Origin of the sequence: Streptomyces sp. NPDC087422 (assembly GCF_044744145.1) — a bacterium.
GTDB lineage: Bacteria > Actinomycetota > Actinomycetes > Streptomycetales > Streptomycetaceae > Actinacidiphila.
Genome location: NZ_JBIUXT010000009.1, coordinates 228631 through 286301 on the forward strand (window position 1 = coordinate 228631; position 57671 = coordinate 286301).

Sequence of the window (57671 nt, forward strand, 5' to 3'; positions counted from 1 at the left end):
CCCGCTGGCGTACACCATCGCCTTCCGGGCCGGACGCTGGCGCAATCTGGTGCTGATCCTGGTGATCGCGCCCTTCTTCACCAGCTTCCTGATCCGCACCCTGGCGTGGGAGACGATCCTCGCCGACCAGAGCCCGCTGGTGTCGTTCCTGAACCACATCCACCTGCTGGACGTCACGTCCGCGCTCGGCATCACCGAGGGCAACCGGGTGATGGCCACCCCGCTGGCGGTGGTCTGCGGCCTGACGTACAACTTCCTGCCGTTCATGATCCTGCCGCTCTACACGTCCCTGGAGCGGGTCGACGGCAAGCTGCACGAGGCGGCGGGCGACCTGTACGCGACCCCGTTCACCACCTTCCGCAAGGTGACCTTCCCGCTGTCCATGCCGGGTGTGGTGGCCGGCACCCTGCTCACCTTCATCCCGGCCTCCGGCGACTACATCAACGCCGAGTTGCTGGGCTCCACCAACCAGAAGATGATCGGCAGCGTCATCCAGTCGCAGTTCCTGCGGGTGCTGGACTACCCGACGGCCGCCGCCCTGTCGTTCATCCTCATGGCGGTCATCCTGGCGATCGTCATGGTCTACGTCCGCCGCGCGGGAACGGAGGAACTGGTCTGATGCGTCCGATCCGCTGGCTGCGCAAGAACCTCGTGGTGATCGCCGGGGTGCTCACCCTGACGTACCTGATCGTGCCCAACCTCGTGGTGCTGCTCTTCTCCTTCAACAAGCCCAACGGCCGCTACAACTACACCTGGACGCGGTTCTCCACCGACGCCTGGCAGCACCCCTGCGACGTCGCGGGCATGTGCGACTCCCTCACGCTCAGCCTGAAGCTGGCCGTCTACTCGACCATCGGCGCCACCGTGCTCGGCACGATGACCGCCTTCGCGCTGGCCCGCTACCGCTTCAGGGGCCGCGCCACCACCAACATGCTGATCTTCCTGCCGATGGCAATGCCCGAGGTCGTGATGGGCGCCTCGCTGGGCACCCTCTTCCTCAACATGCGCATCCAGTTCGGCTTCTGGACCATCCTCATCGCGCACATCATGTTCTGCCTGAGCTTCGTCGTCGTCGCCGTCAAGGCCCGCGTGATGAGCATGGACCCCCGTCTGGAGCAGGCCGCGCAGGATCTCTACGCCACCCCGACGCAGACGTTCCTGCGGATCACGCTGCCGCTGGCCGCGCCCGGTATCGCGGCGGGCGCCCTGCTGTCCTTCGCGCTCTCCTTCGACGACTACATCATCACCAGCTTCAACGCGGGCAACACCGTCACCTTCCCGATGTTCGTGTGGGGCTCCGCGCAGCGCGGCACACCCGTGCAGGTCAATGTGATCGGTACGGCGATGTTCGTCATCGCGGTGCTGCTCGTACTGGCCGGGCAGCTTCTCGGCAGCAGCCGCAGGAGGGCGCGCACCTGACCCGTACCGCCCCCGTATTCCGGACGCAGACCCGCGCATCACGAAGGTGTGAGAACCATGGACGCAGCCCGCTCGCTCGCCGAGGCCGAGCCCCGACCGTACTGGCTGGACGACCCCGGCAGGCCGCAGGCGCACCCCGCGCTCACCGGCCACGACAGTTGCGACCTGCTGGTGGTCGGGGGCGGTTACAGCGGGCTGTGGACCGCGCTGCTGGCCAAGGAGCGCGATCCGCAGCGGGACGTGGTGCTGGTCGAGGGGGACAGGATCGGGTGGGCCGCCTCCGGGCGCAACGGCGGCTTCTGCGCCGCGAGCCTCACCCACGGCGCCGCCAACGGACTCGCCCGCTGGCCCGACGAATTCGACGCGCTCCAGCGGCTGGGCGACCGCAATCTCGACGCCATCGATGAGGCCGTCGCCCGCTACGGCCTGGACTGCGACTTCGAGCGGACCGGCGAGATCGACGTGGCCACCGAGCCGCACCAGTACGACGAACTGCGCGAGGCCGCCCAGGAAGGCGCCGAGCACGGCCTGGACGCGGAACTGCTGGACCGCGACCAGGTCCGCGCCGAAGTCGACTCGCCCACCTTCCTCGGCGGCCTGTACAACCGGCGCGGCGTCGCCATGCTGCACCCCGCCAAGCTCGCCTGGGGCCTGGCCCGCGCCGCCGCCGACGCGGGCGTACGGATCTACGAGCGCACCCCGGCCCGCGACCTGGCCGGCTATGGCACGGCGCTGGGGGTGCGCACCCCGTACGGCAGGGTGACCGCCCGCCAGGTGGCGCTCGGCACCAACGTCTTCCCGTCACTGGTCCGCCGGGCCCGCCCGTACACCGTGCCGGTCTACGACTACGCGCTGATGACGGAGCCGCTGACCGAACAGCGGCTCGCGGCCATCGGCTGGCAGGGCCGCCAGGGACTGAGCGACAGCGCCAACCACTTCCACTACTTCCGGCTCAGCGCGGACAACCGCATCCTGTGGGGCGGCTACGACGCGGTCTATCCGCGCGGCGGCCGGATGCGCGCGGAGTACGACCAGCGGCCCGAGACCTTCCTGAAGCTGGCGGAGCACTTCCGCACCTGCTTCCCGCAGTTGGAGGACGTCCGCTTCACCCACGCCTGGGGCGGCGCGATCGACACCTGCTCGCGCTTCTCCGCCTTCTTCGGCACCGCGTACGGCGGCCGGGTCGCCTACGCGGCCGGGTACACCGGGCTGGGCGTGGGCGCCACCCGCTTCGGCGCCGACGTGATGCTGGACCTGCTGGCGGGGGAGGAGACCGAGCGGACCCGCCTGGAGATGGTCCGCAAAAAGCCGCTGCCGTTCCCGCCGGAGCCGCTGGCCACCGTCGGGATCGGCATCACCCAGTGGTCGCTGGCCCGCGCCGACCGGTCGGGAGGGCGGCGCAATCTGTGGCTGAAGGCGATGGACCGCGCCGGGCTCGGCTTCGACAGCTAGGGCCTGATCCGCCGGACAGGCCCTGGGGCCGCCCGGCGCGGACCCGCGGTGATCCCCCGGCGCACAACCGGCATACGGCGTGAGCCACTTCACTACCAATGAGTAGCGAAACCCGCGTAATGATCGGCCCCCAACCCGCTCTCTTCCATGACAGCGACCGTCCACAGCGGTCGTCGGGCGGAAGAGACGGAGGAGCCGGTCATGGTCAGCACCGGTGCGAAAAGCGCGGTCGAGTGGCTGGTGTCGGTGGCGGTGGATCCGGTGAGCTGCCGGTGGGAGTGGGAGCGCAACCCCCTCGGGGTCACGCTGCTGCCCGCCGGGAAACTGTGGGACGTCCTGATCCTCACCGGGGATCTCGGCTACCCCACCCTGGACGTCCTGACCCGGCTCGTGGAGCGGCCGGGCCCGGTGCTCGCCGACTTCGGCGACTCCCGGATGGGGTTCTTCGTACCGCCGGGCACGGCGGCGCGCTGGCTGGCCACCGGCGTACGGACGGCGGGCCGCGGCACCTGGATCGTCGTGCCGTACCCGGGCCGGGCGACCGGCGGGGTGCGGTGGCTGGTGCCGCCGGACGGCAGCGGGCACCTCACCGACCCGGTGCTGCTCGAACTGGCCATGCACGAGGCCGCCGCCCAGATCGCGGGCGGCGGCTGAAGGACGCACCGCGGAGCGAGCCCACCGCGCGGTGCTTGTGACCACCTCCCCGGCCTGGGGAGACTGACATGAGACAACGACGGAAGGGTCAGCCCGTGACGACCAAGCACATCACCCACTGGATCGCAGGCAAGGGCTGGACCGGCGGCGCGGAACGGCACGCAGACGTGTACGACCCGGCGACCGGCGCGATCACCGGGCAGGTGGACCTCGCGTCCGCCGACGTCGTGGACGCGGCGGTCGACGCCGCCCTCGACGCGTTCCAGCAGTGGCGGCACACCTCGATCGCCAAGCGCACCGGCGTCCTCTTCGCCTTCCGCGAACTGCTCAACGCCCGCCGCGACGAACTGGCCTCGATCATCGTCGCCGAGCACGGCAAGGTGCACTCCGACGCCCTCGGCGAGGTCGCCCGCGGCATCGAGGTCGTGGAGTACGCGTGCGGCATCCCGCAACTGATCAAGGGCGGCTTCACCGAGCAGGCGTCCACCGGCATCGACGTCTACTCGATCCGCCAGCCGCTCGGCCCGGTCGCGATTATCTCGCCGTTCAACTTCCCCGCCATGGTGCCGATGTGGTTCTTCCCGCTGGCCATCGCCGCGGGCAACACCGTCGTCGTCAAGCCGTCGGAGAAGGACCCCTCCGCCGCCAACTTCATGGCCGGGCTCTGGCAGGAGGCGGGCCTGCCCGACGGCGTCTTCAACGTCGTGCACGGCGACAAGCCCGCCGTCGACCGCCTGCTGGAACACCCCGACATCAAGGCCGTCTCCTTCGTCGGCTCCACTCCCATCGCCCGCTACGTGTACGAGACCGGCACCCGGCACGGCAAGCGCGTGCAGGCCCTCGGCGGCGCCAAGAACCACATGCTGGTGCTGCCCGACGCGGACCTGGACCTGGCCGCCGACGCCGCCGTCAACGCGGGCTTCGGCGCCGCGGGCGAACGCTGCATGGCGGTCTCCGTGCTGGTCGCCGTCGACCCGGTCGGCGACGGCCTGGTCGAGCGGATCAAGCAGCGCGTCGCGGGTCTGACCGTGGGACCCGGCTGCGCCGCCAGCTCCGAGATGGGCCCGCTGGTCACCGGCGTGCACCGCGACAAGGTGACCGCGTATCTGGACTCCGGCGTCGCGGACGGCGCGGAACTGGCCGTCGACGGCCGCAAGCACCCGATCTCGGGCGCGGAGACCGCCGACGGCTTCTGGCTCGGCCCCACCCTCTTCGACCGCGTCACGCCCGGCATGTCCGTCTACGACGACGAGATCTTCGGCCCGGTGCTCTCCGTCGTCCGCGTCTCCTCGTACGAGGAGGGCCTGGCGCTGATCAACGCCAACCCGTACGGCAACGGGACCGCGCTGTTCACCAACGACGGCGGCGCCGCGCGGCGCTTCCAGCACGAGGTCGAGGTCGGCATGGTCGGCATCAACGTGCCGATCCCGGTGCCGGTCGCGTACTACTCCTTCGGCGGCTGGAAGTCCTCGCTCTTCGGCGACACCCACGCCTACGGCGAGGATGGGGTCCGCTTCTTCACCCGCGGCAAGGCCGTCACGCAGCGCTGGCTCGACCCTTCGCACGGGGGCATCAATCTGGGCTTCCCGACGAATAGCTGACCGTCGGTCCGTCGGCGTCCGGACCGTTGGCGTCCGGACCGTCGGCGTCCGGTCCGCCGACGCCCGGACGGTCGGCGCTCGAACCGTCGGCGTCCGGTTCGCCGGCTTCCGGCGCGTGGCTGAACAGCCCGGCCGCCGCCACCCACGCCACCAGCGTGACCGTCAGGAACCAGCTCGCCAGCACGTCCAGCGGCCAGTGGTAGTCGCACCACACCAGTGCGACGCCCACGGCCGCCTGGAGGGCGAGGGTGAAAACGGTCAGCGCGGTCCTGGCCGCGGGGCGGCGCACGTACGGCAGCAGGAGCAGCAGGGCCAGGCCGTACGCGACGGCGGAGGTCGCGGCGTGACCGGAGGGGAAGTAGCCGTAGCCGTCGAGCCGGGGCAGGAGGCGGCCGGGCGCGGGCCGGTGCACCGCGGACTTGACCGTGTCGACCACGACCGGCAGCAGCGCCATGGCCACGCAGGCGGCCAGCGGCGGCAGCCACCAGCGGACGACGGCCGCCCGCCGCCCGAGCACCGCGGCGGCCACGACCGCGACGAGCAGGACCGGCACGGCGACCTCGATGTTACCGAAGTCGCTCACGACCTGCGCGGTGCCGTGCACGCCCGGATGCGCGGCGGACGCCCGCCGGAACCAGCCGAGTACGGTCCAGTCGCGGCCGACCAGCCGCCCGCCGGTCTCGACCTGCCAGGTGAGCAGGGAGAACAGGGCGGCGCCGACGGCGCTCAGCAGCAGGAGAAAAGTCAGCCGCCCCGGAACAGGGGGGAGAGTTCCGGGGCGGCCAGGGCGACCGCCGTGCCGCTCGTCCCGGGGGGTGTGGGACGAACGGCCGACCGATCGGCGAGGAGTGCCGGGGCCTACGGTCCCGGCGGTGTCGTGCGCGAGGGCACTGCTGAGCCGGTGTTGGGGATACACCGGCGCGGTGTCGCCCGTGATGATCTCCTTCGGAGACCGCCCCGAGCGGGGTGTTCTGCTCAGACCGTACGTCACCGGGAGGGCCACAAGGCCAGGGATCACCCCTCCGCCATCAGGCCCGCACACGTTCTTCACGTCCCCCCATTCCTTACCGCCGGTCACACCCCGGCGAAGGCCCCCTCGATGATGTCGAGGCCCTCGTTGAGCAGATCCTCCCCGATAACCAGCGGCGGGAGGAAACGCAACACGTTGCCGTAGGTGCCACAAGTGAGGACAACCAGGCCCGCACTGTGACACGCGCGGGCGATCGCGCCGGTCAGCGCCGCGTCCGGGGTCGTGGTGCCCGGCTCGACCAGTTCCACCGCGATCATCGCGCCGCGCCCGCGGACCTCGCCGATCGCCGGGAACTTCTCCTGGAGCGCGGTCAGCCGCGCCTTCATCACCTCGCCGATCCGCCGCGCCTTCGCCGCGAGGTCCAGCTCCTTCATCGTCTCGATCGCGCCCAGGGCCGCCGCGCACGCCACCGGGTTGCCGCCGTAGGTGCCGCCGAGGCCGCCCGCGTGCGCCGCGTCCATGATCTCCGCGCGCCCGGTCACCGCCGCCAGCGGCAGACCGCCCGCGATGCCCTTCGCCGTCGTGATCAGGTCAGGCACCACGCCCTCGTCCTCGCACGCGAACCACTGACCGGTACGGCAGAAGCCGGTCTGGATCTCGTCCGCGACGAACACGATCCCGTTGTCCTTCGCGAACTGCGCGATCCGCGGCAGGAAGCCCTTGGCGGGCTCGATGAAGCCGCCCTCGCCCGCGATCGGCTCGATCACGATCGCCGCCACGTGCTCCGCGCCGATCTGCTTGGTGATCATGTCGATCGCCTGCGCCGCCGCCTCCTCCGCCGCGTGCTCCGGCCCGGTCAGCCACCGGAAGCCGTACGCCAGCGGCACCCGGTACACCTCGGGCGCGAACGGCCCGAAGCCCTCCTTGTACGGCATGTTCTTCGCGGTCAGCGCCATCGTCAGATTCGTCCGGCCGTGATAGCCGTGGTCGAACACCACGACCGCCGGGCGCTTGGTGTACGAACGCGCGATCTTCACCGCGTTCTCCACCGCCTCCGCGCCCGAGTTGAACAGCGCCGTCTTCTTCGCGTGGCTGCCGGGCGTCAGCTCGTTCAGCGCCTCGGCGACCTCCACGTACCCCTCGTACGGCGTCACCATGAAGCAGGTGTGCGTGAAGTCGGCGAGCTGCGCCGTGGCCCGCCGCACCACGGCCTCCGCGCTGTTGCCCACCGACGTGACCGCGATCCCGGAGCCGAAGTCGATCAGCCGGTTCCCGTCCACGTCCTCCACCACGCCGCCCCCGGCGCGCGTCACGTACACCGGCAGCGTCACCCCCACCCCGTTCGCGACCGCGGCGCTCTTGCGCGCCGACAGCTCCTGCGACTTCGGGCCGGGAATGCTGGTGACCAGCTTGCGTTCCTGCGGAAGTGCGGTCATGGCGGGTGCTCTCCTCAAGCCGGGCGGCGGTGTCTGTGCGGTGTCTCTTCGGATCTCTTCGGACTTTTCAGCTCTTCCCGCAGGCTAGGCCGCGTCCCGGCCCGCCCGCATACGCCGATAGGTAACACTGCCCACCGACGATTCGCCGTAACGGCCAGTGCGCGCGCCGCGGCGTGCCACCGCCCGCCACCGGCAAGATCCTTTTACGGCGGTAGCCGCTCGACTACATTGAGCGCATCGTCGGCGACGAGGGGCGAGGGGCACGCACCATGGATGCCATGGATCACGAGGGCGCGCACGGGTACGGCCACCGGCCCGAGGTGCCGCCCCGGCCCGCCGGGACACCGGCGCGCCCGGCCGCCGCGCCCCCCGTGCCCAAACAGGCACCGCCGATGTCCGAGACCGAGCGCTGGCTGCGCACCCCGCGGATCTCCGACGCGCCCGGCGTGTACGCCTACGGACACGTGCCCAACGAAGCCGACCGGGTCCCCGACGGCCGCGTCCTCGGCCGCGCCGCACTCGCCCTCCTCGCCGGAATCCTCATCTGGTCCCTGCGCAACAACGGCTTCCTGCCCTGGTGGCAGTTCCCGCTCAAGATCCTGACCCCGCACAGTTGGTCCTTCAGCGGCCACCAGTCCCGCCCCGAGGTCTTCACCCAGAACCTCTACAGCGTGCTGTCGGCCGCCGTGATCGTCTGGATCACTGGCAGGCTCGGCAACTGGGGCGAGGCGGCCCGCCGCTTCCTGAACACCCCCGCGCGCCGCGGCTGGTTCGCGCTCGCCGCGGGCGCCCTGGTGTGGCAACTGAGCTGGACGGGCTACGTGCCCCTCCTCGACACGGTGCTCGACCTCTTCCCGTACTCGTGGATAAGCGGTGGCGGCAACCCCAACCGGGCCGCCGCGGTCACCTACGCCATCTACGCCCTCGTCGCCGCGCTGATCGCCTGGCCCTGCGCCACATTCGGCGGCTGGTTCGGCATCCCCGGCTGGCAGCCCGACGACACCGCGGGAGCGCGCCCCGCCGCCCCCTCGTACACCCGCACCGGCACCGACCCCTCCGGGGAGACCCCCGCGGACTGGCCGGAACTGCGCGCGGCCGGGCGCTCCGACGCGGCCGACCGGCTGGCGCGGGACGTGGGCCTGGGCCGGATGAACGACGTGGACTGCGTCCGCGTCCGGCACGCGTGGGACGAGACCCGGCAGCGCCCCCGCGAGGTCCTGGCGTTCACCGACGAGGTCCGGCGCCTCGGCGGCGGCGCCTGCCTCCACCCGTCGGGCGAGCGCGACCTGCCCGCCCGCACCGCCCCGCACGACCTGCTCGGCGGCCAGGTCAGGATCGGCCGCGGCGTCGAGGACGACCGCAACGGCTTCCAGTACCGCGGCTCCGGCATGGCCCTCGACCCCGCACTGCTCGGTACGGGACTGCTCGTCGTCGGCCCGCCCGGCGCCGACAGGACCCGCCGCGTCATGCGCCCGGCGGCCGAGTCGCTCTGCCTCCAGGCGCTCACCGGCACCGCCGCCGTGGTCGTCGTGGCCGGCGCGGACACCGACCTCGGACCGCACGAGGCGTACGACGTCGTCATCGCGCCCGGCGACCCGGCCTCCCGCTACAGCCTCGACCTGTACGGCGGCACCACCGACCCCGACATGGCCGCCTGGCTGCTCGCCGAAGCCCTCGTCGACGGCCCCGAGGCCGAACAGCGCCGCGCCGTCGCCGCCCTCGGCCAGCTCCTCGGCCCCTACGCCGCCGCCCACGGCCGTTTCCCCCCGGTGCCGGTGCTCCGCGAACTGCTGGACGGCGCCCCCGAGGCGTACGAGGACCTGCGCCGCGCCGTGGACGCGGCGGCCGCGCCCGCGCTGCTGCGCGAACTCGACGCCAGGCAGCGGCAGTCCGCCCGCACCGGGGACATCGGCGGCGACCTCGCCAACCGGATCGCGCTGCTCGACCGGCCCGCCTTCGCCGGGTCCTTCGGCGCCCCCGACCGGGCCCGGCCGTTCTCGATGGAAGCGCTCGTGCACCCCATCCGGGTGCGGATCGAACTGCCCGAACGCGGCCACGCCGAAGCCTCCCGGATCCTCGTCCGGCTGCTGCTCGCCCAGTTCACCGCCGCCGTCCGCGCCCAGCGCACCTGGACCCGGTTCGTCTGCCTGATCGTCGACGACATCGGCCAGGCCGTCACCGCGGAGACCGTCCGCGCGCTGGCGGCCCTGCCGTCCACCACGGCGGGCATGGTCCTCGGCCTGCGCACCCTGGCCGACGTGCCCGAGCACCTGCGCGGCCCGCTCGTCGCCGCCGCGGGCTGCCGGATGTCCCTGGCCGGGGTCACGCCGTGGGACGGCAAGTTCTTCGCCGAGTCCTGGGGCACCACGCGGGTGGAGACCCGCGAGGTCACCCGCGCCGACCAGTCGGGCGGCATGGCGCAGCGCGTCAACCGCGTGGCGCGCCGGATGATCACCGGCCGGGTCGTCACCGCCGACGCCGTCACCGTCCGCGAGGTCGAGCGCGAACGCTGGTCGGCCTCCGACCTCGCCCACACCGTGCCCGCCGGGCAGGCCGTCGTCTCGCTCACGACCACCGCGGGGGAGAGCGCCCCGCCGGTCCTGGTGGACCTGCGGGGGTAGCGCCGAGGTCGTGCGGGCCCGGCGCCGGGGGCGGTGGCAGGGCGTGCGGGCCGGGCGCTGGTAACGCTGGCGGGGCGTGCGGGCCCGTACCGGTCGGGCGGCGGCGGGGCAGTGCGGGCCCGGTCGGGTCGGGCGGCGGAGGGGCGTGCGTGTCCGGTATTGGCGGCTGGCGTCAGGGCAGCGCTGGACGGTGCGGCACAATTGGGGGTGGCGACCGCTCCCGGTCGGCCAAAAATCGGCCTTCTCCCGTACCAGGCACCTATGCCCCTCACGCTCGCGTCCCTCGCCCACCACTCGGTCCTCAAGCTCACCGTCCTCGCCGGAGGCGACCGGCTGGGGGACACCGAAGTGCGCTGGGTCCACACCAGCGAGCTGGACGACCCGGGACCGTACCTGGAGGGCGGCGAACTGCTGCTCACCACCGGCCTGAAACTGCCCGTGGACGACGCGGAGCACATACGCGCGTACGTGACGCGGCTGGCGGCGGCCGGAGTCGTCGGCCTCGGCTTCGGCGTCGGGGTCGGCCACGACGCCGCGCCCCCCGCCCTGGTGGCCGCGGCGGAGACCGCCCGGCTGCCGCTGTTCGAGGTACCGCGCAAGACCCCGTTCATCGCCATCAGCAAAGCCGTCTCCGCGGCCGTCGCCGCCGACCAGTACAAGGCCGTCACGGCGGGCTTCGAGGCCCAGCGCGAACTGACCCGCGCCGCCCTCGCCCCCGACGGCACCGCCGCGCTCCTCAGCCGCCTCGCCCAGCACCTCGACGGCTGGGCCGCGCTCTACGACGCCTCAGGCGCCGTCCTGGCCGCGGCCCCCGACTGGGCGGGCCGCAGGGCCGCCCGGCTCGCGGGCGAGATCGACCGGCTGCGCGACACCCCCGCCCCGGCCAGCGCCGCCGTCGCGGGACCCGCGGGCAGCGAGGACCGCGTCGAACTCCAGTCCCTGGGCACCGGCCGCCGCCCCCGCGGCTTCCTCGCCGTCGGCACCGAGGAACGCCTCGACACCGCCGCGCGCTACGTCGTGCACGCCGCCGTCGCCCTGCTCACCCTCTCCCTCGAACAGTCCCGCACCCTCCAGGACGCCGAACAGCGCCTGGCCGCCGCCCTGTTGCGGATGCTGCTCGCCGGGGAGCCCGGCCACGCCCGCAGCGTCGCGGGCAAGCTCTACGGCACCCTCCTCGACCACCCGGTCCGCGTGCTCATCGCCGAACCGGCCGAGGCCCACGCCACCGCGGGCGCCGACGCCGTCACCCTCCTCGGCGAACGCGCCGAGGCTGTCGCCTCCCGCTCCGGCGACGCACTCCTCGCGGTCCGCGAGGGCCCCCGGCTGATCGTGCTGGCCGCCGAGGAGTCCATGGCCCTGTCCACCGCCGCCGACCTCGCCGAGGCCGAGGACGCGCTGGCCGCGGGACTGTCCGCGCCCGTACTCCCCGCCGAGGTCCCCGAGGCCCACCGCCAGGCCGAACGCGCCCTCGCCGTCGCCCTGCGCCGCGGCCGCAACCTCGTCGAGCACGGCGAGGTCGGCGCGGGCTCCGTCCTGCCCCTCCTCGCCGACGACGCCGTCCGCGCCTTCTCCGAAGGTCTGCTGCGGCCGCTGCGCGACCACGACGCCACCTCCCGCGGCGACCTCGTCGCCTCCCTGCACGCCTGGCTCTCCCACCACGGCCAATGGGACGCCGCCGCCGCCGACCTGGGCGTCCACCGCCACACGCTCCGCTACCGCATGCGGCGCGTCGAGGAAATCCTGGGCCGCTCGCTGGACGACCCGGACGTGCGGATGGAGCTGTGGCTGGCGCTGAAGACCGGGCCGTGAGGCGCTGACCCGCGGTCAGCCCCGCCGGTTGTCGGCCAGCAGCCGCGCGGCCATGCTCTGCGCCTGCCGCTCGGCGTCCCGCGCGTCCGAACGCCGCCTCGCCAGCAGGGACTTGGCCCGCAGCGCGGTCACCCGGTCCTGGTGCGGGCGGTCGGCGAAGAGGCTGTCCAGCAGCGACTCGGCGGCGGACAGGTGCCCCTCGGCCCGCGACCGGTCACCCGCCAGTTCACGGGCGCGGGCCAGCAGCAGTTCCAGGCGCGGCAGCAGCGGGCACCGGGAGCCGTAGACGTCCACGGTGGCGTCGCGCGCGCGCAGCAGTTGGACCGCCGCCGCCTGGACGTCCCCGGCCGCCAGCAGCACATGGCCCTCCGCCGTCCTGAACCGCGCGTAGAGATGCGGCCGTTCGACGTTCGCGCGCTCCACGAAGGGCCGCATCGCATCGATGTGCCGTTGGGCGCGGGTGATGGCCGGATACCACCGGTCGTCGCTGTACGGTTCCCGCTCGGCCCACTGCGAGCCGGACGCGTACTGCGCGAGGCTTGTCGCGAGCAATTCGGTGAGGGCCAGGTACAGATCGAAGTGCTCGCGTGTCGCGGCCGTGGCCAGAGACGCGAGGTCGGCCTCGGTGCCGCTGTCGGCGGCGCCGAGGCGCAACCGCAGGAGTGCCTCCTCGGCCAGCGGCACAGCGGCACCGATGGCGGACGATGACACTTCGTCCCTGGCGGCCGCGATCGAGGCGTCGAGGAACGAGTCCCGGCAGCTGTCGAGGAGTTCCGCCGTCATGTCGTCCCTGCGACCTCCCCAGGACGACGGCTCCGGCGACCGGCCGTACGACCGGGACGCCCGGCTGAGGTCGCCGGTCACGAACCCGTGCCTCAGGAGACCCTGGCCGACAAGGCGCCGACCACGCTGAGACACCGTCGGCTCCAGCCTCAGGTATTCCTCCTTCGCCGAATCCAACGAGCCACACCACAGCGCGAGTTCGGCTCTTGCCAGCGCAGCCTCCTCCTTCGCGGAAGGCGAACCGCGCCCGGCGCCGGGAGCCGCCTCGATCTCGGTGCAGCGCTCCAGCGCCTGCCGCACCAGGCCGCGCGCCATCCGTGCCCGCAGGGAGATGATCCGCCAACTCTGGCGCTCGTTGGGGATGAACAGCGACCTCGACAGGGGCCTGTCGTCGCCCAGCGCGATCAGGGCCAGCCGTTCGGCCTCCGCCGCAGAGCCGTGCAGCAGCTGATACCGGCTCCAGTTCACGAGCAGCGTGAGGATGGGGTCGGTGGTGGGGAGCACCTGGTCCTCGCGGGTATCCATGACCCGCCCGACCAACTCGCCGAACGGCGGCCCACTTTCGTACGCGGTCCAGGTCGCGGGATCGGGGGTCGGCTCCGGGTAGAAGCGGGACAGGGTCCCGACCAGCGCGCGCCGGAAGCGCGCGGCGTCCTGGCGGGTCACCCGGGCCCGCACGGCGGTACGGGCCGACTCGGTCAGTCGCAGCGCCGTCCCGTCGGCCTCGGCCAGATTGCCTTCCACCAACCGTGCGGTGTCGACGGGGAGTTCGGAGGACGGACCGCGTCCCTCCGGCCACGACGCCCACAGCGCGGACACCGTGGCTCCTGTGACGCCGTCGCCGGTGTCGAGGAAGTCCAGCAGCCACAGAGTGAGCAGCAGGTCGGGGCTGAGGGGAAGCACCGGGGAGAACGGACCGGCGTCGGCCGCCTCCCGCGCCGTGAACCCCGCCGTCACCGACGCCACGTCCCAGATCCGCGCGCGGCCGAAGGACGAGGCCGTGGCCAACAGGGGCCTGCCGTAAGTGCCGTTGAAGGCGGCGACGGCCACCACACGGCTGGTGTCCCCGGTGGCGACGGTGCCGACCGGCTGAGCGGACGCGGTGTCCCAGAGCGTGACCGTGCCCTCGGCGTCGGTCGCCGCGACCAGGTCGGGCCGGCCGTGGACGTGGACGGTGGTGAGCGCCTCCACCTGTCCGAGCCGTGCGGGCAGGTCGCTGTCGACCTCCTCGCCGCTGGCGGCGTCCCTGACGTGGACGGTGCGGTTCTCCGGCGGGTGGTCCCCGGTCACGTGGAGACAGAGCGGCCGTGCGCCGGGGCCGGTGAAGAAGGTGAGGGCGCGGACGCGGCCCACCAAGGGGGTGAGGGCCGAGCCGAATTCAATGCCGGTCCCGGGGTCCCAGCAGCGCAGGGCGACGTCAGGGCCCGCCGTGACCAGGACGAGCCGTCCGTCCGCGTCGGTGAAGGTCGTCAGGAGGTGCGCCCCGAACGACGGGCCGGCGACGAGGGTGCGCGTCCGTGTGCCCGCAAGGAGGTCCCAGAGGGAGACGGCGCCGCCGATCCCCGCGACGGCGGCCTGCGGACGGCCGTTGGCGTCGGGGAAGACGGTGAGCGTCTGCACGGCGTCGGGACCGCCCTCCAGCGGTACGCCCGGGCCCGCGCTCCCGGCCGCGTCCCACAGGTGCGCGCCCTGGCCGTAACCGGCCGCCACCAGCCACACGCTGCCGCCCCAGACGTAACCGGCAAGGCCCCGGTCGCCCTTGGCGGTGGCCCACTCGTACAGCGGCAGGACCGGTTCGTCGGGGCTGCCGAACAGGCGGCCGAACTCGGCCCGTACGTCGATCGCCTGGAGCGCGCCGGGGTTGGTCGGCATGCGCTGGGCCAGTTCGTAGAGCCTGCTCGGGGTGGAGCGGTCCAGCGCCAGCAGGTCGGGCTCGATGTTCGCGGTGAGGTGGTCCATGATCTCGGCGCGGGTCAGCTCGCCGAGGGTGACGACGGTGCCCAGGCTCGACGGGTCGCGAACGCCGTCGAGGGAGGCCACGGTGAACAGCACGGAGCCCCGGCCGTACGGGGGAAGGCATCCCTCCAGCGCCTCGCGCAGGCCCTCGCCGTAGGACCGGACCCGGTCGAAGATCAGCAGCCAGTCGCGGTGTGCGCCCAGGCGTGCCCACAGGTCCGTGGGGGGCGCGGAGCGGTGCTCCCGGTCCGGGGTGAGCGCGGACTCCAGCGCGGTCAGCCCTTCGCGCAGGCTCTGCCGGGTCCGTGCGTCGATCCGGTGGACGAAGCTGTGCCGGGGCCCGTACGTGCGGACGTACTCCTGCACCAGGCGGGTGCGGCCCGACCCGTTCGCGCCGACGACGACGGCCACCGAGGGCATGCTCCAGCCGCGGTCCGCCGTGCGGTCGGCGGGGGAGGGTCGCAACGTCCTTTTCAGGGTGTCCAGTTCGGGGGCGCGGCCGATCATCCGCTCGGGATCGGGCGGGGTGGTGACCGGCGGGACGGGGAGGAGGCGTTCGGGGTGCGGGACGGTGGAGGCGTGCGGCGTCGCTGCTGGCCCCTCCTGCGGCCCGGCGTCGAGCACGTCCAGGGCGCGTCCCTCGGCCGCTGCCGTCAACTGCCGTGCCAGCGCCCGGTGCTGACCGCCCGCGCCGCTGAGGACGGCGGCGGCGACCTCGGCGAAGGGGAGGCTGCGTTCGGGCAGGAGCCGGCCGGAGGCGCCGTTCTCGGGGGCCGCCGCCGGGGCCGAGGCGGCGTCGACGGCCAGGGAGGCCAGCGCCCGGAAGTCCAGGGTGCCGCCGAAGGTCGCGGCGACGCGGCCGGAGACGCGCGCGAGGACGTCGTCCAGGACGTGCAGGGATTCGGTACGGGTCAGCTCGGCGAGCAGCGCGTCGCGGACGCCGGGGGCGAAGTCGTAGACGACCTCGTCGGGGTCGGTGGGCGGTGCGGGCGCGGGCGCGTCATCGGGGGCGGGGCCGCGGCGCTCGATCAGGCCGGAGAGGAAGAGTTCGGCGAGGTCGGTCTGGCCGGAGCCGGGGACGGTGGCCTGCTGGACGAGCCGCATGACGGGCAGGCTCAGCGGGGCCGCCGCGAGGTGGCAGGCGAGGCGGAAGGCGTCGGGGGAGCAGCCGGAACGGAAGCGGGCGACGCGCTCCGCGGGGCCCGGCGGCTCCGAGGGGGCGGCGGCGCGCGCGGGCCGGGGCGCGCCGTGTACGGGCGCCGCCAGCATCGGGGACCAGCCGGGCACGCGGCCCGCGACCAGACCGGCCCAGGGTGCCAGCCAGGCGCCGTCCACCTCCATCACCGGCAGCCAGCGCACGCCGTGCGGGCGGGCGCCGCGCGGCAGGCCCGGCACGGCGGCGGCCGTCCGTACCTCGGCGACCGGCCGCGCCGCGTCGGGCACCCGCAATTCGACGGGCGCCGTACGCAGCGCGGTGCGGTGCCACAGCCTGCGCGGCAGGACCTGGAGCGCGGCCACCGGGCGTTCCCGGCCCGCGCGGGCCAGGAATTCGGGCAGCTCGTCGCCGTACCAGGCGGGGCCGACGCCGTCGGTCAGCACGAGCAGCAGCGCCCGGCCGGCGGGGTCCTCCAGGGCGCGGCTCCAGCGCGGACCCGCGGGACCCGCCGGGGCCGCCGGGCGGGCGGACTTGCGGCGGCGGAAGGGGGACAGGCGCGGCGCGGGGCCGTCGGTCGACAGCGACCAGCACCGTACGTCGCCGAAGGCGCCGTGCCGCTCCAGCACCGTGCACAGCTCGGTGGCAAGGCGGTGCCAGACCGCCATCGTGGCGCCGGTGTCGATCAACAGGTCGACGGAGAACCGGCGTTCGCTCGCCGGCCGCCAGACCGGCAGCAGATACTCCGCCTCGCCGGTCGCCTGGGCGGTGGCCTCCTCGTCGAGGACCGCGGGTCCCGGCGCGGGCACGGACTGGCGCAGCGGGCGCAGGGCCCGGGCGAGGTCCAGGGAACCGCTGAGCGCGGGCGGCTGGGTGACCCGCACGACATGCGCGGCGGGGCCGCCGGGCGCGGGCGCGGCCTTGGTGAGCGAGTGCAGGCCGACGCGCGGGGCGGGGGCGGCGGGCGCGGCCGGTGGGCGGCGCGGTCCGGGTCCGGGGTCCGGTGCGCGCTCCCGCTCCGCCGGTTCGGGGCCCGGCCGTACGGGGTCCGGTTCCGGTGCGACCGCCCGCGGCGGTTCCTCCGGGCCGCCGCCGTCCACCTCGTCGGCCCCGTCTTCCGCCGCCAGTCCGGCCAGCCGTGCCAGCCACACCACATCGGCCATTTCGACAGCCGTGGGGCCGTCCTCGTGGCCGCCGAGGAGCCCGGCCAGTACGGCCCTGAGCCCGTCGGGGTGCTCGGGTGGCCGCGGCGGTGGCGGTGGCGGTGGGGGCATGGCGGGCGCGGGTCAGGACTCGTTGAGGGGGCGGAGGAGGACGCTCTCGATGAACTCGCGGTCCTGCCGGCCCGACCACAGGCCGCGGTCGGCCATCAACAGAGCGTTCAGGAGCTGGTCGTTGGCAAGCTCCGCGCCCTCCTCGCGCTGGCGGCGCAGGAACTCGGCGATGACCGCGGCGCGTTCGGCCGCCGCGCCGGGGGCGCCGGGTCCCAGGTGCGCGGTGACCATCGCGGCGAGCCGGTCCGCGTCCGGCGGCTGGATCTCCAGCCGGACGCAGCGACGCAGGAACGCGGCCGGGAACTCCCGCTCGGCGTTGCTCGTCAAGACGGTGAAGGGGAACTGAGCACAGCGCACCGTCCCGCCAGTGACGGTGGCCGTCCGCGCACCGTCCGCGGTCATGACTTCCTGATCACCCGGCCCCAGCCGGGCGAGTTCCGGAATCCCGAATTCTCCTTCCTCGAAGACGTTCAGCAGGTCATTGGGCAGATCGAGATCACTCTTGTCGATCTCGTCGATGAGCAGCACCCGCGGGTGCCGCCAGGGCAGCAGCGCCGTACCGAGGGGACCGAGCCGCAGATAGCGGCCGACGGGCGGCGGCTCCTCCCTGCCGGTGCCGCCCCCGGTGCCGCCCCCGGTGCCGTCCCTCCCCGCGCCGCCCGTGCTCCCCGCCGGACCGCGTCCCATGCCCGCGTCGTGCAGACGGCCGATCGCGTCGTACGCGTACAGGCCGTCGCGCAAGGTGGCGCGGCTGGTGATCGGCCAGCGCAGCACGGGACCGAGGCGCAGTTCGTGGGCGACCGCGTAGGCGAGTGTCGACTTGCCGACTCCCGGCTTGCCCGTGATGAGCAGGGGGCGGCGCAGGTGCAGGGCCAGGTTGACGAGCTGCACCTCGCGCCGGTCGGCCTGATAGGCGACGGCCTGGCGGTCGCGGCCGAGCCGCCTGGCGGTCGCGCCGTCCGCGCCCGGTCCCGTGCCGTCGGCGGGCGGCGGGGGCAGTTCGCCGGGGTCGCCGTACTCGGTGCCGAAGGCCCGCCAGGCGGGGGCCTCCGGCAGGCCGTCGATGCCGTCGTGCGGGGTGCCGGTACCCCGGTACACCCACCAGTCGTCGCCGTTCGCCGTCACCGCACCGCTCCTTGTCCTCTGCGTCCTGTGCGTCCTGTGCGCGTCGTCCGCATGTCAGGCCATCCCCGCGTACGGCGTGTCCTGGTCGGCGTCCACGCTGTCCGGGTCGTCCCAGAGCAGCGTGATGTTGTTCCGCACGTCGTCGGCGCCCGCCGTCCTGCCGTACTTGCGGCAGCGGTGCACGGTCTCCGGCAGGTCGAGCAGCCGGGCCGGGGGGTGGGCGCGCAGCGCCGTCACCAGCTCGCGCGGGTCGCCGGGGTCGCGCCGCCACAGCATGACGGGCACGCCCTCGGTGTACAGCGCGTCCTTCACGGCCGCGAGCAGGTGGGCCGAGAGCCGGTCGTACGGCACGGTCAGGCCGAGGCAGGCCAACTCGGGCTGCCGTACGAGGGATTCGGTCAGCTCAGTCGCGGCGGACCGCCCGTGCAGCCGGGGCCAGGAGATCCTGCCGAGCGCGTCGTCCGCCGGGTCCGCCTCCCGAGCCCCGGTTCCGGCCGTGTCGCCGTTCCCGCCGCCGAGCGGGCTCGCCGCCGCTCGCTGCGGGTCCCGGCGCAGGTGCTGCCAGCGCTGCCGCCACGCGCCGATGACCCAGGAGTCGGTGTACCGCTCCAGGGACCGTACGACGACGGGGTGGTGCTGGCCGAGCGGGGTACGGGTCGGCCCGGCCGACCACAGCTCGGCGCTGTAGCCCAACAGGGCCTCGGGCAGCAGGAATTCGACCCGTACACCGCCGCCCGCGCCGCGCACCTCGCGGGCCAGTTCCGTCCACGCCGACATCCGCGCGCTGCCCGCGCCGGTCAGCTCGCTGCGGCGGAAGGGCTCGCTGGGCGGCAGCGCCGCCACCCGGCGCAGCGGGCCGCCGTGCACGGCCTGCCGGTAGTAGGCGCCGCGCAGTTCGTAGCTGCCGTCCTCGACATGCTCGGGGCCCGCGGCCTCGACGCGGATCTGCACGATCAGCCGGTCGGCGGCCTCCGGGCTCTCCGCTCCGCCGCCGGCCGTCCCGGTGTCCCCGGCCCGGCCGCCGCCCAGCGCGCCGAGCAGCTCGCGCAGCGCCGCCCAACGGGCGTACGCGGCGAGGTCGGTGTCGGCCGTGACGGAGCCGAGGAAGCGCAGCAGCGGTACCGCCCGGCCCGCGTCGCCGCCGGGGCCGCCGCCCCGCAGGTCGGACAGGCGCACCAGGATCTCCGGCAGGGTCTCGCGGCCGGTGAGCAGCGCGGTGCCGGGCGCGCCGTGCGGGACATGGCGCGCGAGCTGGGCGGGGGAGGGGAGATGCGGGAGGTCCGCGCGCAGCGCGGTGAGGACGGTGAGCGAGGCGTCGGGCGGCAGGGGCGCCGCGCCGGTCAGGCCCAGGACGGCCAACTCCAGCCACGGCAGGGCCTTGTCGTACGGCGCCTGACCGCGCAGCGCCGCCCGCAGCGCGTCCAGTGCCGCGTCGGGGTCGGGGCGGGTCTCGATCGCGCCGACGAGATTGCGCAGGTGGGCGCGGGCGACGAACTCCTCGCGGACGTCGAGCCGGAAGCGGGCCCGGCGCGCGCCCCGCACGCCGCCCGGATCGTACGGCCGCGGCTCGTGGCGCTCCGCCGCCTCGTCCATCCGCTGGAGCAGGTCGAGCCGGTCGCCGTGCCGGGACAACTGCGGGAAGTCCTCCAGCAGTTCACCCAGCAGCTCGGCCGCGCCGACCGGCCACGGACCCCCGTCGGCCGCCGGACCGGGACCGTCCCCGGCCCTGCCGACCTTGGCCAGCAGGCGCTTCGCCGTCCACTTCCCCTCCACGGAACCCATCGCGCTACGCGTCCCCCCAGCCGCCGATCGCCCGCCCGACCAGGTCGCGCAGCCGCTCCAGGGCCCGGTCGTCCGGCACGATCTCCTCCATCGCCGTGAACAGGGCGCGCCACGCGGCCCCCTCGTCCCGGAACCGGCGGCAGCTCAGCACCAGCCGGAAGAGGGTGGTCCCGGCGGCCCGGCCGCTCCTCCACCTCGAAGGAGTACGGCAGGCCGAGGTGGTCGCCCATCCGGTCGAGCAGGTCGTAGCGGTTGTCCGCGCGTCCCAGAGAGGGGAACGCCAGCAGGGCGTCGACCAGTTCCATGTCGGTGGGCGGCGGGCCGGGCGCGGCGGCCGTCGCGGCGGAGCCGGCCGGGGCGTCGGCGATACCGAGGAGGCCGCGCAGGGCCGAGACCGGGGTGCACCAGCCGCCCCGGTCGTCCCGGTACGAGCGGCTGCCCTTCACCACACCGACCACGAGACCGGCCCGGTCGAGCAGCATGCTGCCGCTGAAGCCCTCGCGGACGCCGTCGCCCAGCACCCGGAAGAAGTCGCCTGACCTGGCTCCTGTGCGCAGCGCGAGCGAGTCCGGCTGGACGCCGGGGGAGGGGGTGAACTCCGAGTAGCCGAGCGCCGTCACCTCGGTGCCCGGCTCGGGGTCGCTGGCCGCGAGCGACGCGACGGGGTGCCCGGACCACCCGGCCACGGTCAGCAGCGCCAGGTCCGGATACGGGTGGAAGCGCCCGCCGTCGCTGTGCGGAGGCACCGCCCGTACGCCGTCCGCCGCCACGGGACCACCGCCGGACGGGTGACGTACGACGATTCCGGCCGCTCCGGCCACCACGTGCGCGGCGGTGACGACGAGCCCGTCCCGTACGAGGAAGCCGCTGCCCCGGAAGGTCCCGCCGATCTCCAGCCACACCGCGCGTAAGTGCGCCTCGCCGCCCAGCGGCCCGGCGCCCCACCAGGCGACGGCCCCAGCGCTCACGGCTGTCCGCCGGACCCGGAGCCCGTGTCCCCGGCCGGGCCGGTCCCGTCCGCGGCGGCTCCGACCACCGCCGTGACGGCCGCTTCAGCCGCTTCAGCCGCCACGGCCGCCTCGGCCGCTTCCGCGCGGGCTCTGCGCGCCGCCAGGTCCCAGGAGAGCCGTACGGTCAGGCTGGCCTCGCTGCCCGCCTCCGCGATGATCCCGAAGAGCTGGCCGGACTTCACGGCCAGATTGAGGCCGAATTCGACCTCGAAGGCGTCGGGGGAACCGGCGGCGCCGCCCTCCGTCACCGTTTCGGCCGCCCAGCGGCCGACACTGCGGACGGTGTCGCGCACCTGGCCGAGGCTCAGGGCGACGGCCGAGCCCAGCGCGGCGGCGCGGCGGCCGACGTCGACACCGACGTCGCCGTACGCGTCGGCGCCGCCCGCGCCGGAGGCGGCCTCACCGGGCTGCCGGAAGGTGAGGTCGCCGATGACCTCGGCCTCCACCGTCGAGCCGTCGCCCAGGTCGATCGTCACGGTCTCCGTCATGGCGTTCCCTCCCCGTCCCGCCAGCAGGATAGAGGCGCCCGAGGGCACGCCGTGCGGCTTTCCCCACCTGCCCCCCCGGCCGAAGCCGCTGCCGCCGACCGGCCGTACCCCGGCCGTTACCCCGGCCCTCTTGGGGCCGTACCCGACGCCGTCCGCCCGCGCGGCCTCCGGCCGGAGCCTCACCAGCCGCCGCCGGAAGGCTTCCGGTCGCCCCGCCGGGCCGCTGCCGAACGCGGCCGGTCCCCATAAGCCCGGCCCCTGCCGTCCCCGGCACCGGCGGTCCACCGACCGCCGCCGGGCCCCAGGCGGTCCACGTAAGTCCGGCCCCGCCTTCCCCCGGCCCCGACGCCCCACCGGACCCCGCCCGGTACACCCCGTCCGGCCGCCGCCGGGCCCCGGAAGACCGGCCCCCTCGCAGCGCCGGGCCATTCCGGCCATTACGGCGCGCGTCAGTGGGCACGTACTACGTCGTGGACAACGTGCGGTGTCCGCGGGCGCGCCTACCGTGAGAGACGGGACGGCAGCACAATCGAACTTCTGAAGGGCGGGACCCACCGTGACAACGACAGGCGCAGCCGCGTACGCGTTCTGGCTGGCGGGCCGTGAGGCCACCGGTACGGACACCTTCGATGTGACCAGCCCGTGGGACGGCGCGGCGGTCGGCCGGGTGAGCGTGCCGACGGACGCCCAGGTCGAGGAGGCGGTGGCGGCGGCAGCGGCCGCGCAGGACGCGTTCTCGGCGACGCCCGCCCATGTGCGCGCGGCGGCGCTCGACCACGTGTCGAAGCGGCTCGCGGAGCGGTCGGAGGAGGTCGCCCGGCTGATCACGGCGGAGAACGGCAAGCCGATGAAGTGGTCGCGCGGCGAGGTCGGCCGCGCCGTGTCCGTCTTCCGCTGGGCCGCGGAGGAGGCCCGCCGCTTCAACAGCGGCGAGGCGCAGCGGCTGGACACCGACGCCGGCGGCGTCGGGCGGCTCGCGCTGACCCGCCGCTTCAGCCGCGGCCCGGTGCTGGGCATCGCGCCGTTCAACTTCCCGCTCAACCTGGTGGCCCACAAGATCGCCCCGGCCATCGCGGTCGGCACGCCGATCATCCTCAAGCCCGCCCCCGCGACCCCGCTGTCCGCGCTGCTGCTCGGCGAACTCCTCGCCGAGACCACCGGCCTGCCCGAGGGCGCCTGGAGCGTGCTGCCGGTGGCGAACGACCGGATGTCCTCGCTGGTCCAGGACCCGCGGCTGCCGGTGATCTCCTTCACCGGCTCCGACACCGTCGGCTACCAGATCATGGACTCCGTGCCGCGCAAGCACGTCACCCTCGAACTCGGCGGCAACGCCGCCGCCGTCGTCCTCGCCGACTGGTCGTCCGAGGCCGACCTGGACTGGGCGGCAAGCCGGATCGCCACCTTCGCCAACTACCAGGCGGGCCAGTCCTGCATCTCGGTGCAGCGTGTCATCGCCGATACCGCCGTCTACGACGCGCTCGCCGAGAAGATCGTCGCCAAGGTGCGCGCGCAGGCGGTCGGCGACCCCGCCGACGACGCGACCGACGTCGGTCCGCTGGTCAGCGAGGCCGCCGCCGAGCGCGTCGCCTCCTGGGTCGACGACGCCGTCGGCAAGGGCGCCAAGCTGCTGACCGGCGGGGTGCGGGACGGCGCGAGCTACGCCCCGACCGTCCTGGCCGACCTGCCCGCCGACGCCGTCCTCGCCTCGGCCGAGGCATTCGGCCCCGTCCTGTCGCTGCACCGGGTGAACGGCACCGACGAGGCTTTCGCCGCCGTCAACGACTCCCGCTTCGGCCTCCAGAGCGGCGTGTTCACCCACGACCTCCAGGCCGCCTTCCGCGCCCACCGCGAACTGGAGGTCGGCGGCGTCATCATCGGCGACGCGCCCTCCTACCGCGCCGACCAGATGCCGTACGGCGGTGTGAAGGACTCCGGCACCGGGCGCGAAGGCGTCAAGTACGCGATGGACGACTACACGTACGAGCGCGTGCTGGTCCTCACCGGCCTGGACCTTTAAACACAGGACCTCCAGACACGGGACCTCCAGGCACCGGCCTCCGGGGCCCGAGGGATTCGGCCGACCTCGCGCCGCGGATGGTCGGGTCGGCCGGATTCGGGTAGTACGGACAAGTAGCACCGGTTGGTAACCGGCTACCCGGAGGTGACGCAACCGTGTCCGCACCCACCGCACGCAAGGTCTCGGAGCGCGAAGCACGTCAGGTGGCGGAGGCCGCCAGAGAACAGGACTGGCGCAAGCCCAGCTTCGCCAAGGAACTGTTCCTCGGCCGCTTCCGCCTCGACCTGATCCACCCCCACCCGCTGCCCGCGGCCGAGGCGGTGGAGAAGGGCGAGGCGTTCCTCGACCTGCTCAAGGGTTTCTGCGAGACGAAGGTCGACGGCGCCAGGATCGAGCGTGAGGCGCGGATTCCCGACGAGACGATCGCGGGCCTGAAGGAAATCGGCGCCTTCGGGATGAAGATCGACACCGCGTACGGCGGCCTCGGCCTCACCCAGGTGTACTACAACAAGGCGCTGGCCCTCGCCGGTTCCGCGAGCCCCGCGATCGGCGCGCTGCTGTCGGCCCATCAGTCGATCGGCGTACCGCAGCCGCTGAAGATGTTCGGCACGCGGGAGCAGAAGGAGAAGTTCCTGCCGCGCTGCGCCCGTACCGACATCAGCGCCTTCCTGCTCACCGAGCCCGACGTCGGCTCCGACCCGGCGCGGCTGGCCACCAGCGCGGTCCGCGACGGCGACGACTACGTACTCGACGGCGTGAAGCTGTGGACCACCAACGGCGTCATCGCCGACCTGCTCGTCGTCATGGCCCGGGTGCCGAAGCCGGACGGCGGCGCGGACACCTACGAGGACCACAGGGGCGGCATCACCGCCTTCGTCGTGGAAGCCGACTCCCCGGGCATCACCGTGGAGAACCGCAACGCCTTCATGGGCCTGCGCGGTCTGGAGAACGGCGTCACCCGCTTCCACCAGGTCCGCGTCCCGGCAGCGAACCGGATCGGCGCCGAGGGCGCGGGCCTGAAGATCGCGCTGACCACCCTGAACACCGGCCGCCTGTCGCTGCCCGCCATGTGCGCGGGCGCGGGCAAGTGGTGCCTGAAGATCGCCCGCGAGTGGTCGGCCGCCCGTGAGCAGTGGGGCAAGCCGATCGCCGAGCACGAGGCCGTCGGCGCGAAGATCGCGTACATCGCCGCCACCACCTTCGCGCTCGAAGCCGTACTGGACCTGTCGTCCCAGATGGCGGACGAGGACCGCAACGACATCCGGATCGAGGCCGCGCTGGCCAAGCTCTTCGGCTCGGAGGCCGCCTGGCTGATGGCCGACGAACTGGTGCAGATCCGCGGCGGGCGCGGCTTCGAGACCGCCGACTCGCTGGCCGCCCGCGGCGAGCGCGCCGTCCCGGCCGAGCAGATGCTCCGTGACCTGCGGATCAACCGGATCTTCGAGGGCTCCACCGAGATCATGCACCTGCTGATCGCCCGCGAGGCCGTCGACGCCCACCTGTCCGTGGCGGGCGACCTGATCGACCCCGACACCACCCTGGGCGACAAGGCCAAGGCGGGCGCCAAGGCGGGCGGCTTCTACGCCCGCTGGCTGCCCAAACTGGTCGCGGGCCCGGGCCAGCTCCCGCACGCGTACGCCGAATTCGGGCCGCTCGCCGGACACCTGCGGTACGTGGAGCGCAGCGCGCGCAAGCTGGCCCGCTGCACCTTCTACGCGATGTCGCGCTGGCAGGGCCGGATGGAGACCAAGCAGAACTTCCTCGCCCGGATCGTCGACATCGGCGCGGAACTCTTCGCGATGAGCGCCGCCTGCGTCCGCGCCCAGCACCTTGCCGCGACCGGCGACCACGGCCGGGAGGCCCGCCGTCTGGCCGACGCCTTCTGCCACCAGTCGCGCATCCGCACCGAGGAGCTGTTCGCCCGGCTGTGGACCAACACCGACAGCACCGACCGCCGCCTCACCCGCTCCGTGCTCAACGGCGACCTCACCTGGCTGGAAGCCGGAATCGTCGACGCCAGCCGCGAGGGCCCGTGGATCGCGGAGGCCGAGCCCGGCCCGTCGCGGGCGGACAACGTCCGCCGACCGGTGCACTGACAGCCGCCACGGCAGGACAGAATGGCCCCATGACGGACGCTCTCGCAGACCCGCACTACCGCCCGTACACGACCGGAGAGGCGGCGGCCGGCGGCCGACGGGACATCGTGATCCTCGGCTCGACCGGCTCTGTCGGCACCCAGGCCATCGACGTGGTGCTCCGCAACCCGGACCGCTTCCGCGTCGTGGCCATCTCCGCCGCGGGCAGCCGCGCGGAACTGCTCGCCGAACAGGCGCACCAGCTTCAGGTGCATACGGTCGCGGTCGCGGACGAGGCCGCCGTGGAGCCGCTGCGACAGGCCCTGACCAGGCACTTCGGCCCCGGCAACGGGCCGGAGCTGCTGGTCGGCCCGGAAGCCGCCACCCAGGCCGCGACCCTGGAGTGCCACGCGGTGCTCAACGGCATCACCGGCTCGATCGGCCTGCGGCCCACGCTGGCGGCGCTGGAGGCCGACCGGGTGCTGATCCTCGCCAACAAGGAGTCGCTGATCGTCGGCGGTCCCCTGGTGAAGGCCGTCGCGAAGCCCGGCCAGATCGTGCCCGTCGACTCCGAGCACTCCGCGCTCTTCCAGGCGATGCTCGGCGGCAGCCGCGCCGAGGTCCGCAAGCTCGTCGTCACCGCCTCCGGCGGCCCCTTCCGCGGCCGTACCCGCGAGGAGCTGGCCGACGTCAAGCCCGCCGACGCCCTCGCGCACCCCACCTGGGACATGGGCCCGGTGATCACCATCAACTCCGCGACCCTGGTCAACAAGGGCCTTGAGGTCATCGAGGCGCACCTGCTCTACGACATCCCGTTCGAGCGGATCGAGGTCGTCGTCCACCCCCAGTCCTACATTCACTCGATGGTGGAATTCGTGGACGGATCGACGCTCGCCCAGGCCAGCCCGCCCGACATGCGGATGCCGATCGCGCTGGGTCTCGGCTGGCCGGACCGGGTCCCGGACGCCGCGCCCGCCTTCGACTGGTCGAAAGCCTCGACATGGGAATTCTTCCCGCTCGACGACGACGCGTTCCCGTCCGTCGCATTGGCGCGACATGTGGGTAGCCTCGGAGGCACCGCGCCCGCGGTGTTCAACGCGGCCAACGAGGAGTGCGTCGACGCCTTCCTCGCCGGCCGGCTGCCGTTCACCGGGATCGTGGACACCGTCGCGAAGGTCGTCGAGGAACACGGCGTGCCCGGGACGGGAACTCGACTGACCGTCGAGGACGTCCTCGAAGCGGAGGCGTGGGCCCGTGCCCGTGCCAGGGAACTCGCGAACGTGAACGGGAACAACGGGAGTGCGGACGTGAACGGGAACGTGAACACGAGCGCGTCGACATCGGAGGCAGCAGGCGTATGACCGCTCTCATGACGGTCCTCGGCATAGTGGTCTTCGCCGTGGGCCTGATGGTCTCCATCGCCTGGCACGAGCTGGGCCACCTCTCCACGGCCAAGCTCTTCAAGATCCGCGTGCCGCAGTACATGGTCGGCTTCGGCCCGACGATCTGGTCCCGGCACAAGGGCGAGACCGAGTACGGCTTCAAGGCCGTGCCGCTCGGCGGCTACATCCGCATGATCGGGATGTTCCCGCCGGGGGCGGACGGCAAGGTCTCCGCCCGGTCGACCTCGCCGTGGCGCAGCATGATCGAGGACGCCCGCTCGGCGGCGTACGAGGAGCTCCAGCCCGGCGACGAGACGCGGATGTTCTACACGCGCAAGCCGTGGAAGCGCGTCATCGTGATGTTCGCCGGACCGTTCATGAACCTGATCCTGGCCGTCGCGCTGTTCCTCGGCGTGTTCATGGGCTTCGGCATCAGCATGCGCACCACCGTGGTCAGCCAGGTCAGCGACTGTGTGATCTCGCAGGCGGACACCGCCAAGCGCGACGTGAACAACCCGTGCCTGCCCTCCGACCCGGTCGCGCCCGCCAAGACCGCGGGCTTCAAGGCCGGCGACAAGATCGTGGAGTTCAACGGCCACCCGGTCGGCGACTGGAACGCCCTGTCCAAGGACATCCGCGACGGCATCGGCCCGGCCAGCGTCATCGTGGTCCGCGACGGACAGCGGCTCACCCTGCACCCCACGATCACCACCAACACCGTCGCCAAGACCGACAGCGACGGCAACTACGTGGACGGCACGGTCAAGGCGGGCTTCCTCGGCTTCAGCCCGGCCAGCCACATCCAGCCGCTGGGCTTCACCGATTCCGTGAACCACATGGGCGATATGGCCAAACAGGGCGTGAATTCTCTGATCAGCCTGCCCAAGCGGATTCCCGACCTGTGGAACGCGGCCTTCAACGGCGCGCAGCGCAAGCCGGACTCCCCGATGGGCGTCGTCGGCGCCGCCCGCGTCGGCGGCGAGGTCTTCGCGCTCCAGGAGCCCGCCATCAACCGCGTCATGACCATGGTCATGCTCGTCGGCGGCTTCAACCTCTCGCTGTTCCTGTTCAACATGCTCCCGCTGCTGCCGCTGGACGGCGGCCACATCGCGGGCGCGCTGTGGGAGTCCGTCCGGCGCAAGGCCGCCAAGGTCTTCCGCAAGCCGGACCCCGGCCCCTTCGACGTCGCCAAGCTCATGCCGATCGCCTATGTCGTGGCCGGAATCTTTGTGTCCTTCACCTTGCTTGTCCTGATCGCCGACGTGGTCAACCCCGTCAAACTGAGTTCGTAATGGGATGAGGGGCGTGTGGGTCGTGGGCGGGGTGCCGTAACCTCGGTTATCGGAGCCCGCCCACGCGGGACCTCGATCCACACCTTGGGGATGCCACGCAATGACCGCGATTTCGCTCGGGATGCCAGATGTTCCGATCAAGCTCGCCGAACGCCGCAAGAGCCGTCAGATCCAGGTCGGGTCGGTCCCGGTGGGCGGGGACGCGCCTGTTTCCGTCCAGTCGATGACGACGACCCGTACTTCTGACATCGGTGCCACTCTTCAGCAGATCGCGGAGCTGACGGCTTCGGGTTGTCAGATCGTGCGGGTGGCGTGTCCGACGCAGGATGACGCCGACGCGTTGGCGACGATCGCGAAGAAGTCGCAGATTCCGGTGATCGCGGACATTCATTTTCAGCCGAAGTACGTGTTCGCGGCGATCGATGCCGGGTGTGCGGCGGTTCGGGTGAATCCGGGGAACATCAAGCAGTTCGACGACAAGGTGAAGGAGATCGCGCGGGCGGCTTCGGACGCGGGGACGCCGATCCGGATCGGTGTGAACGCGGGGTCGCTGGACGCGCGGCTGCTGAAGAAGTACGGGAAGGCGACGCCTGAGGCGCTGGTGGAGTCCGCGCTGTGGGAGGCGTCGCTGTTCGAGGAGCACGGTTTCCGGGACATCAAGATCTCGGTGAAGCACAACGACCCGGTGGTGATGGTCAACGCGTACCGGCTGCTGGCCGCGCAGTCGGACTATCCGCTGCATCTGGGTGTGACGGAGGCGGGTCCGGCGTTCCAGGGGACGATCAAGTCCGCTGTGGCGTTCGGCGCGCTGCTGTCGGAGGGTATCGGGGACACGATCCGGGTGTCGTTGTCGGCTCCTCCGGCGGAGGAGGTCAAGGTCGGTATCCAGATTCTGGAGTCGTTGAATCTGCGGCAGCGGCGGCTGGAGATCGTGTCGTGTCCGTCGTGCGGGCGTGCGCAGGTGGATGTGTACAAGCTGGCGGATCAGGTGTCGGCGGGTCTTGACGGTATGGAGGTCCCGCTGCGGGTCGCGGTGATGGGCTGTGTCGTCAACGGTCCCGGTGAGGCCCGTGAGGCCGACCTGGGTGTCGCGTCGGGCAACGGCAAGGGTCAGATCTTCGTCAAGGGTGAGGTCATCAAGACCGTGCCGGAGTCGAAGATCGTCGAGACGCTGATCGAAGAGGCGATGAAACTCGCCGAGCAGATGGAGGCCGACGGCACCATGTCAGGCGAACCGCAGGTGAGCGTCTCCTGACTGCCGAGCAGCCCGCGCGACCGGCCGCCGGGCCACGCCCGAGCCCCGCGCCCGCCGCCCACCGGTGGCCGGACGCGGGGCGCGGCACGGCCCCGCGCGGTAAAGTGCGCAGATCATCCCAAGCCTGCTGCTCAAGCCAAGCCTGCTGCGGCCCGTACGGTGAGGCACCCACGTGTTGACCACATCGACTGCCAAGGTCCTCGAACCGGGCGACCTCGACGCCGCCCTCGCCGTACTCAACCGCGACCCGGTGGCCAACGCCTTCGTCACCTCCCGGGTCAATGTCGCCGGGCTCGACCCCTGGCGGCTCGGCGGCGAGATGTGGGGCTGGTACAGCGGCGGCAGACTCACCTCGCTCTGTTACGCGGGCGCCAACCTCGTACCGCTGTGCGCCACTCCCGAGGCCATCCGCGCCTTCGCCGAGCGCGCCCGCCGGGCCGGCCGCCGCTGCTCCTCGATCGTCGGCCCCGCGGAACCCACCGCCGACCTGTGGGCGCTCCTCGAACCCCACTGGGGCCCGGCCCGCGAGGTCCGCTCCCACCAGCCGCTAATGACCACCCGCGCGCTGCCCGCCGACATCACGCCCGACCCGCTGGTCCGCCGCGTCCGGCGCGACGAGATGGACGTGATCATGCCCGCGTGCGTGGCCATGTTCACCGAGGAGGTCGGCGTCTCCCCGCTCGCGGGCGACGGCGGCCTGCTCTACCAGGCCCGCGTCGCCGAACTGGTCTCCACCGGACGGGCCTTCGCCCGCATCGAGGACGGCCGAGTCGTCTTCAAGGCCGAGATCGGCGCCGTCACCCGGCACACCTGCCAGATCCAGGGCGTCTGGGTCGCCCCCGAACACCGCGGCAAGGGCCTGTCGGAGACCGGCATGGCCGCCGTCCTGCACTACGCCCTGCGCGATGTCGCCCCGGTCGCCAGCCTCTACGTCAACGACTTCAACGCCCCCGCGCGGGCCGCCTACCAGCGGGTCGGATTCTCCGAAGTCGGCGCGTTCATGAGTGTGTTGTTCTGACCGCGCTCGAAGGCCGCGGGCGCTGGGGGTAGTGTCCCGGCCCATGGAGAACGTGGTGGTCGGACCTGTCGACCTCGGCGCGCGGGTCGACGAAGCCCTCGCCGTACAGGCGCTCGCCTTCGGGCTCGGCCCCGGCGAGGTCGCCATCCGGCGGCAGATCGTGCTCCGGCACCTCAACTACCCCGGTGCGCGGGCCCTCGGCGCGCAGACCGACGACGGACGGCTGGTCGGCTTCGTCTACGGGCTGCCCAACGACCGCGGCCACTGGTGGTCGAGCGTCGTCCAGCCGTACCTGCGGCAGCGCGGCACCGACGGCTGGCTCGACGACTCCTTCGTCATCACCGAACTGCACGTGCTGCCCGACTTCCAGGGCCACCGGGTCGGCCGCCGCCTGATCACCGAGATCACCGACACCGCCACCGAGCCGCGCAGCATCCTCTCCGCGATCGACGGCGACAGCCCCGCCCGCCGCCTCTACCACGCCCTCGGGTACCAGGACCTGGCCCGCCCGGTGCACTTCCCGAGCGCCGCCCGCCCCTACGCCGTGATGGGCGCGCCGCTGCCGCTGCTGCGGTAGAGCGCGGCGCGGGGCGGGCGCGCGTGGGGGAAAAGGGTTGTGCGGGCGCCCGGCGGCCCGGCTACCCTCGCCCCACCCCCGACCTTCACGGAGAACGCCATGGTCCTGCGCATGTCCCGGCTGATGCTCAAGACGCTGCGCGACGCCCCGGCCGACGCGGAGACCGCCAGCCACAAGCTGCTGGTCCGCGCCGGATACGTGCGCCGCTCGTCCGCCGGGATGTGGACCTGGCTGCCGCTCGGCAAACGCGTCCTGGACAACGTCGCCCGCGTCGTACGCGAGGAGATGGAGGCGATCGGCGGCCAGGAGGTGCTGCTGCCCGCGCTCCTGCCCCGCGAGCAGTACGCGGCCACCGGGCGCGCCGACGAGTACGGCGACCTGCTCTTCCGGCTCACCGACCGCAAGGGCGCCGACTACGTGCTCGGCCCCACCCACGAGGAGGTCTTCACGCAGATCGTGAAGGACCAGTGCACGTCCTACAAGGACCTGCCCCTGACCCTCTTCCAGATCCAGACCAAGTACCGCGACGAGGCCAGGCCCCGCTCGGGCGTGCTGCGGGGCCGCGAGTTCCAGATGAAGGACGCGTACTCCTTCGACACCGACGACGAAGGGCTCGCCGCGTCGTACCGGCTGCACCGGCAGGCGTACATCCGGATCTTCGAACGCCTCGGCTTCGACTTCCGCGTCGTCTCCGCCGTCTCCGGCGCCATGGGCGGCTCCGCCTCCGAGGAGTTCCTGGCGCCCGCCGCCGCGGGCGAGGACACCTTCGCGGACTGCCCCGCCTGCGACTACGCCGCCAATACGGAGGCGGTCACCTTCACGGCCGCGCCCGGTGACGCGGCTGCCGCTGAGCACGGCCCCGTCGAGGAGCTGGACACCCCCGACACCCCCACCATCGAATCGCTCGCCGCCCGCCTCGGCGTGCCCGCCTCCGCCACACTCAAGAACCTGCTGGTCACGGTGGACGGCGAGATCACCGCGGTCGGCGTCCCCGGCGACCGCGAGGTGGACCTCGGCAAGCTCGCGGAACACCTCGCGCCCGCAGCCGTCGCACTCGTCACCGCCGAGGACTTCGCCGCCCGGCCCGATCTGGTACGCGGCTACGTCGGCCCCCAGGGCCTGGGCGTCCGCTACCTCGCCGATCCCCGGATCGCCCCCGGCACCGCGTGGGTCACCGGCGCCAACAAGCCCGGCAGGCACGCCGCCAACGTCGTCTGCGGCCGGGACTTCACCGTCGACCGCTACCTCGACGTGGTCACCGTCCGCGCCGGTGACCCCTGCCCCCGGTGCGGCACCGGGCTCCGCCTCGACCGGGCCATCGAGATCGGCCACATCTTCCAGCTCGGCCGCAAATACTCCGACGTCTTCCAGCTCGACGTCCTCGGGCGCGACGGCAAGCCCGTGCGCGTCACCATGGGCTGCTACGGCATCGGCGTCTCGCGCGCCGTCGCCGCCCTCGCCGAACAGACCGCCGACGACGCGGGGCTGTGCTGGCCCGCCGAGGTCGCCCCCGCCGACGTCCACGTCATCGCCGCTGGCAAGGCCGAACAGACCGCTCTCGCGGAGGAGGCCGCCGCCGCGCTGCACGCCGCGGGACTGCGGGTCCTCCTCGACGACCGGCCCTCCCTCTCGCCCGGCGTCAAATTCACCGACGCCGAGCTCATCGGCGTCCCCACCCTCCTCATCGCCGGCCGCCGCGCCCGCGACGGTGTCGTCGAGCTCAAGGACCGCCGCACCGGCACCCGCCGAGAGCTCCCCCTCCCCGAAGCCCTCGCCCTCCTCACCACCCCCCACTGACGGCTCGCCGCCGTGGCTGATCGCGCGGTTGGGGCTCGACCCGGCCGTGTGGTCGGCGCGCCGCCGTCGTGGCTGGTCGCGCGGTTCCCCGCGCCCCTTCGGGGCTCGATCCCGCCGTGCGGTCGGCGCGCCATCGTCGTGGCTGGTCGCGCAGTTCCCCGCGCCCCTTCGGGGCTCGAACCCGTCGTGCGGTCGGCGCGCCATCGTCGTGGCTGGTCGCGCAGTTCCCCGCGCCCCTACGGGGCACGAGCCGTGCGGTCGGCGGTCGCGCGGGGCCCCGCGTCCCTGGGAAGGCGGCTCCTTGCGGGATCAGGCCCACCGCCCGACTCAGCCCGTCCGGCGATTGAGGACTTGCGGGGAGGGGCGGGGTGGGGGCTAGAGCCAGGAGGCGAATTCGAGGAGGAGCTCGGCGGCTTCGCGGTCGCCGACGGAGAGGTACCAGACGCCGGCCTCGACGGCACGGAAGAGGGCCCAGCCGCGAAGGCGCTCGGGCTCGACCTCAAGAGAGGCGGCGAGCTTGGCGAGCCGCCGCCGGGCCGCGGCCCGGGAACCGGGCTGGGCGGCCAGGGTCGGAAGCCGGTCACGGACCAGCCAGGCGAGATCGTAGGCCCGCTCACCGACCAGCGGCTTCGGGTCGATGGCCAGCCACGCCATCCGCTCCCCGGCCAGCACATTGCCGTGGTGATAATCCCCGTGCAGCAGCACCTCCTCGGCGCCCGAGGCGACCAGCTCCGCGTGCACCGACAGCGCCTCGTCGACGAGCCCGACCGCCTCGGCCGCCCAAGGCCGCTCCCGCCGCTCGCGCAGCAGCGCCACCAACGCACCGGTGTAGTCGGCGACCGACGTGAAGGGATGCCCCTCGGCAGGCGGCACCCAGAGCCGCTGAAGAACCCCGGCGGCCTCCAGCATCGCCTTGGGCTCGGCGAGCGACCGCAGCGACACATCCGCCTGAAGCCGCTCCAGCAGCATCGCCCCCTCGCCGGGATCGGCGTCGAGGAGGCGTACGGCGCCCCGCCCGTCCCAGTGTGCGAGCGCCGCGTGCTCGTGCTCGGTCTCCCGCGTGACCATGCCGACCTTCAGCACCGCCGGCACCCCGTCCGCGGTGCGGACCAGCACGATCATGCTGATCTGGCCCCCGGCCGCGAAGACCCGCTCGACGGTCAGCCCCCACCGCTCCAGGTACCGCGCCACCCGGTCGGGGAGTTCGGCCAGCCACACCCGGCCCGCCTCGCCCTCCCAGGCCCCGACGGTGCGGACCAGCCGCTCCGGCGGCTCCAGCCGTACGCCTTCCGGCCCCCCGTGGTGCGCTGCTGAAGCCATCCCTGTGCGTTCCCTCCGTGTCGTGTGCGGCGGGGAACGGTGATCAGCTCCGTTCCGCCAACCCCGGGAAGGCTACGCTGCCACCGCGCCACCGCACGGCACGCACCGCCGCCTCGCGCATGGCGCCCGCCGCGTCCCGCCTGATGTCCCCGATCGCGGACCGCACCACGTCGCCGTAGGCGCCCGCCACCCGCTCCTCCAGATACGCCGCCAGCCGCAGCGCCGCCGCCGCGTCCGCCACCGGGAACGGCAGCTGGTAACCCGCCGCCGCCGTCACCGGCACTCCGCCCAGATCGCGCACGGTACGGCCCAGCACGTCCCGCCGCGCGCGGTGCGCGTCGTACGCCTGCCGCGCCTCGGGCCGGCGGCTCCCGCCGACCAGGCCGCCCACGACGCCGTAGCCGTACACCGCCGCGTGCTCGGCGGCCAGCGCCGCCTGCGCCGCGTCCAGCACCGCGCTCATCGCACCGCCCCCTTCGTCCCGAGCAGCGCCACGTGCCCGGCGCCTGCCGCCGCCACCGACGCGAACAGCCGGGCCGTCTCGCCCGGCACATTGAGCAGCGCCGTCGCCCGGCTGTCGGCGAGCCGCCGCTCCTCGTCCGCCAGGGACTTCAGGGCCGCGGACGGCGAGGAGGCCGGGGCCGCGGACGGCGAGGAGGCGGGGGTCGCGGCGGACGTCGCGCCGGGGGACGGTGAGCCGGTCGGTACGGGCGCCGCCCGGCCGCCGAACGCGCCCATGTGCAGGGCCACTTCGGCCCGCAGCGGCGCCAGCCGACCGGCGAGCGCCGGATACGCGGCGGCCACCGCGTCGTACCGCGCCAGCAACGCCGCGCTGTCGCGGACCGCCTGGCGCAGCGCCAGTTCGCCCGGTTCGGGCAGCGTGGCCTTGTGTCCGGCCCCGTCCGCGCCCGCTGTTCCACCACCTCCGGAACACCCGGCACTGACGACAACGGCCGCCACCGCCACCACACTCCGCCTGCTGAGCCGAGGCACGTCCGGGATCATTGGGCGAGTGTAAGGGTGCGCGGGAGGGCGCTCGGCGCCGCCTCCCGGCGGCCCGCGATGGCGCGGCGACGTGTGGAAACTCGGGTAATCTCTCCTTTACACGCGACCTTCCACCACAACAGCACACGCGGCCGAGGAGTCACCCGGATGAGCACCACCCAGAGCGAGAGGCTGCGCGGGCTGCTTGAGCCGCTCGTCGTGAGGACGGGACTGGATCTGGAAGAGGTCACGGTGACGGCCGCGGGCAAGCGGCGGCAGTTGCTGGTCGTCGTGGACTCGGACGAGGGCGTGCAGCTCGACGCGGTCGCGGCGCTGAGCCGGGAGATCTCGCAGGCGCTGGACGCCTCGGACGCGATGGGCGACGCGGAGTACGTCCTGGAGGTCACCTCGCCGGGCACCGACCGGCCGCTGACCGAGCCCCGGCACTTCCGGCGCAACAGCGGCCGGCTGGTGAAGCTCCAGCTCAAGGAGCGCGGCGAGCTGATCGCGCGGATCATGACGGTGGACGACGCGGGTCTCGACCTGGAGGTCCCCGGCGTCAAGGGCCGCAAGCCCAAGCCCGCCCGCGCGGACTTCGCCGAGATCGAGAAGGCCCGCGTGGAGGTCGAGTTCAACCGCAAGAACGCGGCCGGTGACGACGTGCACGACGAAGACGAAGACGTACACGACGTACACGAAGACGACGAGAACGACGAGGAGGCGTAGCCGTGGACATCGACATGAAGGCCCTGCGGGGTCTGGTGCAGGAGAGGCAGATCTCGTTCGACCTGCTGGTCGAGGCGATCGAGTCGGCGCTCCTCATCGCGTACCACCGCGAGCCCGGCAGCCACCGCAAGGCCCGCGTGGAGCTGGACCGCACCAGCGGACACGTGACCGTATGGGCGAAGGAGGACCCGGAGGAGGTCGCCGAGGACGCCGAGCCGCGCGAGTTCGACGACACCCCGACCGGCTTCGGCCGGATCGCCGCGTCGACCGCCAAACAGGTGATCCTCCAGCGGCTGCGCGACGCCGAGGACGACATCACCTTCGGGGAGTACGCGGGCCGCGAGGGCGACATCGTCTCCGGCCTGGTCCAGCAGGGCAAGGACCCGAAGAACGTGCTGGTCGACATCGGCAAGCTGGAGGCGATCCTGCCGGTCCAGGAGCAGGTGCCCGGCGAGGACTACCGGCACGGCACCCGGCTGCGGGCGTACGTGGTCCGGGTCGCCAAGGGCGTACGCGGCCCGTCGGTGACCCTGTCGCGGACCCACCCCAACCTGGTGAAGAAGCTCTTCGCGATGGAGGTCCCGGAGATCGCGGACGGCTCGGTGCTGATCGAGGCCATCGCCCGCGAGGCCGGACACCGTACGAAGATCGCGGTCCGCTCGACCCGCTCGGGGCTGAACGCCAAGGGCGCCTGCATCGGCCCGATGGGCGCGCGGGTACGGGCCGTGATGGCCGAGCTGAACAGCGAGAAGATCGACATCGTCGACTGGTCGGACGACCCGGCCGAGATGGTGGCGAACGCGCTGTCCCCGGCCCGCGTCTCCAAGGTCGAGGTGGTCGACGCCGGTGCCAGGTCGGCGCGGGTGACCGTGCCCGACTACCAGCTCTCGCTCGCCATCGGCAAGGAGGGGCAGAACGCCCGCCTGGCCGCCCGGCTGACCGGCTGGCGGATCGACATCCGCCCGGACACCGAGCAGCCGCAGAGCTGAGGGCCGGGCCCGGAACACGGACCGAAAGCGGTCGGCGGCGGGCGATGCATGCCCTCCGCCGGCGGCGGGCAGGAAACGAACAACCGTGCGTCGGCACACTCGAAGGAGTGAGGTCGGTGCGGGGAGGTAGACTAAAGAGTGTCTGGTCGGACGCGAACCCCAGCATGCCCGGAGCGAAGTTGCATCGGCTGCCGGGAGCGTGCGGCCAAGAGCGAGCTGCTGCGTGTGGCGGTGGACGGTGACACCTGTGTTCCCGATCATCGCGGTACGCTGCCCGGTCGGGGTGCGTATCTGCACCCCGCCCTTGCCTGTCTGGACCTGGCGGTCCGCCGCCGGGCGTTCAACCGGGCCTTCAAAGGCCCGGTGACGCCCGACACCGCGGAGTTGCGCCGGTTCGTCGAGCAGGCAGCCCCGTAAGAAGTAGGAAGAACGGCACGGGTCACCGTGCGGTCAGGTACCTCGCGAGATGGAAGTAGGTCGAGATTGCGATGAGCACTCGATGAGTACGCGATGAGTACGCCCATGAAGTAGCGACGGTCCGGCGGACGATCACCCCGGACCTAAAAGGAGCGAAGTGGCTAAGGTCCGGGTATACGAACTCGCCAAGGAGATGGGAGTCGAGAGCAAGGTCGTCATGGCCAAGCTCCAAGAACTCGGCGAATTCGTCCGTTCGGCGTCCTCGACGATCGAGGCGCCGGTAGTCCGCAAGTTGACTGACGCTTTCCAGGGGCCCGGTGGCAACACCAAGTCCGCTGCGAAGCCCGCGGCGCCGCGCAAGAGCGCGCCCGCCGCCAAGCCGGCCGCGCCCACCCCGGGTGCGCCGGCCCGTCCCGCTGCCCCGGCGCCGAAGCCGGCTGCCGGCGGCCCCGTGACCCCGGCCGCGCCCGCGGCCCCGGTCGCCCCGAGCGCCGGCCCGGCCGCCGGTGCCGGTACCGCACCGACCCCCGCGGGCTCCGGCCCGCGCCCGGGTCCGAAGCCGGCCCCCGCCGCGCCCGCCCCGAAGCCCGCTCCGGCGGCTCCGGTGCCCGCGGCGGAGTTCCAGGCACCCCCGTCGGCGCCCGCGGCCCCGGCCGCGCCGCGCAGCGGTGGCGCCACCCCCGGCCCGCGCCCGGCGCGCCCGGCCCCCGCCCAGAGCGGCGGCACCGGCCAGCGCGACACCCGTGACGGCGGGGCCCGCCCCGCGCGTCCCGCCGGTCCCGGCCAGGGCGGTGCCCGCCCCGGCGGCGCCCGTCCCGCGGGCCCGCGTCCCGGCAACAACCCCTTCACGTCCGGCGGCTCCACCGGTATGCAGCGCCCCGGCGGCGCCCCGCGTCCCGGCGGCGACCGGCGTGACGACCGTCCCGCCCGCCCCGGCGGCCAGGGAGCCCCGGGCGGCATGCCGCGTCCCGGCGGCGCCCCGCGCCCCGGTGGTCAGGCCGGCGGTCCCGGCGGACAGCGTCCGTCCCCCGGCGGCATGCCCCGCCCGCAGTCCTCGGGCCCCCGCCCGAACCCCGGCATGATGCCGCAGCGGCCCGCGCCCTCCCCGGGCGGGCGTCCCGGCGGTGGTCCCGGCGGCCGTAGCGGTGGTCCCGGCGGCCGTCCCGGCGGCGGCGGTCCCGGCGCGCGTCCCGGTGGCGGCGGCGGTTTCGCCGGCCGTCCGGCGGGTCCCGGCGGCGGCGGTCGTCCCGGTGGCGGCGGTGGCGGCTTCGGCGGCCCGCGCCCCGGTGGCGGTGCTCCCGGCGGTGGCGGCGGCTTCGGTCCCCGTCCCGGCGGCTTCGGCGGGCGTCCCGGCGGTCCGGGCGGCCGTGGCGGCACGCAGGGCGCGTTCGGTCGCGGCCCCGGTGGCCGTCCGGCGCGCGGCCGTAAGAGCAAGCGTCAGCGGCGCCAGGAGTACGAGGCCATGCAGGCCCCGTCCGTGGGCGGCGTGCTGCTGCCCCGCGGCAACGGCCAGACCGTGCGCCTGTCGCGCGGTGCCTCGCTCACCGACTTCGCCGAGAAGATCAACGCCAACCCGGCGTCGCTCGTTCAGGTGATGCTCAACCTCGGTGAGATGGTCACGGCGACCCAGTCGGTCTCCGACTCCACGCTGGAGCTGCTCGCCGGCGAGATGAACTACGTGCTGGAGATCGTCAGCCCGGAGGAGGAGGACCGCGAGCTGCTCGAGTCGTTCTCCATCGAGTTCGGTGAGGACGAGGGCGGCGAGGAGATGCTCGTCTCCCGCCCGCCGGTCGTGACCGTCATGGGTCACGTCGACCACGGTAAGACCAGGCTTCTCGACGCGATCCGCAAGACCAACGTGGTCGCGGGCGAGGCCGGTGGCATCACCCAGCACATCGGTGCCTACCAGGTCGCCACCGAGGTCAACGGCGAAGAGCGCGCCATCACCTTCATCGACACCCCGGGCCACGAGGCGTTCACCGCCATGCGTGCCCGCGGCGCCAAGTCCACCGACATCGCGATCCTGGTGGTCGCGGCCAACGATGGTGTGATGCCGCAGACGATCGAGGCGCTGAACCACGCCAAGGCGGCCGACGTGCCGATCGTGGTCGCGGTCAACAAGATCGACGTCGAGGGTGCCGACCCGACCAAGGTGCGCGGACAGCTCACCGAGTTCGGTCTGGTGGCCGAGGAGTACGGCGGCGACACGATGTTCGTCGACATCTCCGCGAAGCAGGGTCTCAACATCGACTCCCTGCTGGAGGCCGTGGTCCTGACCGCGGACGCCTCGCTCGACCTGCGGGCCAACCCGGAGCAGGACGCGCAGGGCATCGCGATCGAGGCGCACCTCGACCGCGGCCGCGGCGCCGTGGCGACCGTCCTGGTCCAGCGCGGCACGCTGCGGGTCGGCGACACCATGGTGGTCGGCGACGCGTACGGCCGAGTCCGCGCGATGCTCGACGACAAGGGCGAGAACGTGGAGGAGGCGACCCCGTCGACCCCCGTCCTCGTGCTCGGTCTCACCAACGTGCCCGGCGCGGGCGACAACTTCCTCGTCGTGGACGAGGACCGTACCGCCCGCCAGATCGCCGAGAAGCGGGCCGCGCGCGAGCGCAACGTCCGCTTCGCCCGCAAGGGTGTCCGGTTCTCCCTGGAGAACCTGGACGAGGCGCTCAAGGCCGGTCTGGTCCAGGAGCTCAACCTCATCATCAAGGGCGACGCGTCCGGTTCGGTGGAGGCTCTCGAGTCCTCGCTGCTCCAGCTCGACGTCGGCGACGAGGTCGACATCCGGGTCCTGCACCGCGGTGTGGGTGCGGTCACCGAGTCGGACATCGACCTGGCGACCGGCTCCGACGCCATCGTCATCGGCTTCAACGTCCGTGCGGCCGGCCGTGCCGCGCAGATGGCGGAGCGCGAGGGTGTCGACGTCCGCTACTACTCGGTGATCTACCAGGCCATCGAGGAGATCGAGGCGGCCCTCAAGGGCATGCTCAAGCCGGAGTACGAGGAGGTCGAGCTGGGCACCGCGGAGATCCGCGAGGTCTTCCGCTCCTCCAAGCTCGGCAACATCGCCGGTGTGCTGGTCCGCTCCGGCGAGGTCAAGCGCAACACCAAGGCCCGTCTGCTCCGCGACGGCAAGGTCATCGCGGAGAACCTCAACATCGACGGCCTGCGCCGCTTCAAGGACGACGTCACCGAGATTCGTGAGGGTTACGAGGGCGGTATCAACCTCGGCAACTACAACGACATCAAGATCGACGACGTCATCGCGACGTACGAGATGCGCGAGAAGCCGCGCGGCTGACGCGGCTGCCCGGCCGTGCGGTACGCCGTACGGCCGGGCGACGGTCCGGGGCCGGGGCCGGTCGGCGGGAGAAATCCCGTCGATCGGCCCCGGCCGTCGGCTGTAACGTCGTACCCATGTACGCAGGCACGCTGTGCTTCGACCTGCTCCTGGGTGACGTACGGTCCCTGAAGGAGAAGCGGTCCCTCGTCCGTCCGATCGTCGCCGAGCTGCACCGCAAATTCGCGGTGAGCGTGGCGGAGACCGGCGACCAGGACCTCTATCGCAGGGCCGAAATAGGAATCGCGGTGGTGTCGGGAGACCTCGGACACCTCAAGGACGTACTCGACCGGTGCGAACGCTGGATGATCGCCCGTCCCGAAGTGGAACTGCTGTCCGCACGGCAGCGTATCCACGGCGACGACGAGTGAGCAGAACGCCCAAGGACACAGAGAGAAGAAGACGATGACCGACACCGCGCGGGCGCGAAAGCTGGCCGACCGCATCCGGGTCGTGGTCGCGGAGACCCTGCAACGGCGGATCAAGGATCCGCGGCTGGGGTACGTGACGATCACCGACACCCGGGTCACCGGCGACCTGCGGGAGGCGACCGTCTTCTACACGGTCTACGGAGACGACGAGGAGCGGGCGGCCTCCGCCGCGGCCCTGGAGAGCGCCAAGGGTGTGCTGCGCTCCGAGGTCGGACGGCAGACCGGGGTGCGGTTCACCCCGAGCCTGGCCTTCGTCGCCGACGCCCTGCCCGACAACGCCAAGACCATCGACGACCTGCTCGCCAAGGCCCGCGCGGCCGACGAGGAGGTCCGCAAGTCCGCCACCGACGCGCAGTACGCGGGCGAGGCGGACCCGTACCGCAAGCCGTCCGACGACGAACTGGACGACGACGACCTCGACGTCCCGGCCGCCGCCGACCCGGACACCCGGCCCGACTCCGAGGGCGGTCCGGCAAGCGCATGACACATACCGGCTCTGAGCGACCGGAGGCGAGCCGGGCGCGGAAGGGGGCCCCGTCCGGGCTTGTCGTCGTCGACAAGCCCGGCGGGCTCACCTCGCACGGGGTGGTGTCGCGGATGCGGCGGCTGGCGGGGACCCGGCGGGTCGGGCACGCGGGCACGCTGGACCCGATGGCGACCGGGGTGCTGATCCTCGGCGTCGAGAAGGCCACCCGGCTGCTCGGCCACCTCGCGCTCACCGAGAAGGAGTACGTCGCCACGATCCGGCTCGGCCGGACGACGGTGACGGACGACGCCGAGGGCGAGATCACCGCCGTCGCCGACGCCACCGGGGTCACCAGGGAGAGCGTGGACGCCGGGATCGCCGCGCTGACCGGCCCGATCCAGCAGGTCCCCTCCAAGGTCAGCGCGATCAAGGTGAACGGCGTGCGGTCGTACACCCGGGTCAGGGAGGGCGAGGAGTTCGAGCTGGCCGCCCGGCCGGTGACGGTCCACTCCTTCACCGTCCAGGACATGCGGCGGGTCGACGAGCCCGAGGACGCCGTCGGCGCCGTCGACCTCGACGTGACCGTCGTCTGCTCCTCCGGCACCTACATCCGGGCCCTCGCCCGCGACCTGGGCGCCGGGCTCGGCGTCGGCGGCCACCTGACCGCGCTGCGCCGCACCCGCGTCGGCCCGTACGGGCTGGACACCGCGCGCACGCTGGAGCAGTTGGAGGAGTCCTGCACGGTCATGCCGATCGAGCAGGCGGCCGACGCGGCCTTCCCGCGCTGGGACGTGGACGCCGACCAGGCCCGGCTGCTGGCCAACGGCGTCCGCATCAAGGCCCCGGCGCTGCCCGACGGGCCGACCGCCGTCTTCGGCCCCGACGGCCGCTTCCTGGCCCTGGTGGAGGAGAAGGACGGCCAGGTGAAGATCGTGGCGGTCTTCCCGGAATAGCCGTCCGTCCCCCCTGCGCCCGTGCCCGGCCCGGTGTGACCGGGCCGGGCTCTGGACACCGTGGAGCGCGGCCGTCTGTCCCCTGAGCGGCCCCGCTCCACGATCCCCCTCGGTCCCCCCTCACGTCTCCCTATCCATCCGGAACCCGGAAATCACCCCAATGGGCGGGCGCTCGGAGTGAAGCGAGGGAGCACAGGGGGGCGCTTTTCCTCCGCGATCTAGGCGGGAGATCATCGGGCACCTACCGTCGAAGCGGGACGAAACGGGGCGCGGCGGTGGGGGAGGTGCCCGATGGCGGTACGCGGGGCCGACGTGGACGACGCGTTGGTGCGGGTCTGTGACCTGGCGGGACGGCCACGCGGGACGGGTTTCCTCGCGGACGCCGACGGCACGATGGTGACCAGTCACGAGGCGGTCGACGGGCTCGCCCGGCTGGTGCTGCACGCGCCGGGGGACCAGGTGTGCCTGGTCGAGGTGGAAGCGATCACCGTACTGCCCGAAGCCGGGCTCGCGCTGGTCGCCACCGAGGGGCTGAATCTGCCGCCGCTGCCGATCGCGCCCCGCGGCCCGGCCCACCCCGAGCGACGGGTACGGCTGAAGGTCCCGCAGTGGACCGACGGCGTCGTCCTCGGCACCGCGTCCGTCACGTACACCGCCACCGACCGCTTCCACCTGCTGGAGGAGGTCTACGAACTGGGCCTCGGCGCCACCGACATGAGCCGGGTCGCGCCCCAGTCCTCCGGCGCGCCGCTGATCGACGCGGCGACCGGCGCGGTACTCGCGGTCGCGGTCACCGCGCTGCACGCGGGACACCGGGCGGCCGGTTTCGCCGTACCGCTGCGGGCCGGACCCGGCACGCCGGAACCGCTGGCCGCGCTGCTGGCCAGGAACGCGGCGACGGTGCCCGCCTACGGTCCGCACCTCAACCTCGCGGGCGCGCTCCAGCTCACGGGTACGTCGGTCGGCTCCGCGGCCGGGCCCGGCCAGTGGCGGGAGCCGGTCGCCAGGCCCGAAGTCGCCGACGCGCTACGGGACTTCCTCGCGCCGCGGGGGGAGACCGCGCCGCTGGTGCTCGGCCTGGTCGGCGACCCCGGCAGCGGGCGCAGCACCGAACTGGCCGCGCTGGCGGCCCGCCGGGCGCGCGGCGCGGAACCCGCGCCGACCGTCTGGCTGCGCGGCGCCGAACTGCGGCCGGGAGACGGCGGGATCAAGGACGCCGTCGAACGCTCGCTGCGGACCGCCGCCCGGATCGTGTGCGCCGCCGCCGCGCGCGGCGGCGCTGTGGGCGGCGACCCGCCGTTCGCCTCGCCCGACGCCGTCGCGGCGCTCGCGCGGGCCGCGGGACGGCCGCTGCTCGTTCTGCTCGACGCGCCCGAGGAGATGCCTCCGGTCCTCGCGCACGCGCTCGCCGACTGGACGGCGGGCACGGCGAGTTGGCTGCGCGCGGGCGGGGTGCGGCTGATCGTCGGCTGCCGCCCGGAGTTCTGGGAACAGGCCGGGTCGCTGCTGCCCGCGGGAATGGCGTACGCGCCGCCGCCCGCCCCGTACGTCGCCGTCCGCGCGCTGCCGCCCTGCCTGCGGCTCGGCGACCTGACCGACGTCCAGGCGGTCCGCGCGCGGACCCGCCACGGCCTGGCGCCGGACGCCCTGCGGCCCGCCGACGCCGCGCACCCGCTGGCGCTGCGCCTGCTCTCCGAGATCCAGGCGTCGCTGCCCGGCGGCACCGCCACGGGCGGCGCCGCGCCGACCCGCGCCGAGATCTTCGCCGCCCACCTGGACCTGGTGTGCCTGCGGATCGCGGTCCGGCTGGCCGCGAGCGCCGAGCGGCCGGTACGCGGCAACGGCGTACGGCGGCTGGCCACGCGGGTGGCCGGGCAGGTGCACGAGGCGGCGCGGCGCTGTCTGGGGCCGGGGCAGGGGGAGTTGGACCGCGAGTCCTTCGAAGACCTCTTCCCGTGGCGTACGGGGTGGGCGTCCGCCGTCCTCACCGAAGGGCTGCTGGTGCCCGCGGGCGCCGGATACCGCTTCGCGCACGAGGAGGTCGCCGACTGGCTCCAGGGCCTCCACCTCGACCTGGACGCGGCCCTGCACGCCCTGGTCCACCGCTGGTTCGCGGCACCGGCGGGCGGCACAGAGGCACCGGTACGGCTGCCGCAGCGGCCCGCCGCCGTCCACGCGGGCGAGCCGCCCGTCCCGCCCGCCCCGGCCGTCGCCCCGCCCTCGGGGCCGCGTTCCCTCCCCGTCCCGCGCCACCGCCTCGGCCCGGTCCTCCAGGCCATGCTCGCCACCGACCCCGACACCCTCACGCGCCATCTGCGCCACCTCATCCACCGCCTCGACCACCAGGCCATCGCCCCCACCCGCCATGTCAGCGCCCCGGACCCGGACCCGGCCGCGCCGCCGCGCCGCCCGGCCCCCGTGCGCCGCCCCGCGTGGGACGCCTGCACGGACGCCTATCTCGACACCGAGACGGTCCCGAACCCCCGCTCCCGCCGGCGCCCCCGCCCGACGCCCGCGGGTCCGTGCCAGGGAGGCGGGGGCGGCGGAGGCGAGGGGGTGCCGGACGGGGGTACGGGCGGGGGCGTTGGCGGCGGGCCGGTGGGGTTGCTCGCCGGGAGCGCGGGAGCGCCGGGCGGGGGAGTGGGCGTGGTGCCCGCTGGCGGTGCGGGAGGCGGTGCGGGGGTGCCGGGCGGCGGTCCTGCGGGGTGGTCGGTGGCGTGCGGCGGGTGGCCGAGTGGCGGCGGCGGTACGGGCGGGGCCGGGGCTGGTGTCGGCGGGCAGTGGGCCTCCGGCGGCGGTCCTGCGACGGTCGGTTCGGGGCAGCGGCTGGACGGCGGAGACAGCGCGCCGGGTCGGGGGCCGTGCGGGGGGCCGGACGAGGGCGGGGGCGCGGCCACCGGGGGCGCGCCGTGGGGGCACTCCTCGTGCGAAGGCGGAGGACCGTCGTACGCGAGCGGGCCGCGGGCCCGGCGCGGGGACGGGGTGTCGGCGCGGCGGGGGGATGCCGTGTGGTGGGCCGCGCATCTGGTGGCGGAGGTGCTGACGCGGCTCGGGGACGCGCGGAACTACCGGGGCGTGCTGCGGCTGTTGGCCGAACGGGTCGCGGTGCGGTCGGTGGAGCGCGGAGGGTTCACGCCCGAAGGGCTCGGCGGGCTGGGCGAGTTCGGCCCGGCGTTCTGGCGGCGGGTGCCGTTGCCGCTGGGGGAACGGCTCGAACTGCTGCGGCTGCTGCTGCCCGCCGACCGGCCGCCCGTACCCGGTGAACCGGCCGACCCCGAGACCCGCTTCCTGCCCGCCGTCGCGGAGCTGCTGCGGGAGGCGCCGGCCGAGGCCCTGGCGGCGGTGTGCGGGTGGTTCGACGACGACCGGCCGCTCCAGACGGCGCCGGGCGCGGACGGCCCCCGGCTGACCGTCGCGTCCGCCGCGCAGGCGCTGCTGCACACCCACCGGCGGCTCGCCGTGGACGAGTTGACCGAGGCGCTGGTGGCCGCAGGGCACCCCGGCGCCGACGAAGTGCTCGCCGCGCTCGCCGAGGACGAGCCGTCCGCCGTGTGCAGGGCCGTCGACCGGTGGGCGCACGACCCGCGCCCCGACCGCCATGTCGCGGCAGCCTCGTACGGCCGCCGCGCCGCCGCGTTCGTCCGCTCGGAGGCCGACCGGGAACTGCTGCGGTACGCGGCCCTCGCGATCCTGGCCCGCCCCGGCGACTGCACTCTGCACGGCGCCGCGCTCGGCCTGCTGGTACGGGATTCGGTGACGCGTTCCCGCCATCTCGACGCGGCGCTGCGGCACTTCGCGGCGGGCGATCCCCATCTGCCCGCGGGCGCACTGGCGGCAGCCCTCGGCACGCACCCCGAACCCGTACTCGCCGCCTTCCAGACCCGGCTGCGCGCCCCCTACCCGGACGGGGGAGCCGCCGAGGTGCTGGACGAACTGGCCGGGGTCACCTCGCCCGCCCTCGCCCGGCGCGCCGCCGCCCTGGCCCAGGACCATCTGCTGCACCACCCGGACGGCGCGGCCGACGTCGCCCGCTTCCTGGACCGGCGGCTGGAACAGGGCCCCGGCGTCCGGGCCGTCCTGCTGCCGCTGGCCGCCGCGCTCATGACCGACCACCCGCCGGACGTCCGCCGCGCACTGCTCCCGGTTTTCGCCGCCCCCGGCACCCACCTGTCCCGGCCGCTGCGCCAGGAACTCCTCGACATGGTGCTCGCGGCGGAACGCGACCCCGGCGTCCTGGACGCCCTGCTCGCCGCCGCGGCGGACGGCTGCCACCGCAGGCCGACCGTCCTCACCCGCGACCTGGTCCACCGCGTCGGCCTGCTTCTCGGCCGTACGCCGGAGGGCGCCGCGCAGTTCGACCGCCGGGTCGTCGAACTGGCCGCTTCCTGGCCCGACTTCGGCCGCCTGGTGCGCGAGTGGCTCAAGACGGGCGGCACATGGGACGCGGTGATCGGCCCGAGCGCCAGACGCCGCCTGGAGGCGGCGGCCTGACGGGACCGGCCGGGGATCTCCGTAGCGGCCACCTCGGATCGCCGGCCATGACTTCCTGCCACCCTCTGATGTTGGTGGGGGACAGCCTGCGCAGCCCGTCAGCGCGTCAACTGCCCGGTGACCGGCCGCTGTCAGGGCGGCCGGAAACCGCCGTTTCGAGGGTAGGCGGTCACCTATGAGGCGTTCCTCACGTCACGTTGGTGGATGGGGAAGGTCTCCTGGGTGAAGGGACGTTGTAGTCGAGGAGGCGCGTCCGCCGCGGGCCACGAGCCCGGTGGCGCACGCGTACCCGGGCGGCAGCCGCGGAAGGAGCGCAGATGCGCGTCGACGCTGAAGAGCTGGCAGTGGTGCCCTTGGAATCACCCTTGGCCCACGAGGCCGCGCTGGCCGGGGCCAAGGCGGCGAATCTGGCCCGGGCGGCGGCGCGGGGGCTGCCGGTGCTCCCCGGCTTCGCCCTCGTCCCGGCCGCCCGCGCGCCCGGTGCCCCGGCCGGGACGGCGGCTCTGCGCCGCGCCTGGCAGGAGCTGGGCGGACCGGACGGCGCCGCGCTGGTGGTCCGTTCCTCCTCCGCGCACGAGGACACCGCCGAGTCGTCCATGGCGGGCCGCTTCGAGTCCGTCCTCGACGTACGCGGCTGGGACGCCTTCACCGACGCGGTGCGGGCGGTGCTGGACTCCGCCGCGCGCGTGCCGTCGCCGCCCTGGCCGTCCGCGGAGGACATCTCCGGAACTGGACCCGGAGCCGGAGCCGGAACTGGAACTGGGCTCGGAGCCGGAACTGGAGCCGGATTAGGAAGCGCGCCAGGACAGGGGCCCGGTCCTGGGCCAGGACCGGACGCCGACGACGCGGCCGAACCCGCAGTCCTCCCCGGAGACATGGCCGTCCTGGTCCAGCCCATGCTGCGGGCCGCCGCGGGCGGCGTCATGTTCGGCGCGGACCCCGTCGAGGGCCGCTACGACCGCGTCCTGATCAGCGCGGTCCCCGGCGGCCCCGACCGCCTCGTGGACGGCAGCACGCAGGGCGTCCGCTACCAACTGACCCGCCGCGGACGGCTGTTGCGCACCGAACCCGCGCCCTCGGGGCACGGCCGGGTGATCCGGCTGCTCGCACGGCCGCTGCCCGGCCGTCGGGAGCGGCGGCCGGAGCCGGGGACCGTCACCGCGCGGGAGCGGCAGCCGCTCACCCGGCGGCAGTTGGTCCGGCTCGTGCGGCTGGCCCGGCGCGCCGAGCGCGTGTACGGCGGGCCGCAGGACATCGAGTTCGGCTTCGCGGACGACGGGCGGCTGTGGCTGTTCCAGGCGCGGCCGATCACCGCGATGGCGGCCCGACCGCCGCGCGGGGCACGGCTGTTGGGGCCGGGACCGGTGAGCGAGACGCTGCCCGGTGTGCTCCAGCCGCTGGAGGAGGACCTGTGGCTGGCGCCGATGGCGCACGGGCTGACGCTGGCCCTGGACATCGCGGGCGCCGCGTCCCGGCGGCGGCTGCGCAAGCTGCCGGTGGCCCGTACCGTCGAGGGCCGCGCCGCCGCTGACCTGCGGCTGCTCGGCGTGACACCGCCCGCGCACCCGGTGCTGCACTTCATCAACCCGGCCCCCGGCGCCCGCCGCGCCGCCGCGGCCTGGCGGGTCGGACGGCTGCGCGGCGCGCTGCCGCTGCTCGCGCAGGACCTGATGGCCGACGTCGACCGGCAGCTGCACGACTTCAGGGCGCCCCGGAAGATGCTCAGCGGCGAGCTGCTGAACGCCGTCTCCTGGGGACGCAACGCCCTGTCCGCCCTGCACGCCCAGGAGTCCCTGGCGGGCGCGCTGCTGGACACCGGCACCCTCACCGGCACCGGTACGGGCGGCGGAGCGAGCGCCGGTACGGGCGGCGGGACGACGGCGGCGGGCGAGGCGCTGGCCGTACTGGCCGAGGGCCGCGGCCGGGGCGCCACCGACGCGGAGCTGATCGCCCACCACCCCGTCCTGCTCACCCTGCTGCCGCCCACCCTTGGCGAGCGCGGCCCGCTGCCCGAGCACGTCGGCTGGAACGGAGTCCCGCGCGGTGTCGGCTTCCTGAGCGTCCGTGAGGGGCTGCGGCTGCGCATCCGCTGGGTGCAGGAGATGCAGGCCGCGATGGTCCGCGAGATCGGCACCCGGATGGACGCGTACTGCCTGGTCGGCGAGCGGCGCAAGATCGCGCTGCTGCGTTGGGACGAACTGCTGGGCGTCGGCGCGGGCCGCGGCCGTCCGGCCGACCTGGCCGAGCGCACCCCGCGCCCCGAGACCCCGCCGCTGCCCGCCGCCTTCCGGCTCGCCGACGGCGCACCGCAGGCGGTGAGCCTGGCCCGCGGCCGTACCGGTCGGGGACAGGGCGAGGGCCAGGGCGCGGGCGGCGGCCAGGGCGCGGGGACCGCCTGGGACGGCGCGGGCGTACGGCCGCCGGACGCCGTGCTCGTCGTCCGCTCGCTCGACCCGGCGCTCGCGCCGCTGCTGCCGGGCCTGTCGGGCCTGGTCGCCGAGACCGGCAGCGTCCTGTCGCACCTGGCGGTGCTGGCCCGCGAGTACCACGTGCCGACCGTCGTGGGCGTCACCGACGCCGTCGGCCGGTTCGCCCCCGGCTCCGGGCTCGCCGTGGACGGCGGTACGGGGACGGTGGAGCGGACAGGTGGCGGTACGGGGGCGGTGGAGCGGACAGGTGGCGGTACGGGGGCGGTGGAGCCGACGGGCGGCGCGTCCGACGCACCGGGCGCGGAGCCGGGCGGGTCCGGCGACGCCCCCGCCCCCAGGGACGGGCGCGCCGCGCTCGAAGCGCGGGACGAACCGCGCAAGGGGGCCGTCGCGTGAAGTACGTCAGCTACCTCTTCGGCGGCCTGTCCACCCTCGCCGCGGGCATCTACCTGGTGATCTACCTCTACCGCTGGGAGTGGCAGCGCGCCGTCATCTGCGGGGTGCTGCTCCTCGCCGTCGAGGGCTTCCTCGTCTGCGTGATCCTGCTCGGCCGGATGGGCCGTCTGGAACGGCGGCTGAGCGACGCGGACGCCCGGATGGAGGAAGTACGGCAGCGCCTCGAACACGCCAGGGAGACCTCCGCGCACCCCTTCCGCTGGCTCGGCAACGGCAACGGCGGCGCGAGCGGCGGCGGTTACGGGGACAGCCGCGACGGCGTGGACGGCGGCAACCGTACGTTCGTCTTCGTACCGATCCTCATGGTCACCGGCGCCGCGCTGTCCGGTGTCGCCTGGGTGATCCAGCGGATCGCGGCGGTCACCGCGCGGCCGGGCGCGGAACGGCGGCTCGCGGGCCGCCTCGCGCCGCTCGCCGCCCCCTCGGGCGGCGTGCACGGCGTCATCACCCAACTGGAGGACAACCCGGCGGTGCCGCCCGCGCGCCGACTGCGCCCGCTGCTGACCGGATTCGGCGCGGCCGCTGGGGTCGTGCTGCTGGTCTACCTCGTCTATGTGCTGTCGGAGGCCACCGAGACCCGCGAGGAGTCCAGGCCCGACGCGGCGGCCAGCACCGTGGTCTTCCGGATCGACGTGCACGGCACCGACGACGCCAGGGCGCGTGAGCTGGCCGCCCGCGACCTGTGGGAGGGCTGCCGCCGCTCCACCTCCTCGCTCAACCCCGACGCCAGCCTCGGGCGGCTCGCCGACGGCGTCTTCGCGGGGGTCATCCGGCCCGCGCTCAGTCCGCACGACATGATGCGGCTGCGCGGCTGCCTCTCGGACGCGAGCGTGAACCGGGCCCACGCCAAGGTCCTGGGCACGGGACAGGCGGGAGTCCCGCACTGACCCGCCCTCTGCGCGGCCCCTGCGAGGGCCCGCGTGCCGGAATCGGGTACTGGCCCCGGAAGCAGCGGCTAGCCTGACGGGACGGCCGCTGCCCTCGGGGAGGGACGGCGGCACCTGTCCCCAGGTTTCCGCTCCCCAGGTGGTGAACCCCGCTTGTCCGAATCGGCCGCTCTCCCGATCCCGATCCCGGTCCCTGCCCCGACGTCGTTACGGTGGCCCGTACGCGATCCCGTACGCGATTCCGTCCCCGGCCCGGCGCGCGGTCCCGGAACCGACCACGAACCCGATCCCGCGGGCGACTTCGGGCCCGGCTCCCTACCGCCCGCCGCCCCCGGCGCCCGGATCTGGGCGCGGCGGGTGACGAAAGTGCTGCTCGGCTGTCTGCTCGGCTACGGCGTGCTGTGGGCCGCCTCCGCGGGCGGCATGCTCGCGGTCTCCGCGTGGGCGCGGCACGGCGCCTCGGCCGGTTCCGGCGAGCGGACGGCGGGCATCAATCACTTCCTGGCCGTCGACCCGCACGTGTGGCGCGGGTCCGCGCCGACCGCCGCGGGCTACCGGGCGTTGGCCGACCGGGGCATCCGTACCGTCGTCGACCTCAGGGCGGAGGATCTGGCGCCCGCGGAACTGGCCCTGCCTTCCGCCGCGGGACTGCACGCCGTCCGGCTGCCGATCCGCGACGGCCAGACCCCCACGGAGCGGCAGGTCGACACGTTCCTGCGGATCGTGAGGACCTCGCCGGGACCGGTCTTCGTGCACTGCGGCGCGGGCGTCGGCCGTACGGGCTCGATGGCCGCCGCGTATCTGGTCCGCACCGGACAGGCCGACAGCCGCCAGGCCGCGCTGCGCACCCTCGCGGTCGGCCCGCCCTCCATCGAACAGGTCTATTACGTGCTCAACGTGTCGCGCGACGACACCGACCAGCCGCCGCTGCTCGTCCAGGGCGTGAGCCGGTTCCTGGACGCGCCGCGCCGCATCATGGCCTCGCTGTAGACCGCGCCGGCCGCGGACCGGGCCAGGCGTGCGCCGCGCTCGCCGCGGACCGGGCCCGCGCCCGCTCCGCCGGAGCCGTCGCGGAACCGATAAAGTCACGCCCGTGTCGGAGGTCGGCGAGCGGGCGGGATGTCGCGGTCCACATCACATTCGAACGGGCGCCGCAGGTGGGAAGGGCCGACGCCGTACGCGCGGACCGTGCCGATGGGCACGGCATCGCGGCGGCATGGCAGGCTTGGACCCGCAGGACAAGACAACACGGTCAGTGATTCGGCGAAGAAGCGGAGCGTCAAGGTGCAGCGCTGGCGGGGCTTGGACGACGTTCCCGGTGACTGGGGACGCAGCGTCGTCACCATCGGCTCGTACGACGGCGTCCACCGCGGTCACCAGCTCATCATGGGCCGCGCCGTGGAGCGCGCCCGTGAACTGGGGCTGCCCTCGGTCGTCGTGACCTTCGACCCGCACCCCAGCGAAGTCGTACGGCCCGGCAGCCACCCGCCGCTGCTGTCCGCCCACCACCGGCGCGCCGAACTGGTCGCGGACCTCGGCGTGGACGCGCTGCTGATCATCCCCTTCACCAGCGAGTTCTCGAAGCTGACGCCGAGCGAATTCGTCAAGACCGTGCTGGTCGAGGGGCTGCACGCCAAGCACGTGGTCGAGGGCCCCAACTTCCGCTTCGGGCACAAGGCGGCGGGCGACGTCGAATTCCTCTCCGCGCTCGGGCTGAAGTACGACTACGAGCTGGAGGTCGTCGACCTCTTCGTGCGCGGTGAGGCGGGCGGCGGCGAGCCGTTCTCCTCCACCCTGACCCGGCGGCTGGTCGGCGAGGGCGACGTCGAGGGCGCCGCCGAGATCCTGGGCCGCCCGCACCGCGTCGAGGGCGTCGTCGTCCGGGGCGCGCAGCGCGGACGCGAACTGGGCTACCCCACCGCCAACGTCGAGACCCTGCCGCACACCGCCATCCCCGCCGACGGGGTCTACGCGGGCTGGCTGCACGTCGACGGCGAGGCCATGCCCGCCGCGATCTCGGTCGGCACCAACCCGACCTTCGACGGCACCGCGCGCACGGTCGAGGCGTACGCGATCGACCGCGTCGGCCTCGACCTGTACGGGCTGCACGTGGCGGTGGACTTCCTCGCCTATCTGCGCGGGATGGAGAAGTTCGACACCATCGACGCGCTGCTGGAGCGGATGGCCGACGACGTGAAGCGGGCCAGGGACCTGGTGGACGCCGCCGACTCGGCCGCCGCCACGCCCCCGCCCCCGCCCACGTCCGCGACCGAGCCCACGTCCGCGCCGACCGAGCCGTCGCCCGCCGCCGAATAGCCTCGGGCCAGGCCGTTCCACAGCCGCTCTGTCAGTGGTCGCTGCCAGACTTGGCGCATGTCCGAGCAGTACGTACCGTTCTTCGCGAACGTCCAGCTCTCCCCGACGGCGGAGGGTGACGACCGGCCGCCGCTGCCCACCACGGGCAGCGAGCGGGAGATCCTGACCGCCTTCCTCGACTGGCACCGCGCGACCTTCGAGCTGAAGTGCCGGGGCGTGGCCGCGGCCCGGCTGTCGGACCGGGCGATACCCCCGTCCGGGCTGAGCCTGCACGGCCTCGTACGGCACCTCGCGGGCATCGAGCGGTGGTGGATACGCCAGCACTTCGCGGGCGAGGACCTGCCGATGCTCAACTACTCGGACGAGGACCCCGACCAAGGCTTCGACCGGCTCGACGGGGACGTGGAGGCGGCCTTCGCGGCCTGGCGGGTCGAGCGCAACCGGGCCAGGACCATCGTCGCCGAGGCGCCCTCGCTGGACGCCACCTGCCGTTCGCTGGTCACCGGCAAGGAGATATCGCTGCGCTACATCCTGGTGAATCTCATCGCCGAATACGCCCGGCACAACGGGCACGCCGACCTGCTCAGGGAGCGGATCGACGGCGCGACGGGCCTGTGAGACAGCCACCTGACAGCGTTCGGGCGGGAGCGCGCGGGAGCCCCGGGCCTCAGGTGGGGCGGATCAGCCGGGTCTCGTAGGCGAAGACGACGGCCTGCACACGGTCGCGCAGCTCCAACTTGACCAGAATCCGGCTCAGATGGGTCTTCACCGTCGCCTCCGCCAGGTGCAGCGTGCCCGCGATCTCCGTGTTCGACAGGCCGCGGCCGACCTCCACCAGCACCTCCCGCTCGCGGGCGGTCAGCCGGTTCAGCCGCCCGTCGCCCTCGGAGCCACCGGCCGCCGAGGGGAGCTGGTGCGCGAAGTTCTCCAGCAGGCGGCGCGTGATGCGCGGTGCCACCACCGCGTCGCCCGCGGCCACCGAGCGGATGGCGCCCAGCAGTTCCTCGGGCAGCGCGTTCTTCAGCAGGAAGCCGGACGCGCCCGCCTTCAGCCCGGCGAAGGCGTATTCGTCCAGGTCGAAGGTGGTCAGGATCAGCACCTTGGAATCCGGGCAGCGCCGTACGATCCGCGTGGTGGCCTCGATGCCGTCGGTGCCGGGCATCCGGACGTCCATCAGCACCACGTCGGGCCGCAGCGACTCCGTGAGCCGTACCGCCTCCGCGCCGTCGCCCGCCTCGCCGACCGGCCGCATGTCGGACTGCGCGTCCAGCACCATCGTGAACGCCATCCGCAGCAACGGCTCGTCGTCCACCAGCAGCACCCTGATCACCCGCCCGCCCCCGTCCTCGTCGGCCTCGCTCTCGTCGGCTCCGCGCCCCTCGTTTTCGCTCCCGCCGGGCGCGGGCTCCGCCGCCCCGCCGGTCATATCGGCTCCGGGGCGCCGAGGACGAGCACCGCCGCGACCCGCCAGCCGCCACCGGGCAGCGGCCCCGCGACCAGCGAACCGCCGTACGCCGCCGCCCGCTCCCGCATGCCGGGTATGCCGTGCCCCGCCGGGGGCGCCGCACCCTCGGCGGTCGCGCCGCCGTGCGCGGTGTCGGCCGCCGCGGGGTGTGTGCCCGGGCCGTCGTCGGTGACGGTCACGGTCAGCGCGTCGGGGGCGCAGCCGATCCGCACCTCCGCGCTGGTCCCGGCGGGCGCGTGCTTGAGCGTGTTCGTCAACGCCTCCTGGACCAGCCGGTAGACGGTGAGCTGCGCCGCCACGGGCACCGGGCCCGGATCGCCCGCCACGGACAGCACCGTCGGCAGCCCCGCCGCCCGTACCTGGTCCACCAGCGATTCGAGCTGCGCGATGCCCGGCATCGGATGCCGCAGCGCGTCCGGCTCGTCCGCCCGCAGCACCCCCAGGAAGCGCCGCATGTCCGTGATCGCCTGCCGCCCGGTCGCCGACACCTGCCGCATCGCGGTCGTCGCCCGCTCGGGGGTGCGCTGCTGCGCGAAGACCGCACCGTCCGCGAGCGCCACCATCACCGACAGATTGTGCGTCACGATGTCGTGCATCTCCCGTGCGATCCTGGCCCGTTCGTCGGCCACCGCCAACTGCGCCCGCTGGTCCCGCTCCCGCTCCAGCCGCACCGCCCGGTCCTCCAGGAAGGCCAGACGGTCCCGGCGGCTGCGCATGTTCACGCCGAAGACCGCCGCCGCGACGGCCATCGCCGACAGCGAGACGAAGGTCCCCGCGCTCCGGTCGTGCATCGCCCAGCTCACCGTGGCCAGGACGACCCCGACCTCCAGCACGCCGAAGGCCATCATCAGCCGCCGCCGGTCGCAGTACGCGGCCACCGTGTAGAGCGCCACCAGCAGCGCCACGTCGGCCGGGACCTGGAAGTCCAGCAGCCACTGCACGAAGGCCGTCGCCGCGATGCAGGCGAAGACCGCGAGCGGCGCCCGCCGCCGCCACACCAACGGCGCCGTGAGCCCCGCCCCCAGCGCCAGGAACGGCACCGGATCGTCCCGCAGCGGCGCCCGCGCCAGCATGCTGAGACCCACGTAGAGGGTGGCGGCGAACAGCCCGTCCACCACCATCGGGGGCAGCCGCCGTCCCACCCGCCGCCGGGCCCGCCCGGCCAGCACCCGCCACGCGGGGGCCGGTCCGGTCGCAGCCGATCGCATGGGCGACATGCCGGTGCCCATGGGGCCAGTGCTCAAGGGGACCGGCGCGCCGGTGTCCGCGGACGCCGGTCCCGGCTGCCGCGGGGCGTTCCCCTGGGCAGCCGGGTCCTGTGCCGTCGCGGTGGACGGCAGCGGGTACGTCATCGCGTCCTCGTCACGCCGTCGTCACGCGTCGCGCCGCTTGAGCAGCACCGCCGCGCCCGCGAGCGCCACCGCCGCGTAGAGACAGAACACCAGGAACCCCGTCCAGGGCGCGAGGCTCGTGGCGTCCTGGTGCAGCGAGATCAGCGACTGTCCCGCGTTGCTCGGCAGGTACTTGTTGATGTGGTCGGCCCACGAGGTGGGCAGCGCCTCGGCGAGCACCGGCAGGACGAGCAGCAGGCCGAAGACGGTGGCGATACCGCCCGCCGTGTTGCGGACCAGGGCGCCTATCGCGACGCCCAGCAGCCCCACGACCGTCAGGTACAGGCCCGCGCCCAGCACCATCCGGGTCACGCCGGGGTCGCTCAGCGAGGTGCCGATGTGCCGGGAGGACAGCAGCGCCTGACCGACCAGGAAGGCGATCAGCGCGCCCGCCGTCATCACCACCCAGGTCACCGCCGCGTACAGCCCGGCCTTCGCCCACAGTACCGGCAGCCGCCGCGGCACCGCGGACAGCGACGCCCTGATCATGCCGGTCGCGTACTCACCGGTGATCATCAGGACACCGAGCACACCGACCGCGAGCTGCGCGAGGAAGAAGCCGCGCAGACTGGTCAGCGCGGGCTCGAAGTCGGCCCGCTCGTGCGGCGACATGTGCGGCCAGCGGTTCGCGGTGACCGCGCAGAACAGCGCGCCGAAACCGATCAGCGCGACCATGCCCGCGATCAGCGTGTAGAAGGTGGACCGCAGCGTCCGCAGCTTGATCCACTCGGAGTGCAGCACGCGGGCGAGGGTGACCTCGCCGCGCGGCGCGGTCCGCCGCGCCTCGGGAGTCTCCGGCGCCTTGTCGATGGTGGCAGTGCTCATGCCGCCTGTCCTTCCCGCTCGCGCACGGGCGCCGGTGCCTGGTACTCCACGGCGTCCCTGGTCAGTTCCATGAACGCCTCTTCCAACGACGCCTGCTGCGGCGTCAGTTCGGCCAGCGCGACGCCCTGGTCGGCCGCGATCCGGCCGATCCGGTCGCTGCTGAGCCCGGTCACCTCCAGCACACCGCGCTCCACCGACGCCACCGACACATCGGGGCCCGCCAGCAGCTTCCGCAGCCGCTCCGCCTCGTCGGTCCGCACCCGCACCGACGTCCCCGCCGCGGCCCGCACGAATTCCGCCACCGACGTGTCGGCGATCAGCCGCCCCCGCCCGATGACGATCAAGTGCTCGGCGGTCAGCGCCATTTCGGACATCAGGTGGGAGGAGAGCAGGACCGTACGCCCCTCCGCCGCCTGGTCCTTGAGGAGATTGCGGATCCAGAGGATGCCCTCCGGGTCCAGGCCGTTGACCGGCTCGTCCAGCACCAGCGTCGCCGGGTCGCCCAGCAGCGCGCTCGCGATGCCGAGGCGCTGCCCCATGCCGAGCGAGAAACCGCCGACCCGCTTGCGGGCCACCTCGCCCAGACCCACGATGTCGATCACCTCGTCCACCCGGCGGCGCGGAATCCCCGTGGTGGCGGCCAGCGACAACAGGTGGTTGTACGCGCTCCTGCCGGTGTGGATGGCGCGTGCCTCCAGCATCGCGCCCACCTCGTGCAGCGGCGCGCGGTGCTCCGCGTACTGCTTGCCGTTGACGGTGACACCGCCCGACGTCGGCGCGTCCAGGCCCAGGATCATCCGCATCGTGGTCGATTTCCCCGCGCCGTTGGGGCCGAG

42 protein-coding genes and 1 pseudogene (2 of these 43 only partly in view) are annotated in these 57671 nt (G+C 73.8%); 28 read left to right on the plus strand and 15 right to left on the minus strand.

All coding sequences use genetic code 11. The features are described from left to right. The 5 genes from ACIO6U_RS27075 to ACIO6U_RS27095 form a co-directional block, all read left to right on the plus strand. Positions 1 to 619: the 3' portion of an ABC transporter permease gene (locus ACIO6U_RS27075; protein ID WP_355346541.1), read on the plus strand. It extends 329 nt beyond the left edge of the window; only the last 619 of its 948 coding nucleotides appear in the window; its start codon lies off the left edge, out of view; its stop codon occupies positions 617 to 619. After that, a complete protein-coding gene (locus ACIO6U_RS27080; RefSeq protein WP_188280861.1) occupies positions 619 to 1419 on the plus strand; it encodes an ABC transporter permease in 801 nt (266 codons plus the stop codon). The genes ACIO6U_RS27075 and ACIO6U_RS27080 overlap by 1 nt, the downstream gene beginning before the upstream one ends. Before the next feature lie 57 nt (positions 1420 to 1476). Next, positions 1477 to 2871 carry an NAD(P)/FAD-dependent oxidoreductase gene (locus tag ACIO6U_RS27085; RefSeq protein ID WP_401723019.1) on the plus strand — a complete coding sequence of 465 codons (1395 nt, stop codon included), beginning with the start codon at positions 1477 to 1479 and terminating at the stop codon, positions 2869 to 2871. 201 nt (positions 2872 to 3072) lie between these two features. Continuing rightward, positions 3073 to 3525 (plus strand): hypothetical protein, encoded by a 453-nt coding sequence (locus ACIO6U_RS27090; RefSeq protein WP_355346550.1) that lies wholly within the window; start codon positions 3073 to 3075, stop codon positions 3523 to 3525. A gap of 68 nt (positions 3526 to 3593) precedes the next feature. Further along, positions 3594 to 5126 carry a CoA-acylating methylmalonate-semialdehyde dehydrogenase gene (locus tag ACIO6U_RS27095; protein ID WP_391050328.1) on the plus strand — a complete coding sequence of 511 codons (1533 nt, stop codon included), beginning with the start codon at positions 3594 to 3596 and terminating at the stop codon, positions 5124 to 5126. On the opposite strand, the gene ACIO6U_RS27100 is transcribed toward ACIO6U_RS27095, so the two are convergent. Beyond that, on the minus strand, positions 5098 to 6042 hold the full coding sequence (locus tag ACIO6U_RS27100) for a phosphatase PAP2 family protein (protein WP_401723022.1): 945 nt from the start codon (positions 6040 to 6042) through the stop codon (positions 5098 to 5100). The genes ACIO6U_RS27095 and ACIO6U_RS27100 overlap by 29 nt on opposite strands. Before the next feature lie 158 nt (positions 6043 to 6200). Continuing rightward, positions 6201 to 7532 carry a 4-aminobutyrate--2-oxoglutarate transaminase gene (gabT, locus tag ACIO6U_RS27105; protein ID WP_355346559.1) on the minus strand — a complete coding sequence of 444 codons (1332 nt, stop codon included), beginning with the start codon at positions 7530 to 7532 and terminating at the stop codon, positions 6201 to 6203. A 269-nt stretch (positions 7533 to 7801) separates the two neighbouring features. Here gabT and ACIO6U_RS27110 point away from each other — a divergent pair, with 269 nt between their 5' ends. Continuing rightward, positions 7802 to 10153 (plus strand): ATP/GTP-binding protein, encoded by a 2352-nt coding sequence (locus ACIO6U_RS27110; RefSeq protein WP_401723027.1) that lies wholly within the window; start codon positions 7802 to 7804, stop codon positions 10151 to 10153. 261 nt (positions 10154 to 10414) lie between these two features. Next, on the plus strand, positions 10415 to 11962 hold the full coding sequence (locus ACIO6U_RS27115; RefSeq protein ID WP_401723029.1) for a PucR family transcriptional regulator ligand-binding domain-containing protein: 1548 nt from the start codon (positions 10415 to 10417) through the stop codon (positions 11960 to 11962). A 15-nt stretch (positions 11963 to 11977) separates the two neighbouring features. Here the strand turns inward: ACIO6U_RS27115 and ACIO6U_RS27120 are convergent, their stop codons facing one another. The 6 genes and pseudogenes from ACIO6U_RS27120 to ACIO6U_RS27145 all read right to left on the minus strand — a co-directional run bounded on the left by ACIO6U_RS27120 (position 11978) and on the right by ACIO6U_RS27145 (position 21533). Next, the gene (locus tag ACIO6U_RS27120) at positions 11978 to 17128 is read right to left on the minus strand and encodes an SAV_2336 N-terminal domain-related protein (protein WP_401723032.1); all 5151 of its coding nucleotides are present in this window, start codon (positions 17126 to 17128) and stop codon (positions 11978 to 11980) included. Positions 17129 to 17140: 12 nt separating this feature from the next. Beyond that, the gene (locus tag ACIO6U_RS27125) at positions 17141 to 18253 is read right to left on the minus strand and encodes an AAA family ATPase (protein WP_401723034.1); all 1113 of its coding nucleotides are present in this window, start codon (positions 18251 to 18253) and stop codon (positions 17141 to 17143) included. Between the two features lie 54 nt (positions 18254 to 18307). Then, positions 18308 to 20035, minus strand: coding sequence for a hypothetical protein (locus tag ACIO6U_RS27130; protein ID WP_401723037.1), 1728 nt, complete (start codon positions 20033 to 20035; stop codon positions 18308 to 18310). Positions 20036 to 20039: 4 nt separating this feature from the next. Further along, positions 20040 to 20186, minus strand: a complete 147-nt coding sequence (locus tag ACIO6U_RS27135) for a hypothetical protein (RefSeq protein WP_401723121.1) — start codon at positions 20184 to 20186, stop codon at positions 20040 to 20042. Positions 20187 to 20493: 307 nt separating this feature from the next. After that, positions 20494 to 21003, minus strand: a pseudogene (locus ACIO6U_RS27140) (trypsin-like peptidase domain-containing protein); the annotation flags it as partial. Further along, the gene (locus tag ACIO6U_RS27145; protein WP_401723040.1) at positions 21000 to 21533 is read right to left on the minus strand and encodes a CU044_2847 family protein; all 534 of its coding nucleotides are present in this window, start codon (positions 21531 to 21533) and stop codon (positions 21000 to 21002) included. The gene ACIO6U_RS27145 and the pseudogene ACIO6U_RS27140, both read right to left, overlap by 4 nt. A 556-nt stretch (positions 21534 to 22089) precedes the next feature. Here ACIO6U_RS27145 and ACIO6U_RS27150 point away from each other — a divergent pair. The 8 genes from ACIO6U_RS27150 to ACIO6U_RS27185 all read left to right on the plus strand — a co-directional run bounded on the left by ACIO6U_RS27150 (position 22090) and on the right by ACIO6U_RS27185 (position 32946). Continuing rightward, on the plus strand, positions 22090 to 23550 hold the full coding sequence (locus tag ACIO6U_RS27150; RefSeq protein ID WP_355346583.1) for an aldehyde dehydrogenase family protein: 1461 nt from the start codon (positions 22090 to 22092) through the stop codon (positions 23548 to 23550). Positions 23551 to 23705: 155 nt separating this feature from the next. Continuing rightward, the gene (locus ACIO6U_RS27155) at positions 23706 to 25646 is read left to right on the plus strand and encodes an acyl-CoA dehydrogenase family protein (RefSeq protein WP_401723043.1); all 1941 of its coding nucleotides are present in this window, start codon (positions 23706 to 23708) and stop codon (positions 25644 to 25646) included. Between the two features lie 29 nt (positions 25647 to 25675). Further along, positions 25676 to 26986, plus strand: a complete 1311-nt coding sequence (dxr, locus tag ACIO6U_RS27160; protein ID WP_355346589.1) for a 1-deoxy-D-xylulose-5-phosphate reductoisomerase — start codon at positions 25676 to 25678, stop codon at positions 26984 to 26986. Beyond that, complete coding sequence (locus ACIO6U_RS27165; RefSeq protein ID WP_355346592.1) at positions 26983 to 28299, plus strand: site-2 protease family protein; 1317 nt, start codon at positions 26983 to 26985, stop codon at positions 28297 to 28299. Before dxr ends, ACIO6U_RS27165 begins: the two co-directional genes overlap by 4 nt. 100 nt (positions 28300 to 28399) lie before the next feature. Next, the gene (ispG, locus tag ACIO6U_RS27170; protein WP_391050316.1) at positions 28400 to 29554 is read left to right on the plus strand and encodes a flavodoxin-dependent (E)-4-hydroxy-3-methylbut-2-enyl-diphosphate synthase; all 1155 of its coding nucleotides are present in this window, start codon (positions 28400 to 28402) and stop codon (positions 29552 to 29554) included. Between the two features lie 172 nt (positions 29555 to 29726). After that, positions 29727 to 30572: a GNAT family N-acetyltransferase gene (locus tag ACIO6U_RS27175; protein WP_401306076.1), complete on the plus strand. Its 846-nt coding sequence runs from the start codon at positions 29727 to 29729 to the stop codon at positions 30570 to 30572. Between the two features lie 43 nt (positions 30573 to 30615). Beyond that, positions 30616 to 31149, plus strand: a complete 534-nt coding sequence (locus ACIO6U_RS27180) for a GNAT family N-acetyltransferase (RefSeq protein WP_355350329.1) — start codon at positions 30616 to 30618, stop codon at positions 31147 to 31149. 99 nt (positions 31150 to 31248) lie between these two features. Then, positions 31249 to 32946, plus strand: a complete 1698-nt coding sequence (locus ACIO6U_RS27185; protein ID WP_401723049.1) for a proline--tRNA ligase — start codon at positions 31249 to 31251, stop codon at positions 32944 to 32946. A 375-nt stretch (positions 32947 to 33321) separates the two neighbouring features. Here ACIO6U_RS27185 and ACIO6U_RS27190 read toward each other — a convergent pair whose 3' ends face one another. Genes ACIO6U_RS27190 through ACIO6U_RS27200 form a run of 3 tightly spaced genes read right to left on the minus strand, consistent with a single transcriptional unit; the run spans position 33322 to position 35271 of the window. After that, entirely contained in the window at positions 33322 to 34266 is a 945-nt protein-coding gene (locus tag ACIO6U_RS27190) for an aminoglycoside phosphotransferase family protein (protein ID WP_391161419.1), read from the minus strand. Between the two features lie 43 nt (positions 34267 to 34309). Next, positions 34310 to 34729 (minus strand): ferritin-like domain-containing protein, encoded by a 420-nt coding sequence (locus ACIO6U_RS27195; RefSeq protein ID WP_355350320.1) that lies wholly within the window; start codon positions 34727 to 34729, stop codon positions 34310 to 34312. Then, positions 34726 to 35271, minus strand: a complete 546-nt coding sequence (locus tag ACIO6U_RS27200) for a hypothetical protein (protein ID WP_401723053.1) — start codon at positions 35269 to 35271, stop codon at positions 34726 to 34728. Before ACIO6U_RS27200 ends, ACIO6U_RS27195 begins: the two co-directional genes overlap by 4 nt. Positions 35272 to 35418: 147 nt before the next feature. On the opposite strand from ACIO6U_RS27200, the gene rimP reads away from it, so the two are divergent. The 13 genes from rimP (at position 35419) to ACIO6U_RS27265 (ending at position 53772) form a co-directional block, all read left to right on the plus strand. Continuing rightward, complete coding sequence (gene rimP, locus ACIO6U_RS27205; protein ID WP_401723056.1) at positions 35419 to 35976, plus strand: ribosome maturation factor RimP; 558 nt, start codon at positions 35419 to 35421, stop codon at positions 35974 to 35976. Positions 35977 to 35978: 2 nt separating this feature from the next. Next, a complete protein-coding gene (nusA, locus tag ACIO6U_RS27210; RefSeq protein WP_188279440.1) occupies positions 35979 to 36965 on the plus strand; it encodes a transcription termination factor NusA in 987 nt (328 codons plus the stop codon). 138 nt (positions 36966 to 37103) lie between these two features. After that, positions 37104 to 37382 carry a YlxR family protein gene (locus ACIO6U_RS27215; RefSeq protein WP_355350310.1) on the plus strand — a complete coding sequence of 93 codons (279 nt, stop codon included), beginning with the start codon at positions 37104 to 37106 and terminating at the stop codon, positions 37380 to 37382. A 157-nt stretch (positions 37383 to 37539) separates the two neighbouring features. Beyond that, a complete protein-coding gene (infB, locus tag ACIO6U_RS27220; RefSeq protein ID WP_366823806.1) occupies positions 37540 to 40686 on the plus strand; it encodes a translation initiation factor IF-2 in 3147 nt (1048 codons plus the stop codon). 116 nt (positions 40687 to 40802) lie between these two features. Continuing rightward, positions 40803 to 41096, plus strand: coding sequence for a DUF503 domain-containing protein (locus ACIO6U_RS27225; protein WP_355349778.1), 294 nt, complete (start codon positions 40803 to 40805; stop codon positions 41094 to 41096). A gap of 34 nt (positions 41097 to 41130) precedes the next feature. Further along, positions 41131 to 41640 carry a 30S ribosome-binding factor RbfA gene (gene rbfA / locus ACIO6U_RS27230; RefSeq protein ID WP_391050311.1) on the plus strand — a complete coding sequence of 170 codons (510 nt, stop codon included), beginning with the start codon at positions 41131 to 41133 and terminating at the stop codon, positions 41638 to 41640. Beyond that, complete coding sequence (gene truB, locus ACIO6U_RS27235) at positions 41637 to 42575, plus strand: tRNA pseudouridine(55) synthase TruB (protein WP_355349784.1); 939 nt, start codon at positions 41637 to 41639, stop codon at positions 42573 to 42575. The genes rbfA and truB overlap by 4 nt, the downstream gene beginning before the upstream one ends. A gap of 291 nt (positions 42576 to 42866) precedes the next feature. Further along, positions 42867 to 47066: a serine protease gene (locus ACIO6U_RS27240; protein ID WP_401723061.1), complete on the plus strand. Its 4200-nt coding sequence runs from the start codon at positions 42867 to 42869 to the stop codon at positions 47064 to 47066. A gap of 317 nt (positions 47067 to 47383) precedes the next feature. Beyond that, positions 47384 to 49891 carry a PEP/pyruvate-binding domain-containing protein gene (locus tag ACIO6U_RS27245; protein ID WP_401723064.1) on the plus strand — a complete coding sequence of 836 codons (2508 nt, stop codon included), beginning with the start codon at positions 47384 to 47386 and terminating at the stop codon, positions 49889 to 49891. Further along, positions 49888 to 50838 (plus strand): hypothetical protein, encoded by a 951-nt coding sequence (locus ACIO6U_RS27250; protein ID WP_401723066.1) that lies wholly within the window; start codon positions 49888 to 49890, stop codon positions 50836 to 50838. The genes ACIO6U_RS27245 and ACIO6U_RS27250 overlap by 4 nt, the downstream gene beginning before the upstream one ends. A gap of 153 nt (positions 50839 to 50991) precedes the next feature. Then, positions 50992 to 51828 (plus strand): dual specificity protein phosphatase family protein, encoded by an 837-nt coding sequence (locus ACIO6U_RS27255; protein ID WP_401723070.1) that lies wholly within the window; start codon positions 50992 to 50994, stop codon positions 51826 to 51828. A gap of 294 nt (positions 51829 to 52122) precedes the next feature. Next, on the plus strand, positions 52123 to 53154 hold the full coding sequence (locus ACIO6U_RS27260; protein ID WP_401723073.1) for a bifunctional riboflavin kinase/FAD synthetase: 1032 nt from the start codon (positions 52123 to 52125) through the stop codon (positions 53152 to 53154). A 57-nt stretch (positions 53155 to 53211) separates the two neighbouring features. Beyond that, entirely contained in the window at positions 53212 to 53772 is a 561-nt protein-coding gene (locus tag ACIO6U_RS27265) for a DinB family protein (protein WP_401306055.1), read from the plus strand. 49 nt (positions 53773 to 53821) lie between these two features. Here ACIO6U_RS27265 and ACIO6U_RS27270 read toward each other — a convergent pair whose 3' ends face one another. From ACIO6U_RS27270 to ACIO6U_RS27285, 4 genes are all read right to left on the minus strand, one after another. Beyond that, positions 53822 to 54442 (minus strand): response regulator, encoded by a 621-nt coding sequence (locus ACIO6U_RS27270; protein ID WP_401306562.1) that lies wholly within the window; start codon positions 54440 to 54442, stop codon positions 53822 to 53824. Between the two features lie 134 nt (positions 54443 to 54576). After that, positions 54577 to 55971, minus strand: coding sequence for a sensor histidine kinase (locus ACIO6U_RS27275; RefSeq protein ID WP_401723077.1), 1395 nt, complete (start codon positions 55969 to 55971; stop codon positions 54577 to 54579). A 21-nt stretch (positions 55972 to 55992) separates the two neighbouring features. Then, positions 55993 to 56835, minus strand: a complete 843-nt coding sequence (locus tag ACIO6U_RS27280) for an ABC transporter permease subunit (protein WP_391161407.1) — start codon at positions 56833 to 56835, stop codon at positions 55993 to 55995. Continuing rightward, positions 56832 to 57671 carry the 3' portion of an ATP-binding cassette domain-containing protein gene (locus tag ACIO6U_RS27285; protein ID WP_391161405.1) on the minus strand. It continues 96 nt past the right edge of the window, so 840 of the gene's 936 nt are visible here — the last part of the coding sequence; its start codon lies off the right edge, out of view; the stop codon is at positions 56832 to 56834. The genes ACIO6U_RS27280 and ACIO6U_RS27285 overlap by 4 nt, the downstream gene beginning before the upstream one ends.

What these genes read in the sequence shown, in the direction of transcription:
- ACIO6U_RS27185 (WP_401723049.1), top strand. Translation starts at nt 31,249, where the DNA reads ATGGTCCTGCGCATGTCCCGGCTGATGCTCAAGACGCTGCGCGACGCC.
- rbfA (WP_391050311.1), top strand. Translation starts at nt 41,131, where the DNA reads ATGACCGACACCGCGCGGGCGCGAAAGCTGGCCGACCGCATCCGGGTC.
- ACIO6U_RS27090 (WP_355346550.1), top strand. Translation starts at nt 3,073, where the DNA reads ATGGTCAGCACCGGTGCGAAAAGCGCGGTCGAGTGGCTGGTGTCGGTG.
- ACIO6U_RS27165 (WP_355346592.1), top strand. Translation starts at nt 26,983, where the DNA reads ATGACCGCTCTCATGACGGTCCTCGGCATAGTGGTCTTCGCCGTGGGC.
- ACIO6U_RS27195 (WP_355350320.1), bottom strand. Translation starts at nt 34,729, where the DNA reads ATGAGCGCGGTGCTGGACGCGGCGCAGGCGGCGCTGGCCGCCGAGCAC.
- ACIO6U_RS27275 (WP_401723077.1), bottom strand. Translation starts at nt 55,971, where the DNA reads ATGACGTACCCGCTGCCGTCCACCGCGACGGCACAGGACCCGGCTGCC.
- ACIO6U_RS27110 (WP_401723027.1), top strand. Translation starts at nt 7,802, where the DNA reads ATGGATGCCATGGATCACGAGGGCGCGCACGGGTACGGCCACCGGCCC.
- ACIO6U_RS27200 (WP_401723053.1), bottom strand. Translation starts at nt 35,271, where the DNA reads ATGATCCCGGACGTGCCTCGGCTCAGCAGGCGGAGTGTGGTGGCGGTG.
- truB (WP_355349784.1), top strand. Translation starts at nt 41,637, where the DNA reads ATGACACATACCGGCTCTGAGCGACCGGAGGCGAGCCGGGCGCGGAAG.
- ACIO6U_RS27225 (WP_355349778.1), top strand. Translation starts at nt 40,803, where the DNA reads ATGTACGCAGGCACGCTGTGCTTCGACCTGCTCCTGGGTGACGTACGG.
- ACIO6U_RS27085 (WP_401723019.1), top strand. Translation starts at nt 1,477, where the DNA reads ATGGACGCAGCCCGCTCGCTCGCCGAGGCCGAGCCCCGACCGTACTGG.
- ACIO6U_RS27095 (WP_391050328.1), top strand. Translation starts at nt 3,594, where the DNA reads ATGAGACAACGACGGAAGGGTCAGCCCGTGACGACCAAGCACATCACC.
- ACIO6U_RS27130 (WP_401723037.1), bottom strand. Translation starts at nt 20,035, where the DNA reads ATGGGTTCCGTGGAGGGGAAGTGGACGGCGAAGCGCCTGCTGGCCAAG.
- ACIO6U_RS27180 (WP_355350329.1), top strand. Translation starts at nt 30,616, where the DNA reads ATGGAGAACGTGGTGGTCGGACCTGTCGACCTCGGCGCGCGGGTCGAC.
- ACIO6U_RS27240 (WP_401723061.1), top strand. Translation starts at nt 42,867, where the DNA reads ATGGCGGTACGCGGGGCCGACGTGGACGACGCGTTGGTGCGGGTCTGT.
- ACIO6U_RS27280 (WP_391161407.1), bottom strand. Translation starts at nt 56,835, where the DNA reads ATGAGCACTGCCACCATCGACAAGGCGCCGGAGACTCCCGAGGCGCGG.
- ispG (WP_391050316.1), top strand. Translation starts at nt 28,400, where the DNA reads ATGACCGCGATTTCGCTCGGGATGCCAGATGTTCCGATCAAGCTCGCC.
- ACIO6U_RS27115 (WP_401723029.1), top strand. Translation starts at nt 10,415, where the DNA reads ATGCCCCTCACGCTCGCGTCCCTCGCCCACCACTCGGTCCTCAAGCTC.
- ACIO6U_RS27265 (WP_401306055.1), top strand. Translation starts at nt 53,212, where the DNA reads ATGTCCGAGCAGTACGTACCGTTCTTCGCGAACGTCCAGCTCTCCCCG.
- ACIO6U_RS27190 (WP_391161419.1), bottom strand. Translation starts at nt 34,266, where the DNA reads ATGGCTTCAGCAGCGCACCACGGGGGGCCGGAAGGCGTACGGCTGGAG.
- ACIO6U_RS27270 (WP_401306562.1), bottom strand. Translation starts at nt 54,442, where the DNA reads ATGGCGTTCACGATGGTGCTGGACGCGCAGTCCGACATGCGGCCGGTC.
- ACIO6U_RS27120 (WP_401723032.1), bottom strand. Translation starts at nt 17,128, where the DNA reads ATGCCCCCACCGCCACCGCCACCGCCGCGGCCACCCGAGCACCCCGAC.
- ACIO6U_RS27080 (WP_188280861.1), top strand. Translation starts at nt 619, where the DNA reads ATGCGTCCGATCCGCTGGCTGCGCAAGAACCTCGTGGTGATCGCCGGG.
- rimP (WP_401723056.1), top strand. Translation starts at nt 35,419, where the DNA reads ATGAGCACCACCCAGAGCGAGAGGCTGCGCGGGCTGCTTGAGCCGCTC.
- ACIO6U_RS27245 (WP_401723064.1), top strand. Translation starts at nt 47,384, where the DNA reads ATGCGCGTCGACGCTGAAGAGCTGGCAGTGGTGCCCTTGGAATCACCC.
- dxr (WP_355346589.1), top strand. Translation starts at nt 25,676, where the DNA reads ATGACGGACGCTCTCGCAGACCCGCACTACCGCCCGTACACGACCGGA.
- ACIO6U_RS27145 (WP_401723040.1), bottom strand. Translation starts at nt 21,533, where the DNA reads ATGACGGAGACCGTGACGATCGACCTGGGCGACGGCTCGACGGTGGAG.
- gabT (WP_355346559.1), bottom strand. Translation starts at nt 7,532, where the DNA reads ATGACCGCACTTCCGCAGGAACGCAAGCTGGTCACCAGCATTCCCGGC.